We start from the raw sequence: 56,995 nt of genomic DNA on the forward strand, positions 1-56,995 counted from the left end.
TCGAGCGATGTAACTCCGGCTACGCGGAGGTGCCGCGCAAGCCGCGCGGTCACGCAAACAACTCGGCGAGCCGCGCTCCAGGGTCCGGCGCGCGCATGAAGGCCTCTCCCACCAGGAAACTGCACACGCCGTGGCTGCGTAGCCGGGCGACGTCATCGCGGTTCTGCACCCCACTCTCGGTCACCAACAAACGGTCCGGCGGCACCCGTTCCCGCAGCATCAGGGTGGTGGCCAAATCGGTCTCGAAGGTACGCAGGTTCCGGTTGTTGATCCCGACCACGGGCGCGTCCACAACCAAGGCCCGATCCAGTTCCACCCCGTCGTGCACCTCCACCAGCACGTCCATGTGCAGGCCCTGGGCCAAGTCGCAATACTCACGTAGCTGGGAATCACCCAGGGCAGCGACGATCAGCAGGATACAATCGGCCCCCAATACCCGGGATTCGTAGATCTGGTAGGGATCGATCACGAAGTCCTTGCGCAGCACCGGCAGGCCACAGGCGGATCGGGCCCGCGCCAAGTGGGTATCATCCCCGAGGAAGAATTCGCGGTCGGTGAGCACCGAAAGGCACGTGGCCCCGCCCCGCGCGTAGGATTCGGCGATCCGCTCCGGCTCGAATACTTCACGCAGAACCCCTTTGCTGGGCGAGGCGCGCTTGATTTCCGCAATTACCGCAGCGTCTCCAGCCGCTACCACTTGACGCAGGCGCGCAGCGAAGCCCCGCGTGGGTGGGGCCCCTTCCGCCTGCCGACGCAACTCCCCGATCCCTAAAGCTTGGCGCCGCGCCGCCACCTCCTCGGCCTTGCGGCGCAGGATCCTATCGAGGATGTCCGCGACTGGGCTGGGATAGTGTTTCAACACTGCTCCCAAGGCAGGCCCACATGGCGCCACCCGGCCTGGGTGCTCCGGTGATGCTGTTCATCCAGCGGCCCCTCGAACCCGTCGCTCACGTGAAACACGTCGGGCAGCCCCTCCCCGGCCAACAGTTCGCCGGCCTCTCGGGAGCGATTTCCGCTTCGGCAGATCAGAATAACGGGTGCGCAGCCGTTGCCGTGACCGGATACCCCCCCAAGCATCACCTTACGCACCAGGAGAGAAAAGCTGGGGTTAATCCGCCAATCCGGTTCGTCGATCCAGGGGATGTGTATCGCCCCCCGCGGGTGTCCGACGAACAGGTACTCCATGGTGGAGCGCACGTCGATCAGTACCGCTCTGGGATTCTGCTCGAGCACCGCCCAGGCCTCCTGCGCAGTGATTCCCTTGACCTTACGGTGCGGCATGGATATTGCTGGACTCCGCCGTGGTGGCCGCGCCCGGTCACGGCCGTCGCGGTAGTATACTCCGGGGATTCCGTATCCTGCGACCGGTGCCGCGTCCTTGCGCCACTGGACGAAGTCCCGGTATCTTTCCAGCCTATGGCCACTCCGGTGCAACCTCCGAAAAACCTGCTGCGGCCTGTCGGACGGGGTATCGCCGACTTCGGCATGATCCGGCCCGGCGACCGTATCCTGTTGGGGCTCTCGGGCGGAAAGGATTCCCTGTCGCTGCTGCATGTCCTGCTCCACCTGCAACGCCACGCGCCCATTTCCTTTGCGGTGGGGGCCGCGACTGTCGACCCCATGGTGGAAGGCTTCGACCCATCCGTCCTTAAGCCGTACCTAGCCACCCTGGAGGTTCCGTACTTCTATCGCGCGCAGCCGATCCTCGATCGTGCCCGTGCACACATGGGCAATGATTCGTTCTGTGCGTTCTGCTCCCGCATGAAGCGCGGCGTGCTCTACGACACCGCGCGCCGCGAGGGATACAACGTGTTGGCATTGGCCCAGCACCTGGACGACGTGGCGGAGAGCTTCCTGATGTCGGCCTTCCACGGGGGACGCCTGAAGACCATGAAGGCCCATTACCGCAACGACGCGGGGGACGTGCGCGTGATTAGGCCCCTGATCTATGTCCGCGAGCGCCAGACTGCCGCCTTTGCCCGGATGGCCGCCCTGCCGGTGATTAGCGAAAATTGTCCGGCCTGTTTCGGCATGCCCACCCAGCGCCAACACATGAAGGACCTCCTTGGCCACGAAGAAAAGGCAAATCAGCGGGTTTTTAAGAGTATATTATCTGCTGTCCGCCCACTTTTGGCCGACCATACGGAATTTTATGGGTCCAATATCCCACAATGAGGTAAAATATATGTGGGTGGGTTTTGTATGCCTAAAAATTAATTTTTATGGCAATAAAGTGGGAATAAAATCCGATAAATGCCCCGGCGCGCCCTGTAAACGCGTCTAACGGATTCAAAACACTCACCCCCGAGGCTCAGCGGTTCGACCCCGTGCCTGCCAGCGCCTTCCGGACCCGGTTCAGGAACACCCGCATCTCCTTGGCAGCCTGAACGTCGCCGCGCCCCTCCGCCACCCGAATGCCTTGTTCGTATGCGTGGGCCGCCTCCGGGAGACGCCCCGCATCGGCCAGCGCTTTCCCGTAGGCCTTCCAGGCCGCCGAGTGCAACGGCTCCAGTTCCAGCGCCCGCGCGAGGTGGGCCACCGCCTGGGTAGCCTGACCTTCCTTCAGGTAGGCGCTGCCCAGGCCGTAACGCAGCAACGCGTTGTCCTGGCCGGTGGCCAGCAGTGCCTCCAGATTCTGGATCACGCCCATCAATGCCCCTCCATTCTGATCATCGTCCACCTCGATCAGCGCATCACCTTGCGCGGCGATCGCGCTCCCATGGCGGCATAGCGCGGCAACCCGCGCCTCGGTACCGGGAACCTGCTCCCCAAAAGCGCGCAAGTGCTGCCCAACCAGCGGGCTGCCGGGTTTTGACCTGCGGGCTGAGTCCCGCAGGGGATCCGGCTGGGGTGGACGAACGGCGGACGGAAGGGCCCGTACCGTCCCGCGGGCAGGTGGTCGCGCATCACTCTCCGTACGCGACCTTTTTCGGATCGATACCCAGCGCCCGAAGCTTCCGGTAGAGGTGAGTACGCTCCATCCCCACCTGCACGGCCAGACGACCGATGCTACCACCTGCCTCCTGGAGTTGGTGTTCGAGGTAGGCGCGCTCGAACCGTTCCCGCGCTTCTCGCAGTGGTAACTCGAAAGAAATGTTGGCAGGCAGGGGTGGCCGCCTCGGCTGCCGCACCCTGGCGCCGATCGCGCTTTCCACCTCCACGGGACCGATCTCCTCGCCGGTCGCCAGGATCAGGAGGCGCTGAACGAGGTTCTTGAGCTCCCGGATATTGCCCGGCCAGTGGTAATGGCGCAGGCGATTCTGGGCGGCGAGGGCAAGCCTACGGTAGGGGAGGCCCTCATGATTGACGAACTGATCCACGTAGAAATCGAGCAACTCGGGTAAGTCCTCGGGATGTTCGCGCAATGCGGGGATCACGAGCGGAACAACGTTAAGATGATAATACAGGTCCTCCCGGAACCTGCCGGCCGCCACCTCCGCCGGTAAAGCCGACAAGGTCGCCGCGATCACGCGCACATCGAGCCGTAGCGTCCCATCGCTCCCCACCCGGGAAAACGAATGGCTCTCCAGAGCGGCGAGCAGTTGGACCTGGGTCCTCAAGTCCAGATCCGCCAATTCGTCGATAAAAAGCGTGCCCCCGTTAGCTTGCTCCAACAAACCGTATTCGATCACGCCATCGCGTTCCCGCCCGAAAAGATCGGTCAATGCCCGCTCACGGCTCAGACTCCCGACGCCCACTTCCACAAAGGGACCGTCCCGGCGCGGGCCACATGCATGTATAAATCGCGCAAAAGTTTGCTTGCCGCTGCCCGGCTCTCCGGTGATCAGCACCGGGGATTCATGACGCGCGATCCGCTTGACCTGGTCACGCAGCCCATGCATGACGGCGCTTTTCCCGATCGGCTCCAGCATGCTCGGTGAGCGTCGTTTCAGGCCCGCGTTCTCGCGCAACAGACGCTCAGCATCAAGGGCGCGCTCTACCGTAAGCAGGAGCTTGGCCAATGAAAGCGGCTTCTCAATGAAATCATAGGCGCCGAGCCGCGTAGCCTCGACCGCCGTCTCTACGGTGGCATGTCCGGACATGACAATCACCGGGCACGGCAAACCACCCCCTTCGGACCACTCCCTGAGCAGGGTCACCCCATCCACGTCCGGCATCCAGACGTCCAACAGGATCAGATCCGGACGCCGGCAGCGACGCAGCCGGCGCGCCTCCGCCCCATCCTCTGCCACCCCTACCTCATACCCTTCATCCTCGAGAATCTCCTTCACGAGGTTCCGGATAGCGGGTTCGTCATCCACTACTAATATATAGTTCACAACCGCCCCAATGTAGTGTTTCGCGCCAGGCGTGGTGATGCCGGAAGCCATTGCGCCGCGCGCTGGCGATCCGCGCCTCGATCCCATGGTGACGCGAACCATCGGTCACCGCGCATCGCGCTGAACCTGGCCCACGGGCGCCGGCACGCGCACCGTGGCCACCGGCAATCGGATGATCACCCGGGCCCCGGTCGGAACATGGTTCTCCGCCCAGATCAGACCTCCATGCTCTTCGACGATCTTCTTGACGATGGCGAGGCCCAAACCCGTACCCTTGGGCTTGGTCGTCACGTAGGGCTCGAATAGTTGGGCCATGACACCATCGGGAAACCCGGGCCCATTGTCCTCCACCGAGACCTCAATATAGCGCGTTGCCGCGGCGCCGCGGTAGACAGTGGCGATAATCAGATGCGGGTCGTTGGCCCGCACCGTCGCTTCCATCGCGTTCTTCACCAGGTTGTGCAACAGCTGGCGCAACCGACCGGAGTCCGCGTGAACCATCGGAAGATGCGCCTCCAGGTTCGCTTGAATCCGCAACACCGAGGCCCCTCCACGATAGAGCTCGAGGACCTCGCCGATCAGCTCGTTCAAATCCAGCGTCGTCAATCGGATCGGCGGTGCGTGCGCATACTGCGTAAAGGCGTTGACCATCGCCTTCATCGCTTCGACTTGCTGCACGATAGTATGGGTCGCGCGATCCAGCACCTCCGCATCCGCCGGCTTCATATCCGCCAGGAATTTGCGGCGCAGGCGCTCCGCCGAAAGCTGGATGGGGGTCAGCGGATTTTTGATCTCGTGCGCCAAGCGCCGCGCCACCTCGCCCCAGGCTGCGTCACGCTGCGCCTGGATCAGGGCCGTCACATCATCGAATACGATAACATGCCCAGACTGGAGGCTACCGACTTCCGACAACGGCGTGCCGCGGCACATCAGCACCTGGCGACCCGCGCCGCCGAATAGGGTGGCTTCGGCACGCCATTCGCTGCCCGACGCCAACAGATACGGTACCAGCACATCAACGAACGGCCCCAGCTGCGGGTGGACTGTCAGCGTCTCTTCCAGTCGCCGGCCTACCCAGGCCCCGAGACCGACACCCAGGATGTGTCCGGCGGCATCGTTCACGGTACGCAGAACGCGCCCCCGATCCAGGACGAGCACTCCAGAAGACAACCTGCCGAGGACCGCCTCCACGTAGGCCCGTTGCCGTTCGGCCTGCCGCTGGCTGTGACGCGCCTCGTTCCGTGACAGGGCGATTTTTCGTGTCATGTCGTTGAACGACCGGACCAGAAACGCGAGTTCGTCGTGCCCGACGACCGGCAGCCGCTTATCGTACTCACCGGCCGCGACGGCGCGGGTACCCTCGGCAAGCTCACGAATCGGCTCCATCACGCGGCGCGCGGAGAAGAACGCCGCCCAAACCGCAGAAAGCAGGCTGAGGAGCAGCACCAGGGTCAACGTCAACGTGAAGCTGTACTTCAAGGACTGGCGCAGGTACGACAGCTCCTTGTACTGGGCAAAGGCGGCCTGGACGCTGTCGGCCAACGCGCCCATGCGCTCGGGCACCGGATAAAGGGCCTGCAACAATCGGCCGGCGCTACCGTGGCTGTCGGACGGTATATTGACCACCGCACGGACATGCAGGCCATGGTCACGCATCACGTCCAGGCCGACATAGTCATGACCCTGCCGCAGCGCGAGAAGGACGCCGTCGCCAGGGCGATCGGGTACGATCTCCGATGCGTTCGCGCTGCTGACCGCAAGCACACGGGCGCCCTGCCCGTACACCGACAACTCGCTGGCATCACTCGCGACCCGAAGATCGTTCAGCTTGATTCCCACCAGGGCGTTCGGAGTGTCCGCTAAGTCACCGGCCATCGCCTTGGTGCCGCGCAGCAGCTCCCGCATGCGCATGTCCAGAGCGGCGCGGCTCAGTTCCAACGCGTCGCTCAGAGCATGCTCAATCCGCAGATCGAACCAACTGTCGATACCCCGATGAAGAAACTGCAGGGAGAAATAGTAGACCACCGACACTGGCACCACGGACAGAACGATGAACATCGCCACCAAACGCAAGGTAAGCCGCGAACCCGCTACCCGTTCGCGGTACTGGCGTACCAGTTGGAACAAGTGATTTCCGATCAATATCAGCAGAACGACCAGCCCGGCTACGTTGACCAGCAACAACCACGAATACGGCCCATCGGCGCGCACCGATTTCTGGGTCGCATCCCCCATCAGGTGCAGCGAGATCAGGAGCAGGGCCACCAGCAGGATGGCCGGGACGATTCCGGTGAGCAGGCGCTTCAGGAGTGAACCGGGCATGTATACCAGTCACTGGCGAGGTGCCACCCGGACGACAGATACGCCATGGGTCGCAGCGGCAGGGGCAGCGATTCGATATCCAGACGGACCCGGAGCCGCACAAAATCACCGTGGCCGCCGCCGAGCAGTTTTTCGTCTAGGATCGGGAGATTGCGGATCGAGCCGATCGCCTTGAACGCCATGCCACGGGTCGGATAGATCCGTCTGATCCCGGTATTCAAGTTCGTCACCAGGTACTGGCGACTGAGTGCGTGATAGCGGACTTGGTAGCGCTGCCGCAGCCGCGCAACCGTCTCTGCCCAAAGCCAGCGCCGTGGCCGCATCAACTGGATCTGCAGTTCGATGATAAGTGGCACGTCATTCTTCAAGGCTTCCGCGGCCGTCGCGCTGAGGCGGAACGCCAGCCGCGCGTTCAGGCGATAGACTGCGTCGTCCAGGTACGTGTTGGCACTGAGCACGGAGAACCCTGGCCGCGGGGAGGCGCTGTAGGCGAATCTAATGGGCAGCAACGAGAACGCGACCCCGGCCAGCAGGAGCGCCGCCCCCATTCCAGGTCGCGGTGCATTGGTCCGTCCCTTAGGCATTCACGTGAGCCGTTTTCAGCGCTTTACCAGGCCGGCGTAATAGAAGCCGTCCATCCCTCCCTCCCCCGGGAGGACCTGATGGCCGATGGAACATGGGCGTCCTACCGGCAATCGAATCTGTCGTGGCGTGGCCTCGGGGTGGCGGTCCAGAAACGCTGCCATTCTTTGCGCGTTCTCCTGCGGCAGAACTGAGCAGGTGGCGTACAACAGCATACCGCCGGAATCCAGCAAGGGCCATAACGCCTCCAGCAATGCGTCCTGCGCGGCGGACAACGCCGCAATGTCTCCCGCCCGGCGCAAGCATTTGATGTCGGGATGACGTCGGATCACGCCGGTAGCGGAGCACGGCGCATCCAGGAGAATCCGATCGAAGGGATTCCCATCCCACCAAGTCCCGGTTTGGGTGGCATCGGCGATGTGGGTCTCGGCCTTCAGGCGCAGACGGCGCAGGTTATCGGTCAGCCGCGCGGCGCGCGTCGGGTCCCGTTCCAGGGCCACCAGACGCGCGAGCGCCGGCTCACTCTCTGCGATGTGGGCGGTTTTCCCGCCTGGCGCCGCACAGGCATCGAGCACGCGGTGGCCAGCAGCGAGCTCCAGCATTGGCACGGCGAGCTGAGCCGCGCCGTCCTGGACCGAGACCAGCCCATCGGCGAACCCAGGCAGCCGCGCAACCTCTCGGGGCGCATCCAGTACAACACCGCTTGGGACCTGTGGCACAGGAAGGACAGCGAGGCCGCCGTCGCGCGCCAGATCCAGATAATCGGCGCGGGAGATGCGGCTGGTATTCACCCTCAGGTGCATGGGTGGGCGCGCGTTGTTGGCTTCGAGCACTTGCTGCCAGTGGTCCGGCCAAGCCGCGCGCACGCCGTCCACGATCCATTGGGGATGGGCGAACCGTGCCGGCTCCCGGCACTCTACCTGGGCAGTGAGGGCGTCCCGATTCCGTGCATAGGACCGCAACACCCCGTTGACGAGCCCGGCGCCCCACGCGCGGCCGAGGGAGCCGGCCGCCGTCACCGTCTCATCCACCGCGGCGTGGGCCGGGATGTTGAGATGGGCAAGCTGATACAGCCCCACCAGTAGCAGACTGTACAGGTCCGCATCTCGCCGCCGCAGGGGTCGGGGTAGTAACGCCTGGGCCAGGGCGGCCAAGCGGGGGTGCCAGCGTAGGACGCCGTAACAGAGTTCCTGGACCAACGACCGGCCGGACTCCGCGGGTGGAAGCGACGCCAGCGCCCGGGGCAGCGCCTGGGTCAGGGAATGCCTCCCCACCAGGACCTGGGTCAGTACACGGGCGGCTTGAGCGCGGGGGTTGGCGGACATGACGGATCGCATCTGGCAGGGAAGATACCCCGGGGCACCCGGAAACCGGCCCGGCGCGTCCGGATGCTACTGCGGCGCCGGCCGCTGGTCGAGGGGCGTGGCACCGTCCGCCTCCGTAGAACAAGCCGAACTCCACCAGGCTCCTAGCCGAAGCGGCTACCCGCGAGCCTGCGCGCCGCGAGGAATTCCCCAGGTGTGAGCCGGCGCCCGCCGGGCAGCTGGATCTCCCGTAGTCGCAACGTCCCGTGGCCGGTCGCCACGTCGATACCCTCGGGCTGCGCGGCGATCACGGTCCCTGGCGCTCCCCCCGGGCCCGCGGCCACCGCGGTGGCCGCCCATACCCGCAGGGTCTGCCCATCAGGCAGGCGGGTCTGGGCCACCGGCCACGGATTGAAGGCGCGCACTTGGCGCTCCAACTCCGCCGCCGGGCGGCGCCAGTCCAGGATCCCATCGGCCTTCCGGACCTTGCTTGCATAGCACGCCTGGGACGGATCCTGAGCGCTGGGGTCCAGGGTCCCGGCCACCAGTTGTCCCAGGACATCCAACAGGAGCAGGGCCCCCTGCTGAGCCAGGCGATCGTGCAGCAGGCCCCCGGTATCCTCGGGGCCTATCGGACACGACCGGCGGGCCAGAACGGGGCCGGTATCCAACCCTTCGTCCATCTGCATGATGGTAACCCCGGTTTCGGTGTCTCCGGCGAGCAATGCCCGCTGAATCGGCGCGGCCCCACGCCAGCGCGGCAGCCGGGAGGCATGGACATTCAGGCACCCGTGCATCGGGAGCGCGAGCACCGCCCGCGGCAGCAGCAAGCCGTAGGCCACCACAATCAAAACGTCCGGCCGGTAATCCGCAAGCGTCTGTTGCGCCGTTTCCAGGTTGAGGGTCGCGGGTTGTTCCACCGCAAGGCCCTGTTCCAGGGCGTAGGTCTTAACCGGGCTCGCCCGCAGTCGGCGCCCGCGACCGGCGGGACGGTCCGGTTGCGTGTAGACCGCGCACACCGCATGGTGCGAGTCGCACAACGCCCGCAAGGTGGGCAGCGCGAACTCTGGAGTTCCGGCAAACACGAGGCGTAGGGCGGTAGCCATGAGAATTTCGAGTAGGGGCGTAACGCCCGCCGGCGGGTGATCCGGGGCCGGCCGCTAAATTACCGTTCCGTGAGAACGACCGGTTTCAGCGGGCACATCGCCCCCAAGCCGGCGCTGCTTCTCGAGCCGCTTGCGGATCCGCTGGCGCTTCAGTTCCGAGAGGTAGTCGACAAACAGGCGCCCGTCCAAATGGTCCAGCTCGTGCTGAACGCACACCGCCAGCAGTCCATCGGCCTCCTGTTCGAAGGGCCGCCCATCCCGGCCCAGGGCCCGGAAGCGAACCCGCTGCGCGCGCTGCACGGTTTCGTAGACCCCGGGAACCGACAGGCACCCTTCCTGCATTTCCTCCTCGCCGTCCCGGGTCAGGATCTCCGGGTTGACCAGGGCCAGTGGCGCGCTGTGGTCCTCGGAGACGTCCACCACTACCACCCGGCAGTCCACTCCGACCTGAACCGCCGCAAGCCCGACCCCGGGTGCGGTGTACATTGTTTCCAGCATGTCGTCGATCAGACGCCGTATGGTGTCGTCGACCCGTTCCACCGCTCGGGCGCGGTGGCGGAGCCTGGGATCGGGGTAGTGGAGGATCTGAAGGAGCGCCATGTGAAATCCGTCACAAACCGGGCTTGGCCGCGGCATAAACCATAGGGGATCTCGGACGCTAACTATCATACGGATTTTGCTGTGGATTGGCCACACTTCATGGAGTGTGGGATTTGCGTTAAACTGCGGCGATCCGCCGCGTGAGGGGTCACAACGTATGGCTATGACAAGATGGCTTGCCCTGGGTCTGGTGCTTTTGCTCTGTGGGGGCGCGCAGGCGGGCACGGTTACGCTCCGGCCGGATCATCCCAACCGGTATGTGGTGGTCAAGGGAGATACGCTCTGGGGAATCTCCGCTCGCTTTCTGCGCGACCCCTGGATGTGGCCCGAGGTCTGGTCGGTCAACCCACAGATCCGCAATCCCCACCTGATCTACCCGGGTGACGTGATCGTGTTGTCGTACGTCAACGGGAAGCCGCAGTTGCGCCTGGGGCGCGCAGCGGCGGGAGCCACCACGGCGCCAGCCGGCGAACGCACGGTGGCGCTCCATCCGGAGGTGCGCCGCGAACCCCTGCCCAAGGCGATCCCCACCATTCCGATGAGCGCCATCCTCCCGTTTCTGACCCGGCCGGACGTAGTGGCCAAGGGAGAACTGAAGGCGGCGCCCTATGTCGTGGAGATCGCCAATGAGCATCTGGTCGGCGCCTCCGGGAGCCGCATCTACGTACGCCGGCTCACTGACCCGGCACACCGGCGCTATGCGGTGGTTCGGGAAGGGGGCGTGTACCGCAACCCGAAAACCCAGGAGATCCTGGGCTACGAAGCGATCCATCTGGCGGATGCGACCCTGATCACCCCCGGAGATCCGGCAACCCTGCGCCTAACACGGGTTAACCAGGAGGTATTGACCGGCGACCGTCTGGTTCCGTTGACCGATCAGCGTGTGGAAGAGAACTTCACGCCCCACGCGCCGAAGCAGCCCGTCGACGGCCAGATCATTTCCGTATTCCACGGCGTATCCCAGATCGGGCAGGATCAAGTGGTGGTCCTGGATGTGGGGCGCCGCGATGGGGTCCGGGTCGGAGACGTGCTGGCCATCTACCAGACCGGAGCGCGGATCCGCGACACCGTGGAAGGCGGGCTGGGCAAGACCGTCCAGCTCCCTGACGAACGCGCAGGACTACTTATGGTGTTCCGTCCCTTCGAGCGGGTAAGCTACGCCCTGGTGATGAGCGCCACACGCGCCATCCACCTGGACGATACCGTGCGCAATCCCTAGCGCGCGGAGGTTCAGCCCCGGTCCGACACCCCGCCGGACCGGCAGACCGCGGCCACTGACATGGATGTCACCGCGGAACGGAGCCAGTCATGGACGACACGGCATCGGAGACCGCGGCGTGGCTGCTGCTAGTGCGCACGCCCGGACTCGGCGCCACTGGCCTGCTCCGACTGGTGGAGCACTGCGGCTCGGCATCCGGGGTCCTCGCCAGGATCCCGGAATTGCGCCGCTCAGGGCTAGACCCGGCCAGCGCGGCATATCTGAGACACCCCGACTGGCGCAAGGTCAAACAGGACCTCGCTTGGCTGGCGTTGCCGCACCATGTACTGCTGACTTGGCAGGATTCGCGCTACCCGCCCGCACTCCGTGAGATCGCCGACCCGCCGCCGGCCCTGTTCGTGGCCGGCACGCCGGCGGTACTCGCCACCCCCCAAGTGGCGGTGGTCGGGAGCCGCAACCCGACCCCGGGCGGCCGCGATATCGCTTATCAGCTTGCGGGACAACTGGCGGCGGTGGGGCTCACCATCACCGGCGGCCTCGCCCGCGGGGTGGACACCGCCGGACACCGTGGCGCCTTGGATGCCGGTGGACTCAGCGTGGCGGTGGCAGGCACCGGCCTCGATCAGGTCTACCCCAGGGAGAACCGGGATCTCGCGCGGCGGATCGCCGAGCGCGGGGCCTTGGTATCCGAATTCCCCATGGGCACGCCGCCGCGGCGCGAGAACTTCCCACGCCGCAACCGCATCATCAGCGGCCTCGGTGCTGGCGTGCTGGTAGTAGAGGCGGCGTTGCGCTCCGGTTCCCTGATTACCGCCCGGCACGCCGCCAACCAGGGGCGCGAGGTGTTTGCGGTGCCCGGTTCCATATACAACCCCGTTGCCAGGGGATGTCACGCACTGCTGCGGGATGGCGCCAAGCTGGTGGAAACCGCGGAGGATATATTGGAAGAACTGACACAGCCGGCCTTGGGCGCGGGCCCCGCTGCGCGCCTGCACCCCCCTGCACCAGAACTGGACGAGATCCAACGCCGGGTACTGGACGCGCTCGGATACGATCCCGCCCCGGTGGACTTGGTGGTGGCCCGGACGAGATTGACGGCAGGGACGGTTTCCGCCATCCTGCTGGCATTGGAGTTGCGTGGCCTGGCGATCTGCGCCCCGGGCGGGCGCTATTTCCGGGCCGGGAAGGGGCTTTAAACGATGAAAGAAAACGTGCTCGATGTGCTGATGTACCTGTTTGAGAACTATTATCTCGACAGCGAGACGGAATTTCAGCCCGAGCGCTCGGTTTTGCAGGGGAAGCTGCTGGAGGCGGGATTCCCCACGCTCGAAGTGGAAAAGGCCTTCGACTGGCTGGAAGATTTGGTGACGCGCCAGGAGAACAGCCTGCAAGGGGTACAGACCTACCATTCGCTACGTTTGTTCAACGCCCAGGAGGTCCGGAAACTCGACCTGGAGGCCCGTGGGTTCTTGATGTTCCTGGAACAAATGGGCATCCTGACGCCGGCCAACCGGGAATTGGTCATCGATCGGGCCATGGCATTGGAAACCGAGGAGATCGACCTGGAGCAGCTCAAGTGGGTCACCCTGATGGTCCTGTTTAATCAGCCTGGCCAGGAGGCCGCGTATGCATGGATGGAAGATCTGGTGTTCGACAACACCGGGGGCTATCTCCACTAGGAATCTCGATTTCCCCGGTTGCCTTCAGGCAACCCTTTGTTCCTGAATGTAGTCTCCGGCTCGCAACGCACACCGCCGTTCCGCTCCAGCCCCCGTCCGCGCACCTGGAATCGCCTCCGGCGGAACCTCAATCCATCGCGGGTCCGGCCGATACGGGGGCGGGGTCGGACGGCACGCGGAAGAATCCTGGCGCCGCGCCGCGGGTGCCGGTAAAGTCCAGCGCGGGTCGTCCGCCGTCAGAATCGTGAGCTATGGGCAAAAATCTCGTCATCGTTGAGTCGCCGGCCAAGGCCAAGACCATCAAGAAGTACCTGGGCAAGGACTTCGAGGTGTTGGCGTCCTATGGCCATGTGCGCGACCTGGTGCCCAAAGGCGGCGCGGTGGACCCAGACGCCGATTTCGCCATGAAGTACCAAGTCATCGAAAAGAATGCCCGGCATGTAACCGCCATCGCCAAGGCCGTGAAAGGCGCAGACGCTCTCTATCTGGCCACCGACCCGGATCGGGAAGGTGAGGCCATCTCCTGGCACCTCTACGAGCTGCTCAAGCAGCAAAAGACCCTCGAACACACGCCTATCCACCGGGTCGTATTTCACGAGATCACCGAGCGCGCGGTCAATGACGCGGTGGCACACCCCCGGGGTCTGTCGATGGACCTTGTGAACGCGCAGCAGGCGCGTCGCGCACTGGACTATCTGGTCGGCTTCAACCTTTCGCCCTTGTTGTGGAAAAAGATCCGCCATGGCCTATCCGCCGGTCGGGTGCAGAGCCCGGCACTGCGGCTGATCGTCGAGCGCGAAGAGGAAATAGAGAAATTCACGCCCCAGGAATACTGGACCGTAGAGGCCGACACGGCCAAGGACGCTCAGAAGTTCATCGCGCGGCTCACCCATTTTGCCGGAGAAAAACTCTCTCAGTTCTCGATCTCGGATCAGAAGACGGCTCACAAGATCGATGCCGCGCTCAAAAAGCAGGGCGCCGGCAAGCTGATAGTATCCAACGTTGAGAAGAAGAAGCGGCGGCGCAACCCGGCAGCGCCGTTCATTACCTCCACACTCCAGCAGGAGGCATCCCGCAAGTTGGGCTTTTCTGCGCAACGGACCATGCGCACCGCCCAGCAGCTCTACGAAGGCGTGGAGGTGGATGGCAGCGCGGTGGGGCTGATCAGCTACATGCGCACCGACTCGGTCAATTTGGCACAGGAAGCCATCGCGGATTTGCGCGCCTTGATCGCTGAGCGCTACGGCAAGGACAACCTGCCCAAGGACCCCCATGCCTACAAGACCCGGGCGAAGAACGCCCAGGAGGCACATGAGGCGATCCGACCGACCGCCGCGTCCCGCACACCCGAGTCCGTCCACGACTACCTGACAGCGGATCAATTCAAGCTCTACGAGCTGATCTGGAAACGCACGGTAGCGTGCCAGATGATCAATGCGACCATCGATACGGTAGCCGTCGACTTCTCCTGCGGCGAAGGAAACGTCTTCCGGGCCACCGGTTCCACCATCGTGGATCCGGGCTTCATGGCGGTCTACCAGGAGGGTGTAGACGACGCGAAAGCGGACAGTGAAGACCGCTTGCTGCCGCCGCTCCAGGTGGGAGACATCCTGGCCTTGGAGCAGATCCGTCCCGAACAGCATTTCACGGAGCCGCCGCCCCGCTACACCGAGGCCAGTCTGGTGCGCGTCCTGGAGGAATACGGTATCGGGCGCCCTTCCACGTATGCCTCGATCATATCGACGCTGGTGCAACGGGAATACGCGGTGCTGGACAAGCGGCGCTTCCAACCCACGGACGTGGGGCGGATCGTATCGCGGTTCCTGAGCCAGCACTTCACTCAATACGTGGACTACGATTTTACGGCGAAACTGGAGGATGAGTTGGACGCGGTGGCGCGCGGCGAGAAGAACTGGATTCCGCTCATGCACGCGTTCTGGAAGCCCTTCCAGGAACTGGTGAAAGACAAGGAGAAGAATATCTCACGGACCGAGGCGACCACCGAGGCGACGGACGAGGCGTGCCCCAAGTGCGGCAAGCCGCTGACCATACGGTTGGGCCGTCGCGGCCGTTTCATCGGTTGCAGCGGGTACCCGGATTGCGACTATACCCGGGACGTGGATGGAAACCATGAAGAGCCCGATACCAGCGCTGTAGAAGGGCGCAGCTGCCCGCAGTGCCAGTCGCCGCTCCTGGTACGCCGGGGACGCTACGGGAAATTTATCGGATGCAGTACCTATCCGAAATGCCGTTTCATCGAGCCGCTGGAAAAACCGTCCGACACCGGGGTCAGCTGTCCCCAATGCGCCAAGGGCACCATGCTCAAACGCAAGTCGCGCTACGGCAAGATCTTCTATTCCTGCTCCACCTACCCGCAGTGCGATTACGCGGTATGGAACGAACCTCTGGCTGAGCCGTGCCCCAGTTGCGGCTGGCCCATGCTCACAGCGAAAACTACCAAGCGCCGGGGCACCGAGAAGGTGTGTCCGCGGAAGGAATGCGGGTTTGCCGAACCCATGGATAGCGATCAGGCGGAGGGATCGGAAGAGTCGATAGGGAAAACGGCGTCCCGCTGAGAATCTGACCGGCACCGGGCGCCCGGGCGGGCACCGGGCTTTGACCCGCAGTCATGACCCGGCTATCTTGGACACTTTGATCCCTACATCCTCCGTTCTAGGAAGATCCATGGCCAAACCTTTCGTAGCCGTTCTGATGGGTTCCAGCTCCGATCTACCAACGATGGAGGAGACGCTCAGCGTGCTGAACGCCTTGCGTATCCCCTTCGAGGTAAAGATCACCTCTGCCCACCGGACACCGGACGCCACTCACGAATACGTACAGGACGCGGATCAACGGGGCTGCGCGGTGTTCATTGCGGCAGCCGGCATGGCCGCCCACCTGGCCGGTACGGTCGCCGGGCTCACCACCCGGCCGGTGGTTGGTGTGCCCTTGAGTTCCGGCCCGCTGCAGGGCGTGGACGCGCTGCTCTCCACTGTCCAGATGCCGGGCGGCATCCCCGTGGCCTGCGTAGCTGTGGGCAAGGCCGGGGCGCGCAACGCGGGTTATCTGGCAGCCCAGATCCTGGCGATTTCGGACCCGGAGCTGACGGTCCGACTACGGGACGACCGGCAGGCCAATGCCGAGAAGGTGCGTGATACCGACCGTCAGCTCCAGGAACGTTACCACTCCTAGGAAATCCGGTCCGAATGATCCGTGGGTACCGAGACGCACGCCGGACTCCCTGTAAGGTCTCCCTTGGGACCTGCGACTAAGCAAGTAGGCGTCCGCTCGTAGCGGATGCGCTTTAGGGCCGGCATCGGCGACCGTCGAACGGGATTGACCGGGAGGTGCAAGGTGGACCATACGGTACAGCTGTTCGACCGGCCGGTACGACTCGTGTTGACCCCGTCTGCGGAGCGTGCGGCCACGGAGCGCGCCGCGCCTCTGATCGCAGAAATGGAACTACTGTTCAGTTGCATGGTGGCCAAACGGTTCCACTTCCACGAGGCGGAGCCGGACGCGGCCGCTGTGGCGGTTTCCCCGATGCTGCATCTGGCGTTCCGCGCCACCGTCGCCAGCACCTGCGACGTGGGAGAAGGCAAGCCGTTGCGCCACGACTCCACTCCACTACCGGATCCACGTCCTTATGTACCGAAGTGGTGCCGCATCGACTGGGCGAATGGGTCGTGGCATGGCGAGTTCGGCTACGATCCAGCCGATCAGCGCTAACGGCGCACCCGGACCCGCCCATACCCTCGACCCTACCCCTCCATGAATCCTTGGCAACTGCGTGAGGCGGTCCGAACGCTCCGTAACGGTGGCGTGATCGCCTATCCTACGGAGGCCGTCTATGGCCTGGGTTGCGCCCCCCAGGACGCGGTGGCGGTCCAGCGGGTGTTGGCGCTGAAGGCGCGGCCCATGGCCAAGGGACTGATCCTGATCGCCAGTGACTTCGCCCAGTTGGAACCATTCCTGCTGCCGCTCGAAGCGCGTCTTTGGCGACGGATACAAGACACTTGGCCTGGGCCCGTGACTTGGCTGCTGCCCGCCCGTCCCGAGGTCCCGGACTATCTGCGTGGTGCCCACGATACCCTGGCGGTCCGGGTCACCGCCCATCCCGTGGCAGCGGCGCTATGCCGAGCGTCCCGCCACGCGTTGGTCTCCACCAGCGCCAACCGCAGCGGCCAACCCCCCGCCCGCAGCGCGCTAGGGGTGCGGCGGCGCTTCGGCCACGACGTTAACCGTGTCGTTCCGGGGCCGCTCGGCGGCCGGCCCCGGCCCACGGAGATCCGCGACGGGCGTACCGGGCACACGCTGCGTAGTGGCTAGACGCGGGTCACACAGCGGTTCGTAGCGCGGCCCGAGGGAAGAACGGGGCCAATTGCGGTCGCGATTGAGCAAAGCCCGTCGGAAAGATTACCCGGTACACCGCTTTCGCAGTAGCACAAACCGCCGTCCAACAGGCGCTTTGGGTCGGGCTGAACGTTGCGCTGGCCAGTACGGCCATGCTTAGATGTCTCGGCCATGACCCCAGAGAACACCGGTTCCGTAGAACACTACCTCTTGGACCTTCAGCAGCGCATCTGCACGGCCCTGGAGGCGGAAGACGGCAGCGGACGGTTCCGCGAAGACCGCTGGGAACGGGCGCAGGGCGGGGGTGGACGCAGCCGGATCCTGCAGGAGGGCAGTGTCTTCGAGCAGGTGGGCATCAACTACTCCCATGTGCATGGAGAGGCCCTGCCCGCGGCCGCCAGTGCGCGGCGCCCGGAGTTGGCGGGCCACGGATTCCGCGCGCTGGGGGTCTCCGTGGTGGCCCACCCGCGCAACCCCTACGCGCCCACTGCCCACGCCAACATACGGTATTTTGTCACTCACAGCCCGCACGCCCCGCCGGTCTGGTGGTTCGGGGGCGGGTTCGACCTGACACCCTACTACCCGGATCAGGCCGACTGCATCCACTGGCATCGCACGGCGCGGGATGCCTGCGCTCCCTTTGGCGATGACGTCTACCCACGATTCAAGCAATGGTGCGACGAGTATTTCTATATCACACATCGCGCGGAACCCCGCGGGATCGGTGGACTGTTCTTCGACGACCTGAACGACTGGCCGTTCGCGCGGTGTTTCGAGTTCGCGCGGCGCGTAGGGGACACGTTTCTCTCCGCCTATCTGCCCATCGTGCAACGGCGCAAGGCACAACCGTACGGGGAACGGGAACGGGAATTCCAATTGTACCGGCGCGGCCGGTACGTGGAATTCAACCTGGTGTACGACCGCGGCACGCTGTTCGGGCTACAGTCCGGCGGGCGTGCGGAGTCCATACTCATGTCGCTTCCACCACGGGTGCGCTGGCAGTATCAATGGACCCCGGATCCGGGCTCACCGGAGGCCCAACTCTACGAGGAATTTCTCAAACCCCGTGACTGGATCTGACCGGGGTTGCGGCGTTATGCAGGGGCAGGGGCGCGGCGCTTTCGCAAAAAAAACCCTGCCAATCGGCAGGGCAAGCGCAGTTAGCGCAGGAGGAGTAAACCGAAACTTTCACCACCCCGAGAATACGGTGGGCCAAACTGCGTGCAGGACCCCGAGCCTTTAAACGCGAACTCCTACGGATTGGGGCTGTGCGGCGTCTCAGGATCCCCGCCTTGCGGGCGGATATTCACAACGACACCAACAACGCACCCCGGCTCTCAGTCCCTTTGATTAAAGATCGTGGTAGCTGCACGCAGGGGGCATCGCCCCTGGCCCACAAGCATCCTGTGCTTCCGTTATCGGCGGGGTTCTGCCGTCCTTGAGCGCTGGCGGAACCCGTACCGAAAATCCATCCTTGTAATCCGAGAGTTGCAAGGGCAATGCCAACTTCGGTTCCGATCGCCATAAAATCATGTATAACATTGAATAATAAATGAATAATGATTTGCCCGCCGGCTCATGGGCACAGCTACCACGGACCGGGGCGCGCTAGGTTCGACGGCGGCTTGACGTTAAAATCTCGGCGCCCGCCGGGTTCCCGGCGCCCACGGCGATCTCCAGCGAGGATAGGGGTCGGCATAGATAGTCCCCCTGGACATAGTCAACGCCACACTCTTTCAACAATCGCAAAATGGCGGCACTCTCCACGTACTCGGCGACGGTACGCCGGCCCAGGGAATGGGCGATATCGTTCATGGACACCACCATGGCCCGGTCGATGGGATCGTGCGCCATATCCTGTACGAAGGATCCATCGATCTTGATGATATCCACCGGCAGGTGCTTGAGGTGGGAGAAGGAGCTGAACCCGGACCCGAAATCGTCCAGGGCAAACCGGCAACCGAGATTCCTGAGCTCCATGATGAATCGGCGTGCGCCTTCCAGGTTGTGGATCGCGGACGTCTCGGTAATCTCGAAGACTAGGCAACCGGGATCCAGTCGAAGATCCTCCAGCATCCCCTTGATATAGGGCAGAACGAACTTGTCGTCCAGGATGCTCCCGGAGAGGTTGATCGAGAGCACGACGCGCCGATCGTGCGCCTGCCAGCGCACGAGTTCCTCCAGCGCGCGGGTCATGACCCATACGTCGATCTCGTGCATGAAATTGAACCGCTCGGCCGTCGGAAGGAAGGCATGCGGAGAAATCAGCACGCCATCCGGGCCCTTCAGCCGGACCAGGACCTCCAGATAGATCGGATCGATTCGTCTGCGGCCGGCCAGTGCGCGCCAAAGCTGGTCGGGCTCGTCAGGCAGACCGCTCACCCCGATTACATCCATCGGGACAATGGGTTGGTAGTGCAAGACGAACTGGTCGTTCTGGAGCGCGTCCCGCAACCGGGTATTCCAACCCAACTCCAGGTCCATCGTGTTCTTGGTGTCCTGCTCACCCTCGAAGACATGGGTCTGGTTACGCCCAGTCTGTTTCGCGATGTGACAGGCTATATCGGCATTTGCCAGCACGTCGCCCGGCGACTGGCTGTCCCGGTCGATCAGCGCAACGCCGATACTCGCGTCGATGCGGTACTGCTTCCCCCCGTAGCTGAAGGTGTACTGATTAAGGAGCGACCGGAATTTATCGGCCGCCGTGTAGACGCTGCCCGGATCGACATTACGGAGGATCACGGCGAATTCATCGCCCCCCAGGCGCGCGAGGAAATCCGATTCCCGCAGCGGGCCGCGGAGCTGGTGGGCGACCTCGATCAGCAACCGGTCGCCCGCCGTGTGGCCGGCGGTATCGTTGATGTACTTGAAGCGATCCAGATCGATGTACAACAAGGCGCTGCACTCCGAACTGCGCCTCAGCCGGGCGACTTCCTGTTCGAGCTGCTCCTCAAAATAGCGGCGATTGAGCAATTCAGTGAGCGGGTCGTGGGTCGCCTGCCAACGCAGCCGCTCCTCGAGTGTCTTGCGCTCGGATATGTCCCGAAATGCCACGACCGAACCTTCGCGCCGATCCTGTATCGTCAGCGGGTATACGGTACATTCGACCGGTATCGGCTTCCCGGATCGATGCCAGAACACCGTCTCCCAGGACCGGATCTCGCTCCCTCCCTCGTAGGCACGGCGCAGAAAACAGGTTCGCGGTTCAATCGGCATCCCTCGCTCATCGGCATAATGGAACAGGGACTGGGGCTCTTTTCCCTCCAATTGATCCTCATCCCGGTAGCCCAGGATCTGGCGCGCGGCGGGGTTTATAAACGTGATCGAGCCGGACGGATCGACCCCATAGACGCCCTCGCCGACCGAACTCAAGATCCCCGCGAGACGTTGACGCTCCGCTTCGATCGACTGCTGTACCCGGATCGTGCGTTCCATGGCGGCGACCCGCGCCAGGAACAGCTCGTTGGCCTCACTCTTGAACATGCAGTCCACAGCGCCCGCGTCCAGACAGTCCTTGATCACCTGATCCAGATAGGTACTGGTAATAATGGCACTCATGATATGGTGGGTTTGCGGATGTTCCCGCAGCTTGCGACAAAGCACATCGCCGGTGGCTTCCGGCATGAAATAATCAATGATGGCAATATCGAAAGAGCTCTGGAGCGCCAGCTCCATTCCCTCAGCGACACTGCAGGCGGTCTCGGTACGGTAGCCCTTACCGCGCAGCAGGCGCCGGAACAAGCCACGCACGCTGGGTGAATCATCCACAAACAGGATGCGGATAGCCTTCTCCGCACATTGATCCGTGGCAACCGACGGGACGGGCGGGGTCAGGAGCTTGGAGAGTGAAACGCCGGCCTCACCGTAGTTGTCCCACAGCACCAGGGCGGTTCCGGGACGGTTGGCCGCCCATTCGCGCAACGCCGTACCGGTTTCATGCGCCAGGACCAGAACCGCGATCGCCCTACCGTCGGGGTCCTCCAGGAGCGACAGGAACTCGTCGGCCTGGGGGTCGGTATGGGTGGGCCAGCCCACCACGATCCCGGAATAGTCGGTTCCGTCCCGTCGATGACGACGCAGCCTGTCCAACCCTGCGTCATAGGCCCCCACATGATCGACCTGGTAGCCTTGGTCGCACAGATGCTTGCCCAACGCGTGGCGCAGGGTAGCGGATCGCTCGATAACCAGGATGCGTTGCAAGCCGGTAAGGTCCCTGGGCCGCTGGAAGCACGGGAAGCTGGGTTCCTACCTTAGCGGCAGCAAGGGCTTCACCTTGAATCGGTTTGTAGCCCGGCGTGGTGAAAAAATTATATTAGGAATCGCGGGTTGTGGGTTAGCGGAGGCGGTCGGCCGACGCCGGCCGGACCGCAAGGCCCCGCCGATTCTGGCGACTTTGACGACTCTGGCGCACCAGCACCAACAGGCACAGCAGCGCTACTCCGACCAGCAATACCGCCACCGGAAACGGTGGCGGAACCACCTGCCATCGGGTGACGAACCGAACGGTGCCCCCGGCGCCAAGTTGGAAGCGCAGGCGCAGGCCAGCGGTGCGCTGCGCCGGTCCGTTACCGGGATACGCATTGCGTCCCCCGAAGGATCGGTCCGGCAACACAAGGGTCCCGGCCCCGGTCAATACGTAGGGGGGACTGAACAGTGTCGCGACGGGAACCCCGTTCAGCATGGCAGTGAAAATCGGGCTGCGGTCCACCGAGGTGAGCAACGGATCACGCCCCGGGCCCGAAACTGTTCCAGACAATCGACCGACAATCTGCGCGGGGGGCCGCACGTCCTCGGGTACCGGCACCGAAAATGTCGCACGGTACTCCTTCGGACCGGAAGTATCGTTTCCCAGAGTGAACATCAGATGCAGACCCAGATCCCGGGCCATCGTCAATTCACCGGAGGAATCGCAACACCCGGGGCCGTGGGTCGTCCAGCGGTAGGTGTAGCCACCATCCGCGCCGCGCACCGCATCCAGCTGCTGCCGAACGGCGGGCGCGTGTCCCATCTGCAGGACCATCTGTACTGGCCCTGGCACCGCACCCCACGCCCATGTGGACAACACAGACGCCGCCACCAGGACACCGCGCGTCAGCATCCGCCGCGTGCGTAGGCCCATGGCTCCCTCCTCTGGTGCGCGATACGCGTCGTTGTTATGCGCCCGCCGCTTCCGCGGGATCCGGCTCATGACACGGCCGGGCAAATTCAATTTTTATGGAAAGCAAAATTCAGGCCACGATTACCAAGTCGCTCTTTATCCGGCCGAAATCCATGCCACCTACCACGCACGGTGGACCGTGGGAACCATGGATGTAAAAAAAACCGACGCCCATTCAAGGACGTTATGCCTGCGTCCAGTGGCATCGCGCCGCAAGCCGTTGGTCTTTCAACCGTTGCTCAATGGCTTATCGTCAGTGGCACGAGGCCCTAGGCGTAAGAAATTCCGACAACGGCGGTCGCCATCGCGGAGCGCTCTGGATCTCGACCATACCTGGATTGAGACGTGCGTCGCGCGGGTTTCATTCCGCAGCACACCGGAACTCCGACCATGGAGAGGGTGTGCACGGGGACGACTGTCAATGGATACGGGCGGGATCAGAGGGCATTCAGTACCCGGTCTAGACGCTGGCGGACCTCAACCGCGAGTGCGCTGATCTCCGGGCGCTGCACCAGATCCAGCACCGCATTCGGATTCATGAACTCCACGACGCACCGGCCCGACCCGGTCTCACGGACTACCACATTACATGGCAATAACAATCCGATGGAGGGCTCGGCCTCCAGCGCACGACTCGCCAGGGCCGGATTGCAGGCGCCGAGGATCGTATAGGGAGGGATCTCCTTGCCCAGCTTTTCCTTGAGCGCTTGAGCCACGTCGATTTCAGTGAGTACCCCGAAGCCCTCGGTCTTGAGTGCCTCAGTCACCCGCGCTACCGCGTCGGGGAAGGACGCGTCGACGGTCTTGCCGATTCCATAGGGTTCGTTCATATCCGGTCTCCTTGCTCCGTGTCCCCCCGGTCCCGCGGGGGTGAAATCGATAACCCGCAGCCGCGACCAGGCTGCAATCATCCAGCCGTGGCACTTCGGGATGCGCCGCGCTGGGGACGCTGCGCAACAGACCCCGCCAAACGGCGGATTACAGCCGCCTCCAGCATAAGCGTAGCGAGGTCCTGGGCCGGTGCGGGGACCGGGCCAAGGACCAAGTGGCTGAGGCGCTCATGGCGGTTCAGTACGCGGAAATACTCTGTCGCCGTCAGCCACGGCACCAGCGCATGAAAGCCCGCATCCAGATGTTCCGACGCGCCCCGCAGCTTGCGGCTCATTTGCAATTGCCCGTACACCAGGACACCCAAGGCCTGTTCACGGCCGTCGCGGGCCGCGGTCGGCAGATTGCGCCGATCCGCCTCCACCGAGCGGCCCAGCCAGAACCGGGCCACCAACCGCCAGAGCAGCCATGCGAACGTGAGCCGCGGCCCGGCGCGCACGTGATGCAGGCGCGCATGAATCGCGGCCTGGAGCGCGCAGGCCTCATCGGTATTGAGCGGCCGCGCGTACCAAGCGGCGAGCGGCAATGCCTCGGAATCCAGAACCGGGCTCCGGATCTCGTGGTTCGGTCCGTGGCGGATGTCATCAAGTACCGGCATAGCCCTGCGCTCGGTGTGGTCGTTGATTGGAAATGATATCATCCCTACCATCCAAGCGTCGCCCGGCGGGCGGCAGAACGCGGTTCGCGAGCGGGTAGGACAGCCAGGGCGCGGTAATATGAGCAACGATACCGGACGAGGCGGCTACCCCAGGATTCGTATGCGGCGCATGCGCCGCGACGAATTTTCCCGGCGCCTGATGCGGGAGACCCGGCTCGTCGCCGGCGATCTGATCTACCCCGTGTTTGTGCTAGACGGCGGACCCGCGCGCGCGCCGGTCCCCTCGATGCCCGGCATCGAGCGGGTCAGTATTGAGGAACTGCTGAAGGACGCCGCGCAGGCGGCGCGTCTCGGGATACCGGCGCTCGCCTTGTTTCCAGTGACACCGAACGAATCCAAATCCGACGACGCCCACGAGGCGTATAACCCGAATGGCCTGATGCAGCGGGCGGTGCGCGCCCTCAAAGAGGCGTTTCCCGCACTGGGCGTCATTACCGACGTGGCCCTGGATCCCTACACGCGGCATGGTCAGGACGGGCTCCTGGACAACAACGGGTATGTCTCCAACGACGAGACCGTCGAGGTCCTGGTAAAACAGGCCCTATCCCATGCCGCGGCCGGAGCGGACGTGGTGGCGCCGTCGGACATGATGGACGGACGTATCGGCGCCATCCGCGACGCCCTGGAGGCGGCGGGCCATCGCAACGTGCGCATTCTCGCTTACTCGGCCAAGTACGCATCCGCTTTCTACGGGCCGTTTCGGGACGCGGTGGGCTCCGCCGCGTCGCTCGCAGGAGGTGACAAATGCAGCTATCAGATGGATATCGCTAACAGCGACGAGGCGCTCCGGGAAGCCTCCCTCGATCTCGACGAGGGGGCGGACATGCTGATGGTCAAGCCTGGTCTGCCTTATCTGGATATCGTACGCCGGCTCAAAGACGCGTTCGGCGCTCCAACGTTCGTCTACCAAGTAAGCGGTGAGTACGCCATGCTGATGGCGGCGGCGCGCAACGGATGGCTCGATGAACGAGCCTGTGCGCTCGAGTCCCTCACTGCCATCAAGCGCGCGGGGGCTGACGGGATACTCACGTATTTCGCCTTGCGCGCCGCGCAGTGGTTGCGCGAGGCCTGAAGCGCCGGCATGCCCGCTGGCACCGCGCATACCCCGCCCGACCGCTACGCCGTGTTCGGTAATCCGGTGGCCCACAGCTGTTCTCCCTGGATACACGGGCGCTTCGCTGAACAGACCGGTGAGCAGGTCCACTACGAGGCCATACTCGCGGCCCATGACGGGTTCGCGCTGGCGATCACCGCGTTCCATGATGCGGGGGGGAAAGGCGCGAACGTCACCCTTCCGTTCAAGGAACTGGCGTGGGAGTTGGCGGGGGAACGCAGCGAACGCGCGGAGCAGGCGCGCGCCGTCAATACACTGGTCCTACGACCCGATGGCACGCGCTACGGGGACAACACCGACGGCGTGGGACTGGTCCGCGACCTGGTGACCAATCACGGCGTGGACCTCCGCAACGCCGCGATCCTGCTCCTGGGTGCCGGCGGCGCCGCGCGCGGTATCGTGGCCCCCCTGCTCGAACAGCGTCCGGCGCGGCTGGTGATCGCAAATCGCACCCCGGAGCGCGCGCGTCAGCTGGCCGAGGGGGCGCGCGCACTGGGACCGGTCACTGCGTGCGGGTATGACGCACTGGGTAACGAACGGTTCACCTTGATCATCAATGCAACCTCAGCGGGAATCCAGGGTGCGCGGCCATCGCTGCCGGACGCGCTGCCGGTGGCCGACGCAGTGTGCTATGACCTGATGTACGGCGCGGCGCCGACCCCGTTCCTGCGCTGGGCGGCGGGAAAAGGCGCGCGGCTGACGATGGACGGCATCGGCATGCTGGTGGAGCAGGCCGCCGAATCCTTCGCGCTGTGGCGCTCGGTGCGCCCGGACACGGCGCCCGTGATCGCCGCGCTGCGTCAGCAGCGCGGCTGATCCGCGGCGCTTAGGGCGAGCGCCCTGAACCTGGGGCCCCGGACTGCATGTGCGCCGACGCGGGAACCCAATCCGCAACCTCGCGGGGGTGGCGCTGCAGCCACTTGCGGGCTGCGGCGGCGGGGCTCATGCCCTTGCGCACCATCATCATCACCTGGTTCATCTGCCCGGGCGTCCAGACGAAGCGCTTGAGGAATCGGACCACCGGCATGGCCTTATCCGGCAGCTGCGTGCTGATGATCGTGTTGATGTGTCCGCCGCGCCCATAGACCCCCTTCGGATCGCGCAGGTACTTGAGCTTCCAGCGCGCCCACATCCAATGGGGCGTCCAACCCGTGATCACGATCCAGCGGTGGTGACGTTCGGCGCGTGCAAGCATCGCGGCCATCGCGGCTCCCGAACTCTGCACCAGGGTATAGTCGAGACCGTAGGCCTTGATCGCCGCCTGCGTTTTCATCATGATCCCGGCGCCCGGGTCGATGCCGATGATGCGCCCGCGCAGCCGGTTCTTCACGGTGTTGAGCTGGTCGATCCGGTCGATGCCGACATAGTCGGGCACCACGAGCCCGATCCGCGTCCCATACAGGTTAGGCCCGAGATTGATTACTTTCGTCCACAGCTTGGCGTAATAGGCCTGATGGGTGGTAGGCAGCCAGGCGGACACGGAGAGATCAAGGTCCCCCTGCGCGACACCCTGCCACATGGGTCCCGGGTCCAGCGATACCAGCTGAACGGGATAACCCAACCGCTCGCGTATGACGGCGGCGACGAGGTTTGCGGAAGCCACGTTGGAAGACCAGCTCTGCACGTAGCCGATCCGGATCGTGGGGCGCTCCGCCGCCCACGCGCGCGTACCCGGCAGACCCGGCCATGGACCCAAGAGCCCCAGCAACGCCGCGGGTAACATCAGACGCGCAATCCAATTCCGGTGCCGCATCTACCGCCTCCGTCGTTTCCGAACTCCGATACCCTGGGTGATACGATCCAGGACGATCGCCAATATCACCACCGCAAGTCCGGCCTCGAAGCCCGAACCGACCTGCAGCCGGGTGATCCCTTCCAGGACCTCCTTGCCGAGTCCGCCCGACCCGATCATCGCGGCGATCACGACCATGGACAGTCCAAGCATGATCGACTGGTTGACGCCCGCCATGATACTGGGCAGCGCCACGGGCAACTGGACCTTGGCCAAGGTCTGCAACCAGGTGGCGCCGAAGGCCTCCGATGCTTCCACCAGATCCGCGGGCACCTGCCGGATACCGAGGTTGGTCAGACGGATCAACGGCGGGATGGAGAAAATGAACGTGGAGATCACACCCGGCACCAAACCAAGTCCGAACAGCATCACCGCCGGAATCAGGTAGACAAAGGCGGGCATGGTCTGCATGAGATCGAGCATCGGACGCAGTCCGCGATCGACAAGATCGCTCCGGGCCGCCAGGATCCCCAGCGGCAGGCCCACGACAAGCACCAGCACTTCGGCCGAAACCACCAGACCCAAGGTCGTCACGGTGGAATGCCAAAGGCCCATGTTATGCGCCAAAAGGAGCCCCCCAATGGCGAACAGCCCGGCACGCAGGCCGGCCGACCAGCCCGCGAGCAGCCCGAGCAGGCCTATCATCAGCGGCGCGGGAACGGCGAGCAAGGCGCCCTGCAGCGCCGCGATCATGGCGTAAAGCGCGGCGCTGAAATGCTGAAACGGCGCGTCGTAATGATCGAGCAGAAAGTTGACTGCGTGCTCGGCCCAGGAACCTACCGGAACACTGAACGGCAGCAATGCCTGCGTCGGCCCGGCGCTCATGCCACACCGTCGGCACGTCTCACCGCCTCCCCCATGGGGGGCTGGGGCTGGCCCGCCAGGACCGCCATAATCGAGTGATCGAAGATCACACCCCGGACGCATTGATCCGGCCCCACCACCGCGATGGGGCAGCCACCTTGTGCGGCGATGCGCAGCACGGCCGCCAGCGGCGTGTCGGACGGGACCGCATGGGCCGCGCGCAGCATGCCGCGATCCAGACGCCGTACGCCGCCCGCCACCAACGAGGAGAGCCGCTCCCTCCCCAGCGCACCGCAGAGCCGGTCGTTTTCGTCCACCACGCACACGCCGGGCAGATCATCACGCCGGAGTCGTTCGAGCACTGCGGCGGGGTCGTCCCCGGTGCGGACCGCGCCACCGCGCTCGCGCATTACCGCCCCGGCCGTCAGGGCCCGGGTCCGATCCACCCGCTGCACGAAGGCCGCGACGTAGTCGTCCACCGGGCGGGCCACGATCTCCTCGGGTCTGCCGGCCTGCACCACGGCGCCATCGCGCATGATCGCGATCCAGTCGCCCAGCTTCAGGGCCTCATCCGGGTCGTGGGTGACGAAAACGACGGTCTTGCGCATGCGTGCCTGCAGGGCCAGCAGCTCATTCTGCAATTCCGCCCGGATGAGTGGATCCAGCGCACTGAAAGCCTCGTCCATCAGCAGGATCTCGGGCGAAACCGCAAGCGCGCGCGCGAGACCGACCCGTTGCTGCATGCCGCCGGACAGCTCGTCAGGATAGCGCTCCTCCCAGCCTTGCAGCCCGACGAGGCTGATGGCCTCCATCGCCTTCACTCGCCGCTGCTCCCTCGGCAGGCGCTGTATCTCGAGTCCGAATTCGACGTTTGCGCGCACCGTACGGTGGGGTAACAGCGCGAAACGCTGGAATACCATGCCGAATTGGCGGCGCCGGAAGCTCACGAGCGCGCGCCGCCCCAGCGTTGCCAAATTCGCGCCAGCGACCATGACCGTCCCCGCAGTGGGACGATGCAGACCATTCAACAGTCGCAACAGGGTTGATTTTCCGCTGCCGGAAAGCCCCATGATCACGGAGACCTCGCCGGCCGGGAACCGCAACGAGACGTCCTGTACGCCGACCACCAGTCCCAGCTCGTGGCGTATCGTCTCCCGGTCCGCGCCTTCCCGCATGCGCACGAGTGCCCGTCGCGGGCGCGGGCCAAACACCTTTGAAACGCCTTCTACGACGATTTCGCTCGCGTGGCGCACGAAGTTTCACCGGATGGGAGCAGGGCGGGAGGAATGGCCCCACTATAGTGACCGGCACCAGCAGCCGCAACCCGCGGTCCGCCGGCAGCGGCCGGCGCGCGTACCGAAGCGGTACGTCGGATCACACCGTTGTGCCCTGGCCGCGCCGGCGCTGATTGCTGGCGGTGAACACATTGCTGGCGGTGAACACGCCGATTCGCGGGATACGCGCTTGATTCGCCGTGATGGCGTCGCCGATGGTCCCACGTCACGCGGTAAACTTGCCTCGTCCGGCGTGATCGGTTACGGTAAACGGGCTCGAAAAGCGGCGTATTTGCCGTGGGCCGCGCCTGTTGGGCCCCTGGAGGCCGTTCAGCCGACTGCACCGCACCAGGTCACCGGGCTACCAATCCCGTGACCCGCCTAGAACACGGAAACTGTCGTACGCGCACGGGCCGCCCTGGCGGCTCGCCCCTGGCACCAGTGACGACATCGCCGGTCAGCGGCGCGGTCACGGATCCCACGTCCCCGGCACATTGCCGCCGCGGAATCCGGCATCGTGTCCATCGGCCACGGCCGGCCCGAAACTCACTGCATCCCGGCTGCGCCGGCCGCGCATGGGTTCCGGCCGGCCCAATCGCATTGACACGCCAAACACTATGGTATTCCGGAGAGACGTCATGAGCGCACAGGATTTCGGCCAGAACCCGCTGCGGGTCCGCGAAACTGGTCATTACACCGAGGAATACGTGCACAGCTTCGTGCAGAAGTGGGACGATCTGATCGACTGGGACGCGCGCGCGTCCAGCGAGGGCCGGTTCTTCATCGACGTACTCAAGAGCCGCGGTGCCAACAAGATACTCGATGTCGCAACCGGCACCGGCTTCCACTCGCTACGCCTGTTGCGCGCGGGCTTCGAGGTGACCAGCGTGGACGGAAGCCCCGAGATGCTCGTGAAGGCGTTCGAGAACGGGCGCCGCAACGGCCATATCCTGCGTATCGTGAACGCCGACTGGCGTTGGCTCAACCGCGACGTGCACGGCAAATTCGACGCGATCATCTGCCTTGGGAATTCCTTTACACATCTGTTCTCGGAGCGTGACCGGCGCAAGGCGCTGGCGGAATTCTACGCCGCGTTGCGCCACGACGGGGTGCTGATCCTGGATCAACGCAACTACGACGCGATCCTGGACCAGGGCTTTTCCACCAAGCACACCTTCTATTATTGTGGGGAGAACGTGCGCGCCGAGCCCGAACACATCGACGATGGGCTCGCCCGGTTCCGTTATGAATTCCCCGACAAGTCGGTCTTCCATCTCAACATGTTTCCGTTGCGCAAGGCCTACGTGCGCCGGCTCATGCAGGAAGTCGGTTTCCAGGAGGTCAAGACCTACGGGGATTTCCAGGAAACCTACCGGACGGAGGAACCGGACTTCTTCGTCCACGTCGCGTCCAAGCGGTATCAGGGCGAATACGACGAACAGGAGGGAGAGGACTCATGAACGCGTGTACCGATCTCACCGACATCGCCCGGGACTATTATGACAGTGATGACGCGGACGGTTTCTACGCGCGGATATGGGGCGGTGAGGACATACACATCGGCCTCTACCAGGACCCCGAGGAGCCGATCGTCGACGCCAGCCGGCGCACGGTCGAGGCGATGGCGGCCATGGTGCAGGAGCTGGACGCGGATACGCGGGTACTCGACGTGGGCGCCGGCTACGGCGGCGCGGCACGGTGGCTCGTGCGCCAGTACGGGTGCCGCGTGAGCTGCCTGAACCTGAGCGTGCGTCAGAACGAACGTAACCGCCACCTGAACGGTCAGCAGGGTCTGGACGAGCGGATCGAGGTGATAGACGGCGCGTTCGAGGACATCCCTTTGCGGGACGCCAGCGTCGATCTGGTGTGGTCACAGGACGCGATACTGCACAGCGGTCGCAAACAACGCGTGCTGCAGGAAATCCACCGCGTACTGCGCCCCGGGGGGCAGTTTCTGTTTACCGATCCCATGCAGTCGGACGACTGTCCGGGTGGCGTGCTGCAACCGATCCTGGACCGCATCCACCTCGACAGCCTCGGCTCGTTTGCCGGCTACCGGGGCCTGGCCCGGGACATCGGCTTCGAGGAGATCCGGATGGTCGACCAGACCCCGCACCTGGTCAATCACTACCGCCGCGTGAAGGCTGAACTCGAAGCCCACCACGAGGACCTCGCGCGGGAATGTTCCCGCGACTACCTGGAGCGGATGCGCCAGGGCCTGCAGCATTGGGTCGACGGCGGCCGCAAGGGTTACCTGGCGTGGGGTATGCTGCACTTGCGCAAACGCGCTACCGCCTGACCCGCCCGGCGCCGGTGCGCGCACGCAACCACCAGGCCTCCCCCGGGGAGGCCGCGGCACAAGCCCTCAGCGCATGGTCACGAGTTCCTCCGCGCTGGTCGGGTGGATCGCCACCGTGTCGTCGAAATCCGCCTTGGTGGCGCCCATGCGGATCGCCACCGCGAAGCCCTGCAAGATCTCGTCCGCCCCGGGTCCGATAAGATGGCACCCGACGATGCGCTCGTGTGCGCCCACCGTCACCAGTTTCATGCAGGCCTGATGCCGGCCCTCCATCGGTGCGTAATACATCGGCGTAAAACAACTCTGGTAGGTCTTGACCGAGTCACCATGCTCGGCGCGCGCCTGCTCCTCGGTGAGCCCGATGGTTCCGATCGGGGGGTGGCTGAACACCACGGTCGGGATATGCTCGTAGGGAAGGTGGCGCTCGGGTTTTCCGCCGAACAACCGGTCCGCCAGGCGACGGGCGGCGGCGATCGCCACGGGCGTGAGGGCGTGGCGGCCGGTGACGTCGCCCACCGCGTAGACGCCCGGGACATTGGTGTTCTGAAACGCGTCCGTGGGCACGTAACCCTGTTCATCGGCGTGCACGCCGGCCGCGGCCAGATCCAGCCGGCCGGTGTTCGGCCGCCGGCCGATCGCCCAGATCAGCGCATCATAGTCTGCGAGGACTTCCCCACTGACACACTTCAGGTCCAGGCGGCCCTGCGCATTGCGCTGGACGGACTGGGCCTGCGCGCGTGGGATGATATTGACGCCGCTGTCCACCATGGATTCCATGAGCATCTCGCGCAGCATGGCATCGAAACTGCGCAGCAATTGTTCGCGGCGCAACAGCAGCGTGACGTTGCTGCCCAGCGCGTTGAGTATCCCGGCCAGTTCGACCGCGATGTAGCCGGCCCCTACGACCGCGACTCTCTGCGGGAGCCGTGCGAGTTCGAAGAACCCGTCGGAGGTAATGCCATGTTCCGCCCCCGGCAGGGACGGTACGACCGGCGTACCGCCCACCGCGATCACCACATGGTCGGCACTGATCCGTTCGCCGTTCACGTCCACGGTGTGCGGGTCCGCGAAACACGCGGCCCCCGGTATCAGATCGATATCCGAATCGGATAGATAGGTCTTGTACCAGTGGTTGATCCCCCGCACGTAGCGGTCACGCCCGGCCTTCAGCCGCGACCAGTCGCAGGGTTGCGGCGTGACCGCAAAACCATAGGCGCTGGCGTCCTCGATCGTGCGCGCCAGCTCCGCGGCGAACCACATGATCTTCTTGGGCACACAGCCACGGTTCACGCAGGTGCCCCCCAGGGCGTCCGCATCGGCTTCCACGACGGCGCACCGCGCCCCGTGTTGCGCCGCCCGCTGCGCCACCGAGAGCCCGCCGCCGCCGGCGCCGAGCGCCAGCAGGTCATAGTGTCTTCCCATATCAGAAACCCCTTCGTTTGCGGGCCTGTGGCCACCCCGGGCACGGCATGCCCGGACGCCTGCGAGGAATATGGTAGATTATCCGCTCCCGATCAAGTTGCGCACGAGAACTTCCATGACCCAAGGCAGCAGCACCCGCACCGGCAACCCACTGCTCTGCGCCGAAGGCCTGCCGGCCTTCTCCCGGATCCGCCCCGAACACGTGGAACCGGCGGTGGACCAGGTATTGGCGCAGAATCGCGCCCGGCTGGACAGCGTGCTGGCGCAGCCCGGCCCATTCACCTTCGCGAACCTGGTCCAGCCCCTGGAGGCGATGGATGAGGACCTGAGCCGCGCCTGGGCCCCGGTGAGTCATCTCCACGCGGTCCTCGACAGCGAGGCGTTGCGCGCCGCCTATAATGCGTGCCTCGACCGGCTCAGCGAATACGCCACCGAACTGGGGCAAAATCAGGCGCTTTACCGGGCATACCAAACGCTTGCTGGCAGCCCTGAATATGCGCGGCTGCAACCCGCCCAGCGTAAGATCATCGACGACGCGCTGCGTGATTTCCGTCTGTCCGGGATCGGGTTGGATGCACCTGGCCAATCGCGCTATCGGGCGATCCAGCAGGAGCTCGCGCAGCTCACCAGCCGGTTCCAGGAGAACCTGCTGGACGCCACCCACGCCTGGAAGAAAACGGTCTCGGACGAGTCGCTGCTCTCCGGCATGCCTGAATCGGCACGCCAGCTCGCCCGCCAGACGGCCGCGCGCGAGGGGCAGGAGGGCTGGCTGCTGACGTTGGAGTTTCCCTCCTACCACCCCGTCATGACCTATGCCGATCGGCCCGAGCTGCGCCGCGAGATGTATGAGGCCTATACCACCCGCGCCTCGGACCAGGGACCGAACGCAGGACAGTGGGACAACACCAGCACTATGGAACGCATCCTGGCCCTGCGCCACGAACTGGCGACGCTGCTCGGATTCGGAAACTTCGCGGAATATTCGCTCGCCACCAAGATGGCGCGGGACACCAGCGAGGTCATGGGATTTCTGCAAGACCTGGCCAGACGCTCGGTACCCAAGGCCCGCGAGGAATTCGAGGAGCTGTGCGCGTTCGCGCGCGAACGGTTTGATGTCACGGAGCTGCACGCCTGGGATGTGGCCTACTACGCGGAAAAGCTGCGCGAGCATCGCTACGCCATCACGCAGGAGGAACTCAAGCCGTACTTCCCCCAACCCCGGGTCCTGTCCGGGATGTTCGCGGTCGTCGAGCAACTCTACGGGATCCACATCCGCGAGATGAGCGAGGTGGATACCTGGCATCCGGACGTGCGCTTCTATGAAATCCGGGATCGCGCAGGAGCGGTGCGCGGACACTTCTACCTCGACCTCTACGCCCGTCCCCATAAGCGCGGTGGCGCATGGATGGACGAGTGCCTGAACCGCAAGCGCACGGCGGAGGGACTGCAGACACCGGTTGCGCACCTGGTCTGTAATTTTTCACCCCCCATCGGCAATGAACCGGCCCTGTTCACGCACGACGATGTGATTACCCTGTTCCACGAATTCGGTCACGGTCTGCATCACATGCTCACGCAGGTGGACTTTCCCAGCGTTGCCGGCATCAATGGCGTTCCCTGGGACGCGGTGGAGCTTCCCAGCCAGTTCATGGAAAACTGGTGCTGGGAACGCGCGGCACTGGACCTCATCGCCGCTCATTACCGGACCGGGGAGCCCTTGCCTGAGGCCTTGTACGAACGGATGCTCGCCGCGCGCAACTTCCACTCCGCCATGCAGATGGTACGCCAACTGGAGTTTGCGCTGTTCGACTTCCGCATCCACATGGAATACACGCCGGGTCAGGGGGGGCGGATCTACGAGATCCTGCGCCAAGTCCGCGACCAGGTGTCCGTGGTTCCGGCGCCGGGGTTCAGCCGCTTCGCCCACGGGTTCTCACACATCTTCGCGGGCGGCTATGCGGCGGGTTACTACAGCTACAAGTGGGCGGAGGTGCTGTCGGCCGACGCCTTCGCGGCGTTCGAGGAACAGGGTGGACTAAACCCGGATACCGGCCAGCGGTTCCTGGCCACGATCCTGGAGCGCGGTGGCTCCCGCGACCCCATGGAACTGTTCATGGAATTCCGCGGCCGCGCCCCGAGCATCGACGCCCTGTTACGCCACAGCGGCTTGGCGGCGTAGGTCGACGCCCAACCGTTGGCGTGGAATCCGCGCCCCCGGCGGGGTACGCCGCGGGCGCAACGGCCGAACGGTCCTGGGCCGCTCCGGAGTGCCCACATGAAGATTGCGTCCTGGAATGTGAATTCACTGCGTGTGCGGCTGCCGCACGTGCTGCAGTGGCTGGCCACTGAACAACCTGACATCCTGGGGCTGCAGGAAACCAAGCTGGCAGACCCGAAGTTCCCGGCAGCGGAACTGGAGGCGGCCGGGTACCACGTGACCTATTCAGGTCAACCGACGTACAACGGGGTCGCACTACTCAGTCGGCGCGCTCCGAACGATGTGCTGAGCGATATTCCGGGCGCTGAGGATCCACAGCGCCGTATTCTGGCGGCGAACTGCGACGGCATGCGCGTGTGGAACCTATACGTACCCAATGGCCAGAGCGTCGACTCTGACAAATATGCATACAAGCTTGCGTGGCTCGAGCGTGTAACGGCGCAACTGCGGGTGGAACTGGCACGCCATCCCCGGCTGGTGGTCATGGGGGATTTCAATATCGCGCCCGAGGATCGGGATGTACACGACCCGGAGCAGTGGCGCGGGCAGGTACTCTGCTCCGCGCCGGAGCGGGTGGCGTTCCAGGCCCTGCTGGATCTCGGACTCTGCGACACCTTCCGGCGCTTCGAACAGGAAGCCGGCATCTTCAGCTGGTGGGACTACCGGATGGCCGCGTTCCGGCGCAACCTCGGTCTGCGTATCGACCACATCCTGGCGAGCCCGGTGCTCTGCGGGAGCTGCACCGGGTCCCGGGTGGATCCCACGCCGCGTGGTTGGGAACGTCCTTCCGACCACGCCCCGGTGGTAGCGGAATTTCGCGATTGAACAACCAATTCGGCTGACGCCACCTGAGGTTTCCGGTACAGTCCCGCCGAGACACACACCGCGCCGTTGAGGTACGGTCACCCCGATGAAATATAGCGACCTGCGGGATTTCATTGCCGGGCTGGAGGCGCGCGGAGAGCTGCGGCGGATCCGCACGCCCGTGGATCCGCGACTGGAGATCACCGAGGTCTGCGACCGCACCCTGCGCCGTGGCGGTCCGGCGCTGTTGTTCGAGCAGCCGACCGGATACGACACACCGGTCCTCGGCAACCTGTTCGGCACCGCACAGCGGGTGGCTCTGGGCATGGGGCAGGAATCGGTCGAGGCACTACGCGAGGTAGGCCGCCTGTTAGCGCTCCTGCGGGAACCGGAGCCGCCGCGCAGCCTGCGCGACGCGTGGCAGAAGATTCCCGCCCTCAAGCAGGTGCTGAACATGGCCCCGCGGGTGGTACGCGACGCACCCTGCCAGGCGCATGTGCAAACTGGCCCCGAGGTGGATCTTGCGCGCCTTCCGATCCAGACCTGCTGGCCCGAGGATGCGGGACCGCTGATCACCTGGGCGCTGGTGGTCACCCGCGGTCCGCACCGTGAACGCCAGAACCTGGGCATCTACCGTCAACAGGTCATCGGTCCCAACCGGGTCATCATGCGCTGGCTGGCCCACCGTGGCGGCGCACTGGATTTTGCCGACTGGCAGGTGGCACGACCCGGCGAGCCGTTCCCGGTGGCGGTGGCGCTGGGTGCGGATCCCGCCACCATACTCGGGGCGGTGACCCCGGTACCGGACACGCTCTCCGAGTATGCCTTCGCGGGACTGTTGCGGGGCGCGCGCACCGATCTGGTGAAGTGCCTCAGCCACGACCTGCAGGTCCCCGCGAGCGCAGAGTTCGTACTTGAGGGTTGGATTCAGCCTGGAGACACGGCCCCCGAAGGCCCCTTCGGGGATCACACCGGTTACTACAACGAAGTGGAAACCTTCCCGGTCTTTACCATCGAGCGCATCACCCACCGCGACCAGCCGATCTACCACAGCACCTACACCGGTCGGCCACCCGACGAGCCGGCGATTCTGGGCATGGCGCTGAACGAGGTATTCGTTCCGATCCTGCAAAAACAGTTCCCGGAGATCACGGATTTCTACCTGCCGCCGGAAGGCTGTTCTTACCGCCTCGCGGTGGTCAGCATCAAGAAACAGTACCCGGGACACGCCAAGCGGGTGATGTTCGGGGTGTGGTCTTTCCTGCGCCAATTCATGTACACCAAATTCGTGATCGTGACCGACGCGGACGTGAACGTGCGCGACTGGAAGGACGTGATCTGGGCCATGACCACGCGCATGGATCCGGTGCGCGACACGGTCCTCGTAGATCACACCCCCATCGACTATCTCGATTTCGCATCCCCGGTCGCCGGGCTCGGGGGCAAGATCGGGTTCGACGCCACCGGCAAATGGCCTGCGGAAACCAGCCGCACCTGGGGCCGCCCGATCCGCATGAGTGCGGAAATCCAGCGCCGGGTCGACGCGATCTGGACGTCCCTGGGCATCTTCGAAGACGACGCCTGATCCTGGCGGTGTCGCGCCCCCACCACGCTGCGTGCGGGCGGTGCCCGTGCGCCTTGGTCCCGTGCACGGTGAGGCCGAAACCCCCTATCCCCGCGGCGCGCGCCGGTTCAGGGTCGAGCTATGGATGCCGACAACCTGTACAGAGGCGCCGCGGGGATAGGGTATCCGCGTCGGCCGGGGCCCCCGGGAAACGGCCCGGAAGGTCCCAGGGAGAGGTAGGGATGCGTACCATTTTGGTACTGAACGCCAAGGGCGGCAGCGGCAAGAGCATCATCGCCACGAATCTCGCCAGCTATTACGCGCTGGACGGCGCGCACGTGGCGCTGGTCGATTTCGACCCTCAAGAAGCCGGCCTGGAGTGGCTCACACACCGCGCCCCGACACGCCCGCCCATCCAGGGCGTGTCGGGGCGCGACGGCCCGCTGGCCACGCCCAAGGACACGGAATACCTGATCATGGACGGGCCTGCCGCGGTGCATGGGGGGGATCTGGCGCACCTAGTCCAGCGTGCGTCCACCCTGATCATTCCGGTGCTCCCCTCGCCGCTGGATATCCGGGCCGCAGCCCATTTCATCCAGGAGCTGCTGCTGATCGGCCGGGTATCCCGCCGCGAGGCGCGGGTGGCCGTGGTAGCCAACCGGGTCCGGGAGCAGACCCAAGTCTTCCAGACCCTGGAGCGCTTCCTGAACCGACTGAAGATTCCCTACGTGACGGCACTGCGGGAGAGCCAGAACTACCACCGCGCTGCCGAGCGCGGGCTCGGTATCTTCGAACTTGCCCCATCTCTCGTAAAGACCGACTTGGCCCAGTGGCAACCGCTACTCGCCTGGCTCAACAGCCGCCGCTCGGTTCCGGATGGCCGAACCCGGCACTCCTGAATCCGGGACCCGGGTCCGTGGGCTCACCGGCGGCACGACCGCAACCCCGATTCCAGATCCGGATACACCAGGTCCAGGCCCAGTCCCGTGCGCAGCTTGCGGTTATCCAGCCGCCGGGACTCGTTCAGGTACGAGAGCAGTTCGGCGGAAAGGACCCGTTGCGCCTCGGCGCGGCTCACCACCGGCGGGCGCGGCAACCCCAGCAGATCCGCGACCCGGAAGAAGTAATCGGTCATGGTGGTCGGCTTACCGTCACTGGCATGGTAGACCTCCCCGGGCACGCCCCGTTGCGCGGCGAGCACGCAGGCGCGCGCCAGGTCATCGGCATGGATGCGATTGGTAAACGGGGATTCGGACGGGTCCAACACCGGCAGCCCGCGCCGGATACGCTGCGCCGGAAGGCGCCCGGGACCATAGATACCAGGCACCCGCAGGATCACCACCGGGACCCCATGGGCAGCGCCCCAACGCTGCAGCGCCTGTTCCGCGTCCAGCCGGCGCCGCGCGCGCGGTGTCCGGGGTGCCACTGGCTGGTCCTCGGTGATCCATGCCTCGCCGCAATCCCCGTACACGCCGCTGGTACTGATGTAGACGATGCGCTCCGCGCGCTGCTCCATCAGCCCGTCGAGAAAGCCCCGCATACGTGGATCCGTATCCCCCTCGGTGGGGGGCGGCGCGCAATAGAATACCCGTGCCCCTTCCACCGGAAGCGGGTATGCAGATCCGGGGCGGTCCAGGTCCGCGATGATCGGTTGGATATCCACGGCGCTGAGAGCCGCACCCTGGTCAGGCCTGCGTACCAAGCCGTGGACCTCGGTCCCCTCCCGCCGGCACAAGGCGGCGACCCGCCGGCCGATATCGCCGCAACCCACAATTAGCACAGGGGACACGGGTTTTCCTCCTGGCGGGAATCAGGGAGAATGGGCCTGTTTGCGGTACGGAGCGCAGGTCCATGGAATTCAAGGTTAAGGTACAACCCAGCGGGCACGAGTTCACCGTCGAGGAGGACGAGACGGTGCTCGAGGCGGCGCTGCGTCAGGGCTTCGCATTCCCGTACGGATGCCGCAACGGCGCGTGTGGAACCTGCCAGGGCAAAATCCTCTCCGGCACGGTGACCTATGACGGCCCGGCACCGCCGGGGCTCATCCCGGAGGAAGAGGCGGAGGGGCGTGCCCTGTTCTGCAGTGCGTATCCGCTCAGCGACCTGGTGGTGGAAATGCGCGAGATCGGCGCAGCCAAGGATATCGTGGTCAAGACCCTGCCGTGCCGGGTCACCGGGATGGAGAAGCTCGCCGCCGACGTGATGCGCTTGTACTTGAAGCTGCCGGCAGCGGAACGGCTGCAGTTCCTGGCCGGCCAGTACCTGGACATCCTGCTGCGGGACGGGGGCCGGCGCGGATTCTCCATCGCCAACGCGCCCCACGACGACGCGCACATCGAACTCCACGTCCGACACCTGCCGGGCGGGCGCTTCAGCGACCATGTCTTCGCGCGCATGAAAGAGAAGGACCTGCTGCGTTTCCAGGGCCCCCTGGGCAGTTTCTTCCTGCGCGAGGAGTCCGACCGACCCATCCTGATGATCGGCGGCGGCACCGGATTCGCACCGCTCAAGGGGATGCTGGAACACGTGTTCCATGCGGGCATTCAGCGCCCGATCCATTTGTATTGGGGCGCCCGCGGGCGCCGCGATCTCTATCTGCATGACCTGCCGCTCTCCTGGTCCGAGACCCATTCCGACTTCCGGTACACTCCGGTGCTCTCGGAACCGCTAGCCGAGGATGCATGGGAGGGGCGCACGGGTTTCGTCCACGACGCGGTGGTTCAAGACTATCCGGACCTCGGTGCTTACGAGGTCTACATGAGCGGCCCACCCCCCATGATCGAAGCCGCCAAGCAGGCGTTCCGCACCCACGGTCTGCCCTTCGATCACCTGTATTACGATTCTTTCGAGCCGGCGCGGGACTCCCGCAGTACGGTCGCGTAACCCGGGTCGCCCATCGGAGTGCGTCGCCCTTAGGTTCTCACGGACCGGGGTAGGGAACCTGGGCCAGCGGCGCCCGGTGTGGCGGGCGCGGCACCCGCGGCGGCAACGTGGCCTGAAGGCCGGGCTCCGCGTCCCCACCCACGACCAGGGCCATGCCCTTGCGGTAGCACTCCAGGGCCGCGTCCCGCTGCTCGAGTTGTTCCAGCAACCAGCCGAGCTCCCGGTAGGCGGCGGGACGCGGCCGCACGCCGATGCTCGCCTCCAGGTAGCTGCGAGCCTTGCCCCAAAGCCGGTTGCGCACACACAGCCGCCCCAGGGCCAGTAACAGTTCCGGGTTGGTCTCGTGTCCCTTGAGCCAACCCTCGGCACGGGACAGCGCGCGCGCGGGATCTGGGGGAGAGAGAGTACCGTAGAAGGCCACCAGCGGCTCGCTCCAATCCCGCCGGAGGGCGCCCTCCACCAGCTCGGTCACTTCGGAATATGCCTCCAGGGCAGCCAAGTGCCCTGCATAGGCCAGCAACAAGGCCTCGGTCTGGCGCAGGCGGCGCGGCACCTGTGCCCAGCATCCACGCAAACGCGTCAGATCCCGGGTGCCCGCGGCGCGGTCCAGCAATTCCCGATGGATCTGCAGCTCCAGCCGGTCGGCCTCCGCCGGCGCGACCACCCGGCGACGGCGCAGTTCCGGCAGCAGATCGCGCAGATGCTGCCAGTCCCGCAGTTCACTATAGAGGGTCATGAGCATCTTCAGAACATGGGCATGGCGGGGCGCGATGGTGCGCAGGTGAGTAAGGGTGGCCAAGGCCTGCTCCCACTGGCGATGGGCAATCTGCAGCTCCGCTTGGGTAAGACCGACGGCCATGTCCGCATCGGGCATGCTCTCGTGGGCCAGGCGCAGATACTGATCACGCCGTTCGTGCGCATCCTGCTGCTGGGCCGCGCGAGCAGACGCGAGGTAGCTGAGCAGTGGGGTCTCGCTGTGGCGTGCGCCCTTGATGAGCGTGCCTTCCGCCTCCGGCCAGCGCCCCTCCGCCAGTTGCAGCAACCCGCGGGTGAGCAGGGCCTGGGCACGGCGTGCGCGGCGCTGCTGGCGCCACGACTGGACCCGGCCCGGAATACCCCGCAGCCCCGTGAGCCCGCGTATGAGGTAATAGCCGATCCCGAACCCCAACAGGAGCACCAGCACCGCCAGGGAGAGGGTGGTCTCCAAGGTCCAATGCCCGTAGCCGATCAGCACGTAACCGGGGTCGTGCAGCACCAGAACCGCCACGCCCACCGCGGCCAGTACCGTCACCAGCAACACAGCGAGAAACTTCATTGCGCGGCGCCCCCTGCAGTCCCTGCCGCCGGGGCCGTGGCCGGACGCCCGCCCGACCCGTAGCGCTGCGCGGCCACACGGCGCAACAGGCGCAGGGACCCGGACAGATCGGGTAGCCGGGCGGCCACCGGCGCCGTAGCCAGCTGATCCAGTTCCCGGAGAAAGCGCTGGGTACCGGCGGCATCGGTCTGATAGTAGGTGCGCACCCAGCCGCGCGCGGTGCTCAGGCTGTCCCGATACACCGACGTCGCGCCCTGCAGCAGCGCGAGTCGCGCAGTCTGAAGCTGAATCTCGAGATTCTGTTGGAGGAAATACTGTTGATCCGGCGGCAACATCGGCCGGGGTGGATGGTCGGTACGCCGGATGACCACCAGGCTGCGTAGACCCTCGCCCGCCTGCCGCAATGCCTGCCTCCATCCACCAGGCGCAACAGCGCGCGGTGCGGGGCCCGCACCGGCGTGCGGCGGTTCGGCGCCCGCCAGCGGCAACCCGTCAACCTGCCGGATCAAGGCCGCGAGACGTGACTCGATGCCGGTGATGTCGGTCTGCGGAACGGCACGCAGCGCCGCGATCTCCGCGGCGATGCGTTCCCGCACCGCACGGAACGCGGGATCCCCCAGGGCCTGCAGTTCCTCATCCGCGCCAGCCAGCGCCGTCAGCGCCGTGGCCGGGTCGCGACTCAACTGCACCCGTTGGTTGGCCACCCATATCAGGTACTTGGCCTGCGCCACCCGCCAACCACCCGGGTCGCGCCCGAGCCGCTCCCCCAAAGAGGCGAGCGCCTGATCCAGGCCCCGATCACGCGACTCCTGGGCCTCAACACTACGTGCCAAACGCTGCGAGGTGTCCTGGAGCTGCCGTTGCAGTGTTTCCATCCGCCCCTGGGCCGCCACCTGCCACACCCGTTGCACGCGGACTTCATTGCGCCCCACCCACGCCAAGTAGGCGCCTCCGCCCACGGCAACGAGGGCCAGCAGGAGTGCGGCCACGGCTATGGCCACGCCGCCCCGGGCGCCGGACGAAGGAGAGGTGTCGAACCCCGCCGGCGGGCGGTCCACCCCGGTCTCCCCGCCCCGGGGAGGTTCCGTCTGTGCTTCACTCATGCCGATCTCCCTTGGTGCCGGGCCCGGTCGAAACCCGTTCCATCGGATCCGGGCCACACCGCCCCGCCGGGTTCCCGGTCCACGCATTTCGGCCTATGGCGGGCGGTCTCCTAAGGATGGTAACGGATTGCGTATACGGTGTAACGCGCGGCCGGTCGCGGCGCTCGGCTCGCATATCAGTCTTGCCCGCGGGCGCGGGCCCAGGCGTTCAAGGCCGCTAACAGGGCTGCGTCGTCGGCACTGTCCGCCACGATGGGCGGATCCCTGAACCCGAGTTCCCGGGCCAGCTCCACCCCGCGGCGGCTCACCACCACCAGCGGAGTCCGGCGCAGCCACTGCTGACCCAGTTTACCCACCAGCTCAAACAGGTTACGCAGTCCGGTATTGCTGGTAACAGTGATGATGTCCACTTCGCCCCGTGCCCAATGGCGCATGAGTCGGCCCACGTCCGCGGCGGGCCGCCCACGCCGGTAGGCCTCCGCATATTCCACCCACGCCCCGCGACGGCGCAGTTCATCCCCCAGCACCTCCCGGCCGCCATCGCCGCGGAAGATCACGATGCGCTGTCCAGTCACCGTTTGCATTTCCTCCAGGGCCAGCAGGGCTTCACTGTTGAAGCGGCGCGCGGGCTGGATATCCGGTGCCCGACCGAAACGCGCCAACTCCTTCGCGGAACCACTACCGATCGCGGCGAGCCGCAACGCCGACGGCCACTGGCGGCGGCCAAGGATGAGATTCATTGCCTTGATCACCGCGTTGGGACTGATGAAGATCGCCAGATCGAACTGGTCCAGGCGGTCGATCACCTCCAGAAGCGGCGCACGATCCTCTGGATCCAGGATCTCCAGCACCGGGAAGCGGATCGCCCGCCCCCCCTGGGTCTCGATGCACGCGCACAGGGGCTCCGCTTGGTGCGCCGGACGGGTAACCAATATCCCGACACCGGACAGGGGTCCCTGCGCTGCGCCATGGTCTTCCATCCCGTTCCCCCTCTGCGCGCGGACCCGCAAGCCGGTCAACCGGCGAACAGGTCGCGCAGGATCTCATCGGCACCCCGTGCCAACAGGTCTTCCGCCAGCGCGCGGCCCAAGTCCTCGCCAGCGTGCGCGGCACCCCGGACCTCCCCCGTCACCAGCTCGCGGCCATCGGTACGCCCCACCAGCCCGCGCAGCCACAGGCGTTCACCCTCCAACTCCGCGTAGCCCGCGATCGGGATTTGGCAGCCCCCGCCGAGCCGCGCGCTGAACGCCCGCTCGGCCGCCACACGCATATGGGTAGGACGGTCATCCAGGGGCAGGATCCAGTCCAGCACCCGCATGTCCTGCTGCCGGCATTCAATGCCCACCGCCCCCTGGCCCACAGCCGGCAGACTTTCCTCCGGCGCCAGGATCGCACCGATCCGGTGCCCCAGATCGAGGCGCTTGAGCCCCGCCGCCGCCAGGACCACCGCGTCGTAGTCCCCGCGTTCCAACTTGGCGAGACGGGTATCCACATTCCCGCGCAGATCGATGACCTCCAGGTCGCCGCGCCGGGCCCGGAGCTGGCAGATTCGGCGCAAGCTGGAAGTACCCACCCGGGCGCCCGCAGGCAGCGCTGCGACCTTTCCATAGCGGGACAGGAACGCATCCCGGGGGTCCTCCCGTGGAAGGATCACCGGAAGCGCCAGCCCCGCGGGCAACTCCGCGGGCACATCCTTCATGGAATGGACGGCGAGATCCGCCCGCCCGTCCTGAAGGCTCTCCTCCAACTCCTTCAGGAAAAGACCCTTGCCACCGATCTTAGATAGAGGGCTATCCAGGATGCGGTCACCGCGGGTCTGCATGGGGAGCAATTCCACCCGGAGCCCGGGGTGCAGTCGGCAGAGCTGATCCCGGACCCACTGGGCCTGCCATAAGGCCAGGGGGCTTTTACGCGTGGCAATACGTAGATCAGGGCCCTTCATCACCACCACCACAAGACAGAAACTACATGATTTGACATAGAAAATCCTGGAAAATCGAGGTGCTGTGGACCCAATCCTATGCCCTGGGCGATCCAGAGGCAAATCCGTTCTAGATCACCCGGGGTGGAATCAATCTCACGGCGGTGCGTCTAGGTTGATATTGGGTGAAGTCAGTCGCGGAGATGGCGGGTCTATGATCAGCAAGCGGAAAACACGGGCGTTCGGGGTATGTCTGGCGCTCCTGCTGGCGGCGTGGGGCCCGCTCGCGGTCGCGGCCCCGCCGACGGTTCGGGAGCCCCATGATTTCCAGGCCTTGGGGCGTGAGGCCGCCGCGGGACGCATGCCCATCGTGCTGGAATTCGCCGCCAGCGACTGCCGCTACTGCCGGATCCTGGAACACCGAGTGCTGAATCCTATGCTCCTCAGCAAGGAATACACCGGAAAAATTCTGATCCGCAAGGTGGAAATCGACAGTGGCGCCACCATTCTGGACTTCCAGGGCCACCCGTTGCCGGTGGCCGATCTGGCCCGCCGCTACGGGATACGGTTCACTCCGGTGGTCGTGTTCCTGGATTCGGCGGGGCGGGAGTTGGCGCCACGGCTGGTGGGACTCAGCAGCTTGGACTTTTACGGGGCGTACTTGGACACGGCCATCGAGACCGCCCGTAAACGGCTGAGCGAGGATCTGGCCTCGCGGGCAACCGTCCCCGCGCCCCAACCCTGACCGGATACTGAGAGCAACTGGTCCTGACCTTCGCTTACGTGGCCACACGCGCGTCGGCGCGCGTCAGTCGCGGCGCGGCGCGGCCGCCCGGAGCGCGCGGCGCACCTGGGGCAGGTGTCGCCGGCTCACCTCCAGGGGCAGGACCACATCCCGCAGTCGCACGCAGACCCGTCCCAGCACGTCCCGTTCCAGGCCCGTGACATAGGCCCACGCCACTAGGGCGTTGCGGTGGATCCGTAGAAACCGGTCGCCGAACTCCTGCTCCAGGCCCTTGAGGCTCTCCTCGATCAACACCTCCCGATCCGCGTCCCGCACCGTCACATACTTCTGGCCCGCTTGCAGGCACCGGATCTCGGCCACCGGGATGAGAGCCAGCGCCCCGTGCAGCCGGGCGCAGAGGTGGGTGCGCGCCGGGGCCTCCTGCCGGTGCACACCCAGCACCCCCAGCTGGGCGCGGGTCAGGCGCCGCGCCCGATCCAATGCCGCCGCCAAGCGCTGCCTGCGTATCGGTTTGAGCAGATAGTCCACAGCGTGGGCCTCGAACGCCTCCAAGGCATGGTCCCCGTAGGCGGTGGTGAAAATCACCGCCGGGGGATGTTCCAGGCCGGCCACATGGCGCGCGGCCTCCAACCCGTCCATCCCCGGCATCCGGATGTCCAGAAGGAGGACGTCCGGATCCAACTCGTGGGTCCGCATCAAGGCCTCGCGCCCGTCGGCCGCCTCCCCGAGCACCGTGTGACCGTCGAGTTCCTCCACCAGGGCGCGCAATCGGCGCCGCGCCGGCGCCTCATCGTCCGCGATCAGAATTTTCATCGTGGCATACCCAACCCGCGGCTCCCGAAAAACTCCCGCCACGCGCTACTCCAAAACACCGTCGGCGGGCAAATGGAGACATACCTCGAACTCGCCGTTGGCCTCGCGCACTGATAGGGCCCCCTGGGTACCGTAGGCCAGTTCCAGACGCTGGCGGATATTGTCCAGGGCCATGTGATTCCCGTCGCGGCGCACCGTGGTTGCCGCACGCTCCGGGACCGGATTGCGCAGGCGCAGTGTCACCTGGTTGCCGGTCCGCACCCCTTCCACCCGGATCATACCGCCCTCGGGTCGCGGTTCGATTCCATGGTAGATGGCGTTCTCAAACAGCGGTTGCAGGATCAAGGGTGGGACGGGCAGATCCAGGGGCAGGTCGTTGAGCTGCCAGTCCACCTGCAGGCGCTTACCGAGCCGGAGTTCCTCGATATGGAGATAGCGTCGCGCCATGGTGAGTTCGTCGCCGAGGCTCACGCGCTGACCGGGGGCCGCCAGACTCGCCCGAAACAGATCGGCGAGGTCCTCCACGGCCTCCTCCGCCAGATCCGGCCGCTCGCGGGTCAGGCTGGCGATGGTATTCATGCTGTTGAACAGGAAGTGGGGACGGATGCGCGCCTGCAGCGCCTGCACCCGGGCCTGCGCTTCTGCCTGCACGTTGCGCTTCCATTGGTGCTGTATATACAAGTAACGGAGAACCACCGCACTGACAATAGAGGCCACCAGCAGGTTGCGCGACACAAAGCCCAGGTGCCCCTGCCCCACACCGCCATAATGGAGGCTGTTGAGCTGCAGCAGCCAGTAGGCACTTTCGCTAACAATCAAGGTCACCGCCAACAGAAGTCCGTAGCTCACCCAGCCGGCGCGGGTGTTCTCGAGGCGCGCCAGCCGGCGGCGCAACGCACACAGCAGGGCCGCGCTGCCCAAAGCCACCCACTGTATAAACAGTGACACCAAGCTGAGGTCGCTCCACAGATCGGTGCTGTAACGGGGCGGGGCCAATACCAGCACCAACGCCAGCAGCTCCGCGAGCACGACGACGACGAACACCGTGCGCACGTCACAGAAATTGGGCAGAAACAGCTGGTCGTCCAGCTTGGACAGGCGGCCACTGACCACGGAACCCGCTCCTCCAGGACATACCACCCCCCGGTCCGTGTGCGGCGCCGGCCCGGGGAACGGGCGTCGGGAAACTTGCTATACTGCGGGCCAGTATAGCGGCCCCTGCGCTGGAACCATGAACGACGACGCACCTGAAAAACCCTGGGGTGGGCGGTTTACGGAACCCACCGACGCCTTCGTGGAGGCGTTCACCGCCTCGGTATCCTTCGACCGGCGCCTGTATGCCTGTGATGTCCAGGGCTCCATCGCCCATGCGCGCATGCTGGCAAAGGTGGGCGTCCTCGACCAGAAAGAGTGCGCGGCAATCGTGCGTGGCCTCGAGGAGATCCTGCAGGACATCGAGCGCGGGGATTTCGCGTGGTCGCCAGCCCTGGAAGACGTCCACATGAATATTGAGGCGCGGCTTACCGAACGCATCGGCAACCCCGGCAAGAAACTGCACACCGGTCGCTCGCGCAATGATCAGGTCGCCACCGACATGCGCATGTACGTCCGCGCACAGATCGATACAATACGCGAGCAGATTCGCGCCCTGCAATCCGCGCTGCTCGATATAGCGGAGCGGGAGGCGGACACCATCATGCCTGGGTTCACACACCTGCAAGCAGCCCAGCCGATCACCTTCGGGCACCACATGATGTGCTGGTTCGAGATGCTGGAACGCGACCGTGGGCGGTTCGCCGACTGCCGTGGGCGCGTGAACGTATTGCCCCTGGGAAGCGCGGCATTGGCGGGCACGGGGTTCCCCATCGACCGCGCGTATACGGCCCAATTACTGGAGTTCGATGCAATCGCGGAAAATTCCGTGGATGCAGTGAGCGACCGCGACTTTGCCATTGAGTTCGCCTCCTGCGCAGCGCTCCTGATGACCCACCTGTCGCGCTGCGCGGAGGAACTCGTCCTGTGGTCATCGGCCCAGTTCGATTTCGTGGACCTGCCGGACCGGTTCTGCACCGGCTCGTCCATCATGCCGCAGAAAAAAAATCCCGACGTCCCGGAACTGGTGCGCGGAAAGAGCGCGCGGGTGATAGGACACCTGATGGCGCTGCTCACACTGATGAAGGCCCAACCCCTGGCGTACAACAAGGACAACCAGGAGGACAAGGAGCCGGTGTTCGATACAGTCGATACCCTGCGCGGCGCGCTGCGCGCGTTTACCGAGATGTTGCCGCAACTGCGGGTCAAGCGCGAGCGCCTGTACGAAGCGGCACGCCGTGGCTATACCACTGCCACGGACCTTGCCGACTATCTGGTACGCAGGAACGTCCCGTTCCGGGACGCCCATGAGGCCGTCGGGCGCGCGGTGCGCTACGGACTGGACGAGGCCAAAGATCTTGCGGATTTCACTCTGGAGGAACTGCGCCGCTTCTCCGAGGTCATCGGCGCGGACGTCTTCGAGGTACTGACGCTGGAAGGATCGGTGGCCTCCCGCGACCATGTGGGGGGCACCGCGCCCCGGCAGGTCCGGGCCGCGATCCAGCGCGCGCGCGCACGCATCGGCTAGTGTAGGGTTGTACGCGTGGGGCTTGGAAAGGGTCGTGGCCCGCCAATCTCCCCGGCTGGGTGGCGCACGCCGAATCGGCGTAAAGCATCGTAAATTCATTTGATTGCAGATAATCACCGTACCCTGCAACGGGGTCCGGACTGTAGATTCCGTCACAGTTGCCGATATCCACGGCACCATGGTGGCAAACGTTCTCACGCACCGGCGCTTCACCGACGACGTCGATCTGCGGCAGATCAAACGGCGCTTTTATGCCATCAACCGGGAGCGCTTGCAGCGCCTGCGGGGCGCCCTGCGCCCGAGGCAACGCTCTTTCCTGGATATGCTGCCGCTGCTGTTCCACACCAACCACGCGCTCCTGCCGGGCTACGTCTCCAAGCAAACCCCGTACGGGATCTCGGACTACTCTCCGGCCAAACGCAGCGTTGAAGCGGCCCACCAACTGGCGCGCAGCTTCCAGTATCAGAAGCGCGCACTGCCGTCCTATCAGATATTCGCCCTCTATCTGATGGGCAGCAGCGGCACCATCGCCTATTCTGAGAAGAGCGACTTCGATGTATGGGTCTGCCACCACCCGGGCCTCAACCGCGACCAGCGCACCGCCCTGCGCCGCAAAGCCCAGCAGATCAGCCAGTGGGCCCGCAGCCTGGCCCTGGAGGTCCACTTCTTCATTATAGACGCCGAGCGATTCCGCAACGGTGGCGAGGAGCCTCTGTCCACGGACAGCAGCGGCAATATTCAGCACCAACTCCTGCTCGACGAGTTCTACCGCACCGGCCTGCTTCTCGCCGGACGTTTCCCGGTATGGTGGCTGGTCCCGCCGGAGGCGGAGGCCTACTACGACGACTATGTGCGGGACTTGAAGCGTCGTCGTTTTGTGCACGCGAACGAGGATATCGATTTCGGAGGCCTCGCGCATATACCACCGGGTGAGTTTCTGGGGGCGTCGCTGTGGCAGCTCTACAAGGCGATCGATTCGCCCTACAAATCGATGATCAAGATCCTGCTCATGGAAGCCTACGCCACCGAATACCCAAACGTGGACCTGCTGAGTCTGCGCTTCAAGCGGGCGGTGTACGAAGGCGAAACCGATCTGGACCGCCTCGACCCTTATGTCATGATGGCCGCCAAGGTCGAAGAGCACCTGCGGAGCCGCGGCGACCAAGCGCGGGTGGAACTGTCCCGGCGTTGCTTCTATTTCAAGGTCAACGAGCGGCTGAGTGAGCCGGGCCTTCCGTCGCGCACCAGCCACCGCCGGGAGGTAATGCGCGCCCTCACACGCGAATGGGGATGGACCCCAGTTGACCTGCACGTACTGGACACGCGCGCGTCGTGGAAGATCCACCGGGTTCTCGAGGAGCGCCGGATGCTGGTGGACCAGCTCACCGGCAGCTACCGCATGCTCTCCGATTTCGCCCGTGAACATGGCGAGCACCCATCCATCGACCCATTGGATCTGAATACTCTGGGCCGCAAACTCTACGCGGCTTTTGAACGCAAGGCCGGAAAAATCGAGTTCATCAACCCAGGCATCTCATCCAATCTCGTTGAGGAACGGTTGACGATCCACCAAGCGGAGAGCGGGACCGACCAGCAGAAATGGTTACTGTTCCGGGACGAGGTAGACGAGGAGCAGGCGCGCCGGGACGCGCCATTGAAACGCGCGCACGGACTGGTAGAACTCCTCACCTGGTGTTACTTCAACAAACTCGTGGACCACGGCACGGTGATCGGGCTGCACACTCGCGACTGCGAAGTGAGCCACAGCGAACTGCACGGGGTATTGGGGTGCCTGCACCGCAGCTTCCCGACGATCTCCCTCGGAGACGCTCGGATCGAGGAGCTGGCACGTTCCCCGCGAGTCCTGCATGCGTTGTTGTTCGTCAACCTCGGCATCGATCCCATGGCCCACCTGACCCGACAGGGGATGCACCTGACGAGCAACCGGACGGATGCTCTGTGCTACGGAGGCCGGTGGGAAAACCTGTCCGTAACCTTCGATTTGGTGGTGCTGACCAGTTGGCAGGAGGTATTGACCTTCCGCTATTGCGGTGAGAACGCACTGCTGGACTGCCTGTGCGACTACCTGGCCTGGGCACCCCAAGGCAGTGGCGTGGTCCCGCGCGTCCCCGCCACCTACTGCCTGTCGTCCACGCGCGGATCGCTGATCGGGCAGCGCATCGAGGGCCTGTTCCAGGACGTGGTGAACTGCTTCTACGGGCTCTGTAAATCGGACACGGCCCGCTATGTGTTGCGGGTCGGGCACCGCTACTACGTCCTGCAGCCGGAGAACCGGGTGCCCAGGTGGGATCAGGTCGTCTCTCTCACGGGGCTGCTCGATCGGCTCGCCGCGCCACAGGACGACTTCAGTCCGGTAATCGTCGACCCCCAAACCCTGCGCGAGACACCCCTGCCCCTGATCTTCGAAACGAACCGCCCTGGGGTCGTGCAGTTTTTCTATCACCTGAACGGCGATCGGGCTGATATCTATGTGGTGGACGAACGCGCATCTCTGTTCCACCAAGCCCTGGCGTTCGACGACGAGACTGCGCTCCTCAGTCAGTTTCAACGCTTCCTCGAAGCGGTGCGGCATCGGCGCGCGCCGCCACCCGGGGGCCAACCTGGGGTGGCGGGACGCGATGAAGTCGAGTATTACCGGATCGTCAAGACCGGGCTTGAGCACTGGCATGTGGAACCGGCGCGATATGTACGGCCGAAACCGGCGCGGAATTATTTTGACGTGCAGGTGATTGCGCATTCCGTCGGAGATCATACCGACTACACGTTTTACTGCGACCACCGGGAATTTTCTTCACTCCAGTACGGGGATGAGGTCTATCAGGAATTCACGCGCCACATTCTGCAGCGCAGGCAGGGGGGCGAGCGCTATCCGATCTACATAACCGATATCGATCTGCCCCGCGCGACCCTCGGCTCAGATACCCAAGGCGTGCTTCAGACCATCCATTTCCTGAACTACAAGAAACAAATCGAGGAGCGTCTCAACCGTGCGTTAGGACAGTTGGCCCCCGAGCGCAGCGGCTGACACCCGGCAGTTCATGCCCCCGGGATTTTATCGGGCGCCAGGATCTTCCGCAGCCACCGCCCGATGTCTTGCACCTCGGTGGGACACACCGAGTGGGGCATCGGGTAACAACGCCACTCGACACGACAACCCAAACCGGCCAACTCCCGTCGCGAGCGCTCGGCCGCCGCCAACGGGATCACCGGGTCGTCACTGCCATGGGCCATGAAGATCGGTACATCCCGGCCCGGCGGCTGGATCTCGGCAGCGCAGGTCTCCGCCATGGGTAGATAGGTGGACAGGGCAAGGACCCCCGCGAGCCGCTCCGGGTAGCGCAACGCCGTATGCAGAACTACCGCGCCGCCCTGGGAAAAGCCGGCGAGGACCAGGCGCCGGGTGGGTACGCCGCGCTGTACCTCGCGCTGGATCAAGTCCCGCAACCGGTCTGCGGATTCGCGGATTCCTTGCGGATCCTCGCGCCATCCCGGCGGCGCCGGCACGATGTCGTACCAGGCACGCATCCGCATGCCGCCATTGATCGTTACCGGCCGGTACGGGGCATGGGGAAAGACGAAGCGGATCCCGGCGCTGGGCGGCAGTTTCAGCTCCGGTGCCACCGGCACGAAATCATGCCCATCGGCCCCCAGGCCGTGCAACCAGATGACGCTGGCCGTCACTGGGCCAGCAGGCTCAAGCTCCAGGCAGGCGTCGGAGTCCGCATAGTCGATCAACAGAATCGGCCTGCGGTCAAGAGCGGCACCGGGAAACCCACGCCGGCGCGGGCACCGCGGTTCATCGCCAACCCTCCACGGCACGCCGCGCGGGACGGTTCTGCGCCCGCGCGAGCAATCCGGAGGTGGTGACCGAGACTGTGTAAACCGCGCCATCGGCCATGGGCAGATAGGTGGCACTTCCATAGTAGGCATCCACCCACGGGAGCCACCGCTCGTAGCGTCGCGCCAATGACCACGGATCCAACCCTCCGGCCGGCGCCAGATCGTATACGCTGTGGAAGCCGTCGCGGGCCTGGACGAGGCTGGCATAACGCCCGCTGAGGCGCTCCAGACGATAACGGGTGTCGAGGCCTAGCAATACCGCGACGCCGCGCCATTTCAGGATCCGCGCGTCGAGCTGCCATTGGTCGCCTTCCAGTTCGAAGTTGGCCGGCGGGACACCCGGGCGCACCAGCCGCACGCGGTAGTGCTGCGGCCCGAGCCGGGAAAACGCGAGCTCCGCAACCGGCTGTTCCGCAGTCAGCCGCTGGTAGGTGTAGAGATTGACCGCCAGCGCCATCAGTAAACCCGCCGCCGCCAGCGTGGCCAATCCACCGGCACCCGCCAACCCGCCCAACAGTAGGCGGCGCCGGCGCAGACCACGGCCCCCGAGATACAGCAACAGCAGACCCACCAGCATCGCCAGGGCGGCGATCAGCTCCAGGCCGTTCATGGGCTGTGGTCCGATGTGTCCATGGTGACGAGGTCCTGAACCGGCTTATACTCTGGACTTCCTGAGACCCAAGCGGCTGCCGCAACCCCATGCCCGACCAACTGCCCCGTATTCTGCCATGGATCCTCGCCGCCGTGCTGGTCGCCGCGCCCTTGTCCGGCTGCGGCCAGAAGGGCCCTTTGTATTTGCCGCCCGCGGCACAGCCGGCTCAGCATTCGGACCACGGTAGGGCCCACGAACCGCCCCGCCCGGCACCTCAACCCTAAGACTCCTGCCCCAGCCGATGGATCACTTCCACTACCGTGACGGGCGTTTGTTTGCCGAAGAGGTGGATCTCGTCGAGCTGGCCGCGGCGCATGGCACGCCGTGCTATGTGTACTCCCGGGCCACCGTCGAGCGGCACTGGCACGCCTTCGATCGGGCCCTGGCGGGACGCCGCCATCTGGTGTGTTACGCGGTCAAGGCCAACGCCAATCTGGGGATCCTGGGTGTACTGGCCCGCCTGGGCTCCGGTTTCGACATCGTCTCGGTGGGGGAGCTCGAGCGCGTGCTGCGCGCCGGCGGGGACCCCGGGAAGGTCGTGTTCTCCGGCGTGGGCAAGCGGGCGGACGAGATGCGCCGCGCGCTGGAGGTCGGCATCCGCTGTTTCAATGTGGAATCCGCTGCGGAGCTGGACCGGCTGGAACAGATCGCGCAGGAATTGGGTCTGCGGGCTCCAGTGTCCCTGCGGGTCAACCCGGACGTGGATGCGGGAACCCACCCTTATATCGCCACTGGGCTGAAGGAGAACAAATTCGGCGTGGACGTGGCGAGCGCCCTTGCGCTGTACCGGCGCGCGTCCCACGCCCGCCACCTGGAGGTAGTGGGCGTGGACTGTCACATCGGATCGCAGCTCACGGACACGGGACCCTTCGTCGCCGCCCTGAGGCGGATCCTGGAGCTGGTGGATCAACTGGAGAACGAGGGCATCTCCATCCGGCATCTGGATCTCGGAGGTGGCCTGGGGGTGCGTTACCGGGACGAATGCCCCCCGCCTCCGGACCAGTACATCCGCACGCTGTTGGAAGCCCTCAGTGGCCGGGATTTTGAACTGCTGATTGAGCCGGGCCGGGCGATCGTCGCCAACGCGGGGGTACTGCTTACCCGGGTGGAGTATCTCAAGCACACCAGCCACCGCAATTTCGCCATCGTGGACGCGGCGATGAACGACTTGGTGCGCCCAGCCCTGTACGGTGCCTGGCACGAAATTTTGCCCGTCGAACCCCGCGCCGGTCTGGCTCCACAAGACTACGACGTGGTGGGTGCGGTCTGTGAAACTGGGGACTTCCTGGGTAAGGAGCGACGCCTCGCGATCGCGCCCGGCGACCTCCTGGCGGTGCGCAGCGCCGGGGCCTACGGCTTTTCCATGAGCTCCAATTACAACACGCGGCCACGGGCCGCGGAGGTGCTGGTGGACGGGGCCGGGTCCTGGCTGGTACGGTCCCGAGAAACCCTGGAGGCGCTGCTGGAGGGAGAGTCTGTACCCCCCTGAGCCGCTTTGGACGAGCGCGCAACTCTCACCAGTATTCGGCACGTGCGGGGGTGGATCACAGCATGATGGCGGAGAGATACGGGCTCGGGACTGTCCGAGCATGGTGTTTAACGCCAGATTGTAAAAAAAGCCCGGGGAAAGCGAGGCGCCGCCGTCCCCGGGCCACTTGACAGCTCAGTCGACTTCCGGCCGGTTGATCTCGGGACGATCGATCTCTGGCCTCTGGATCTCTGGCCTCTGGATCTCGGGCTTCTCGATTTCGGGTTTCTCAATCTCAGGCTTGTCGACGTCAGGCTTGTCGATGTCAGGCCTGTCGGCGTGGGGACGGTCCATGTCGGGCCCCTGCTCCACCGGGCGGTTCATCTCCACCTGACTCTCTGCGGTAGCATTGCCAGGAACCGCTGGAGTCGCGGCGTCTCCCGGGGCATTGGGGTCCGCGGGCGTCGCGGCAGCGACGACTAGGGAGTTGCTGTCGCGCAGGCCACCCTGATCGGCGGCCGCCGCGGCGGACAGGTGGACACTGGCACTAGCGCTGGCCGCCACGGCGGGACCTGCCACCAGACCCAGTGCGGACAGGGCCGATACCAACAGATAACGTTTCATACTGCATTTCATGATACGTACCTCCTTGCCATTGAGATCAGAACCGAACGTGTGCCCCGAGGCCGACGCCGTAGTCCGGGCTTCCGCTGCTCAGCCCCAGGTCACCGAACACCTGGACCCCGGTTCCAGGTCTCAGGTCATAATTCCAGGCGACGAGTGCATCGGACGTCGGCTGGAAACCGGCTTGCTCCGACTGATGGCCGGAATACATCAGGGTAAAGAATTGCCCCTCCGCGACCCGCAGGCTTCCACCGGCTTCGTAGGTCACGATATTGCGTAGGGCGAGATTGGGCGGAGACCCAACGACTCGGTATCCCACCTGGGCGAACGGGAAGAGGCGGGTACCCAATACGGCATTGGCCCCCATGCCGAACTCATAGTCGTTCTCGCCCGTGCCTAAACCCTTCGAACGGGAAGCGGTACCGAATTTGACCTTGGCGTAGGGAACCAGATCAGGCATGGCACCGCTGCCCCGCAGCGTGTAGTCGCCTTCGAGCCAGATGTCCCCCAGTCCGCTGCTGGTCTGGCTGGCGCCCTGGCCGGATTTGCCGATCACGGTGCCACCAGACACCAGCGCCCCGCTGCTCTTGACCGTGATGTACGGAATGGTGAGCTTCAATTGGGCATTGCGGTCCCGATATTTGATGTACGTGGGCAGGTACCAGATCTGAACGTTGCTGGTGGTACCGAAATTGCCCTCAAAGAACGAAGGCTGTACCCCCACGGTGGTGGACGGAGTCCCCTGGGCGGCCTGGGCAGCCCCCGCCGTCAGGGCGGCTGCCGTCACCAGGGCCACTGCCAATTGCTTGCGACGCATTTCGATCTCCTCTGCCATGTCCCGAGTGACCATCCGACGCCTCCGGCCCCCCAGCGGCGACGAACCATTGTGGTAATATTTCCCGCTACTAAAACCCATATACCCTTTACATTTCACTTATAATTGATACAATGTGCATCATAGTGGGAAATTTACCCACGGTCAACCGTCAAGCTTGAAGCTGTGAAGCCGGTCACACACCGGCCCCGTGGGGACCATGCTGGAAGCCACTCTCAAATCGGCGCTGGTGGAACTGCTGCGGCCCCTGGTGCGTTATCTGATTCGCCAGGGCTGGGGTTACCCCGCGCTGTGCGAACTCCTCAAGCCGCTCTATGTGGGCGAAGCGGAAGCGGAGCATGGGGCGGGGACCCGTGGTCGGCTCACGGATAGCCATTTGAGCCTACTCACCGGCATTCATCGCAAAGAAATCAAACGCTTGAAGGACGAGCTGGCCGAGGATGGTGGTGCGTCGGCACCACGCAGGGGCGTCAATGTGGCGGCCCGCGTGGTCGGGACCTGGGTGTCTGATCCGGACTACCTGGACGCCGCGGGAGAACCGCGTCCGGTTCCCCTGCGTGACCCGCGCGGCGGGCCCAGTTTCGAGGCGCTGGTGCGCTCCGTCAAGGCGGACCTCCGAGCCAGGTCGGTGCTGGATGAACTGCTGCGGGTCGGCGTGGCGGAGGAGGCCCCGGGCGGGCAGATCCGGTTGCTGCGCACTGCCTACGTCTCGCCA

The 56,995-nt window shown here is 65.0% G+C and carries 52 protein-coding genes (1 of these 52 running past the window's edge); 24 read left to right on the forward strand and 28 right to left on the reverse strand.

Features of this window, described 5'->3' with window-relative positions; genetic code table 11:
* Positions 1–49: 49 nt before the first annotated feature.
* Both trpC and B7Z66_02430 read right to left on the reverse strand, forming a co-directional pair.
* The gene (gene trpC, locus B7Z66_02425; protein OYV77948.1) at positions 50–859 is read right to left on the reverse strand and encodes an indole-3-glycerol-phosphate synthase; all 810 of its coding nucleotides are present in this window, start codon (positions 857–859) and stop codon (positions 50–52) included.
* Complete coding sequence (locus B7Z66_02430) at positions 856–1,287, reverse strand: sulfurtransferase (protein OYV77949.1); 432 nt, start codon at positions 1,285–1,287, stop codon at positions 856–858. Before B7Z66_02430 ends, trpC begins: the two co-directional genes overlap by 4 nt.
* A 129-nt stretch (positions 1,288–1,416) precedes the next feature.
* Here B7Z66_02430 and B7Z66_02435 point away from each other — a divergent pair, with 129 nt between their 5' ends.
* Positions 1,417–2,175: a tRNA 2-thiocytidine(32) synthetase TtcA gene (locus B7Z66_02435; GenBank protein ID OYV77950.1), complete on the forward strand. Its 759-nt coding sequence runs from the start codon at positions 1,417–1,419 to the stop codon at positions 2,173–2,175.
* Positions 2,176–2,311: 136 nt separating this feature from the next.
* Here B7Z66_02435 and B7Z66_02440 read toward each other — a convergent pair whose 3' ends face one another.
* From B7Z66_02440 to B7Z66_02470, 7 genes are all read right to left on the reverse strand, one after another.
* On the reverse strand, positions 2,312–2,650 hold the full coding sequence (locus B7Z66_02440) for a hypothetical protein (protein OYV77951.1): 339 nt from the start codon (positions 2,648–2,650) through the stop codon (positions 2,312–2,314).
* Between the two features lie 256 nt (positions 2,651–2,906).
* Positions 2,907–4,331, reverse strand: a complete 1,425-nt coding sequence (locus B7Z66_02445) for a transcriptional regulator (GenBank protein ID OYV77867.1) — start codon at positions 4,329–4,331, stop codon at positions 2,907–2,909.
* Positions 4,332–4,385: 54 nt separating this feature from the next.
* Positions 4,386–6,602, reverse strand: coding sequence for a two-component sensor histidine kinase (locus B7Z66_02450; protein OYV77868.1), 2,217 nt, complete (start codon positions 6,600–6,602; stop codon positions 4,386–4,388).
* Positions 6,584–7,186, reverse strand: coding sequence for a hypothetical protein (locus tag B7Z66_02455; GenBank protein OYV77869.1), 603 nt, complete (start codon positions 7,184–7,186; stop codon positions 6,584–6,586). The genes B7Z66_02450 and B7Z66_02455 overlap by 19 nt, the downstream gene beginning before the upstream one ends.
* A 15-nt stretch (positions 7,187–7,201) precedes the next feature.
* Positions 7,202–8,509 (reverse strand): 16S rRNA (cytosine(967)-C(5))-methyltransferase, encoded by a 1,308-nt coding sequence (locus tag B7Z66_02460; protein ID OYV77952.1) that lies wholly within the window; start codon positions 8,507–8,509, stop codon positions 7,202–7,204.
* Positions 8,510–8,652: 143 nt separating this feature from the next.
* Positions 8,653–9,594, reverse strand: coding sequence for a methionyl-tRNA formyltransferase (locus B7Z66_02465; GenBank protein ID OYV77870.1), 942 nt, complete (start codon positions 9,592–9,594; stop codon positions 8,653–8,655).
* 54 nt (positions 9,595–9,648) lie between these two features.
* Complete coding sequence (locus B7Z66_02470; GenBank protein OYV77871.1) at positions 9,649–10,194, reverse strand: peptide deformylase; 546 nt, start codon at positions 10,192–10,194, stop codon at positions 9,649–9,651.
* Between the two features lie 157 nt (positions 10,195–10,351).
* On the opposite strand from B7Z66_02470, the gene B7Z66_02475 reads away from it, so the two are divergent.
* The 8 genes from B7Z66_02475 to B7Z66_02510 all read left to right on the forward strand — a co-directional run bounded on the left by B7Z66_02475 (position 10,352) and on the right by B7Z66_02510 (position 18,525).
* Positions 10,352–11,413: a hypothetical protein gene (locus tag B7Z66_02475; protein ID OYV77872.1), complete on the forward strand. Its 1,062-nt coding sequence runs from the start codon at positions 10,352–10,354 to the stop codon at positions 11,411–11,413.
* 89 nt (positions 11,414–11,502) lie between these two features.
* A complete protein-coding gene (locus B7Z66_02480; protein OYV77873.1) occupies positions 11,503–12,609 on the forward strand; it encodes a DNA protecting protein DprA in 1,107 nt (368 codons plus the stop codon).
* Between the two features lie 3 nt (positions 12,610–12,612).
* Positions 12,613–13,092 (forward strand): hypothetical protein, encoded by a 480-nt coding sequence (locus B7Z66_02485; GenBank protein ID OYV77874.1) that lies wholly within the window; start codon positions 12,613–12,615, stop codon positions 13,090–13,092.
* A gap of 251 nt (positions 13,093–13,343) precedes the next feature.
* On the forward strand, positions 13,344–15,668 hold the full coding sequence (locus tag B7Z66_02490; protein ID OYV77875.1) for a DNA topoisomerase I: 2,325 nt from the start codon (positions 13,344–13,346) through the stop codon (positions 15,666–15,668).
* Between the two features lie 109 nt (positions 15,669–15,777).
* Complete coding sequence (locus tag B7Z66_02495) at positions 15,778–16,284, forward strand: 5-(carboxyamino)imidazole ribonucleotide mutase (protein OYV77876.1); 507 nt, start codon at positions 15,778–15,780, stop codon at positions 16,282–16,284.
* Between the two features lie 162 nt (positions 16,285–16,446).
* Positions 16,447–16,821 (forward strand): hypothetical protein, encoded by a 375-nt coding sequence (locus B7Z66_02500; GenBank protein OYV77877.1) that lies wholly within the window; start codon positions 16,447–16,449, stop codon positions 16,819–16,821.
* 42 nt (positions 16,822–16,863) lie between these two features.
* A complete protein-coding gene (locus B7Z66_02505; GenBank protein OYV77878.1) occupies positions 16,864–17,421 on the forward strand; it encodes a threonylcarbamoyl-AMP synthase in 558 nt (185 codons plus the stop codon).
* 195 nt (positions 17,422–17,616) lie between these two features.
* Entirely contained in the window at positions 17,617–18,525 is a 909-nt protein-coding gene (locus tag B7Z66_02510) for a coproporphyrinogen III oxidase (protein OYV77879.1), read from the forward strand.
* A gap of 528 nt (positions 18,526–19,053) precedes the next feature.
* Here the strand turns inward: B7Z66_02510 and B7Z66_02515 are convergent.
* From B7Z66_02515 to B7Z66_02530, 4 genes are all read right to left on the reverse strand, one after another.
* On the reverse strand, positions 19,054–21,645 hold the full coding sequence (locus B7Z66_02515) for a hypothetical protein (GenBank protein ID OYV77880.1): 2,592 nt from the start codon (positions 21,643–21,645) through the stop codon (positions 19,054–19,056).
* Positions 21,646–21,778: 133 nt separating this feature from the next.
* Positions 21,779–22,564 carry a hypothetical protein gene (locus B7Z66_02520; GenBank protein ID OYV77881.1) on the reverse strand — a complete coding sequence of 262 codons (786 nt, stop codon included), beginning with the start codon at positions 22,562–22,564 and terminating at the stop codon, positions 21,779–21,781.
* Between the two features lie 476 nt (positions 22,565–23,040).
* Positions 23,041–23,433, reverse strand: a complete 393-nt coding sequence (locus tag B7Z66_02525) for an ABC transporter ATP-binding protein (GenBank protein OYV77882.1) — start codon at positions 23,431–23,433, stop codon at positions 23,041–23,043.
* 77 nt (positions 23,434–23,510) lie between these two features.
* Positions 23,511–24,089 carry a hypothetical protein gene (locus tag B7Z66_02530; GenBank protein OYV77883.1) on the reverse strand — a complete coding sequence of 193 codons (579 nt, stop codon included), beginning with the start codon at positions 24,087–24,089 and terminating at the stop codon, positions 23,511–23,513.
* Positions 24,090–24,207: 118 nt separating this feature from the next.
* On the opposite strand from B7Z66_02530, the gene B7Z66_02535 reads away from it, so the two are divergent.
* The gene (locus B7Z66_02535) at positions 24,208–25,221 is read left to right on the forward strand and encodes a delta-aminolevulinic acid dehydratase (protein ID OYV77884.1); all 1,014 of its coding nucleotides are present in this window, start codon (positions 24,208–24,210) and stop codon (positions 25,219–25,221) included.
* A 9-nt stretch (positions 25,222–25,230) separates the two neighbouring features.
* Positions 25,231–26,079 carry a shikimate dehydrogenase gene (locus B7Z66_02540; protein OYV77885.1) on the forward strand — a complete coding sequence of 283 codons (849 nt, stop codon included), beginning with the start codon at positions 25,231–25,233 and terminating at the stop codon, positions 26,077–26,079.
* Positions 26,080–26,089: 10 nt separating this feature from the next.
* On the opposite strand, the gene B7Z66_02545 is transcribed toward B7Z66_02540, so the two are convergent.
* The 3 genes from B7Z66_02545 to B7Z66_02555 are packed head-to-tail and all read right to left on the reverse strand — an operon-like array spanning position 26,090 to position 29,034.
* Entirely contained in the window at positions 26,090–27,016 is a 927-nt protein-coding gene (locus B7Z66_02545) for a hypothetical protein (protein ID OYV77886.1), read from the reverse strand.
* Positions 27,017–27,880 carry a glycine/betaine ABC transporter gene (locus B7Z66_02550; GenBank protein ID OYV77887.1) on the reverse strand — a complete coding sequence of 288 codons (864 nt, stop codon included), beginning with the start codon at positions 27,878–27,880 and terminating at the stop codon, positions 27,017–27,019. It abuts the gene before it with no gap.
* Positions 27,877–29,034, reverse strand: a complete 1,158-nt coding sequence (locus B7Z66_02555) for a hypothetical protein (GenBank protein OYV77888.1) — start codon at positions 29,032–29,034, stop codon at positions 27,877–27,879. The genes B7Z66_02550 and B7Z66_02555 overlap by 4 nt, the downstream gene beginning before the upstream one ends.
* Before the next feature lie 737 nt (positions 29,035–29,771).
* Here B7Z66_02555 and B7Z66_02560 point away from each other — a divergent pair.
* A complete protein-coding gene (locus B7Z66_02560) occupies positions 29,772–30,593 on the forward strand; it encodes an SAM-dependent methyltransferase (GenBank protein OYV77889.1) in 822 nt (273 codons plus the stop codon).
* Positions 30,590–31,432: an SAM-dependent methyltransferase gene (locus B7Z66_02565; protein OYV77890.1), complete on the forward strand. Its 843-nt coding sequence runs from the start codon at positions 30,590–30,592 to the stop codon at positions 31,430–31,432. Before B7Z66_02560 ends, B7Z66_02565 begins: the two co-directional genes overlap by 4 nt.
* Positions 31,433–31,498: 66 nt before the next feature.
* Here B7Z66_02565 and B7Z66_02570 read toward each other — a convergent pair whose 3' ends face one another.
* The gene (locus tag B7Z66_02570; protein OYV77891.1) at positions 31,499–32,854 is read right to left on the reverse strand and encodes a glutathione-disulfide reductase; all 1,356 of its coding nucleotides are present in this window, start codon (positions 32,852–32,854) and stop codon (positions 31,499–31,501) included.
* Positions 32,855–32,969: 115 nt separating this feature from the next.
* Here B7Z66_02570 and B7Z66_02575 point away from each other — a divergent pair, with 115 nt between their 5' ends.
* From B7Z66_02575 to B7Z66_02590, 4 genes are all read left to right on the forward strand, one after another.
* The gene (locus B7Z66_02575; GenBank protein OYV77953.1) at positions 32,970–35,033 is read left to right on the forward strand and encodes an oligopeptidase A; all 2,064 of its coding nucleotides are present in this window, start codon (positions 32,970–32,972) and stop codon (positions 35,031–35,033) included.
* 96 nt (positions 35,034–35,129) lie between these two features.
* Positions 35,130–35,897: an exodeoxyribonuclease III gene (locus B7Z66_02580; protein OYV77892.1), complete on the forward strand. Its 768-nt coding sequence runs from the start codon at positions 35,130–35,132 to the stop codon at positions 35,895–35,897.
* Positions 35,898–35,982: 85 nt separating this feature from the next.
* Positions 35,983–37,461, forward strand: coding sequence for a 3-octaprenyl-4-hydroxybenzoate decarboxylase (locus B7Z66_02585; protein ID OYV77893.1), 1,479 nt, complete (start codon positions 35,983–35,985; stop codon positions 37,459–37,461).
* A 221-nt stretch (positions 37,462–37,682) separates the two neighbouring features.
* Entirely contained in the window at positions 37,683–38,339 is a 657-nt protein-coding gene (locus tag B7Z66_02590; protein ID OYV77894.1) for a chromosome partitioning protein, read from the forward strand.
* Between the two features lie 23 nt (positions 38,340–38,362).
* Here B7Z66_02590 and B7Z66_02595 read toward each other — a convergent pair whose 3' ends face one another.
* Positions 38,363–39,229 (reverse strand): NAD(P)-dependent oxidoreductase, encoded by an 867-nt coding sequence (locus B7Z66_02595; protein ID OYV77895.1) that lies wholly within the window; start codon positions 39,227–39,229, stop codon positions 38,363–38,365.
* 62 nt (positions 39,230–39,291) lie between these two features.
* On the opposite strand from B7Z66_02595, the gene B7Z66_02600 reads away from it, so the two are divergent.
* Positions 39,292–40,323, forward strand: a complete 1,032-nt coding sequence (locus B7Z66_02600; GenBank protein ID OYV77896.1) for a CDP-6-deoxy-delta-3,4-glucoseen reductase — start codon at positions 39,292–39,294, stop codon at positions 40,321–40,323.
* A 37-nt stretch (positions 40,324–40,360) separates the two neighbouring features.
* Here the strand turns inward: B7Z66_02600 and B7Z66_02605 are convergent, their stop codons facing one another.
* From B7Z66_02605 to B7Z66_02620, 4 genes are all read right to left on the reverse strand, one after another.
* Positions 40,361–41,638 carry a hypothetical protein gene (locus B7Z66_02605; GenBank protein ID OYV77897.1) on the reverse strand — a complete coding sequence of 426 codons (1,278 nt, stop codon included), beginning with the start codon at positions 41,636–41,638 and terminating at the stop codon, positions 40,361–40,363.
* On the reverse strand, positions 41,635–42,828 hold the full coding sequence (locus tag B7Z66_02610) for a hypothetical protein (GenBank protein OYV77898.1): 1,194 nt from the start codon (positions 42,826–42,828) through the stop codon (positions 41,635–41,637). The genes B7Z66_02605 and B7Z66_02610 overlap by 4 nt, the downstream gene beginning before the upstream one ends.
* A gap of 89 nt (positions 42,829–42,917) precedes the next feature.
* Positions 42,918–43,721, reverse strand: coding sequence for a uroporphyrinogen III synthase (locus B7Z66_02615; GenBank protein OYV77899.1), 804 nt, complete (start codon positions 43,719–43,721; stop codon positions 42,918–42,920).
* A gap of 35 nt (positions 43,722–43,756) precedes the next feature.
* On the reverse strand, positions 43,757–44,683 hold the full coding sequence (locus B7Z66_02620; protein OYV77954.1) for a hydroxymethylbilane synthase: 927 nt from the start codon (positions 44,681–44,683) through the stop codon (positions 43,757–43,759).
* A gap of 193 nt (positions 44,684–44,876) precedes the next feature.
* Here B7Z66_02620 and B7Z66_02625 point away from each other — a divergent pair, with 193 nt between their 5' ends.
* Positions 44,877–45,407: a hypothetical protein gene (locus B7Z66_02625; GenBank protein OYV77900.1), complete on the forward strand. Its 531-nt coding sequence runs from the start codon at positions 44,877–44,879 to the stop codon at positions 45,405–45,407.
* A 63-nt stretch (positions 45,408–45,470) separates the two neighbouring features.
* Here the strand turns inward: B7Z66_02625 and B7Z66_02630 are convergent, their stop codons facing one another.
* The gene (locus B7Z66_02630; GenBank protein OYV77901.1) at positions 45,471–46,220 is read right to left on the reverse strand and encodes a DNA-binding response regulator; all 750 of its coding nucleotides are present in this window, start codon (positions 46,218–46,220) and stop codon (positions 45,471–45,473) included.
* Positions 46,221–46,265: 45 nt separating this feature from the next.
* Entirely contained in the window at positions 46,266–47,264 is a 999-nt protein-coding gene (locus tag B7Z66_02635; protein ID OYV77955.1) for a hypothetical protein, read from the reverse strand.
* Positions 47,265–47,451: 187 nt separating this feature from the next.
* Between B7Z66_02635 and B7Z66_02640 the strand changes: the two genes are divergently transcribed.
* Both B7Z66_02640 and B7Z66_02645 read left to right on the forward strand, forming a co-directional pair.
* Positions 47,452–48,840, forward strand: coding sequence for an argininosuccinate lyase (locus tag B7Z66_02640; GenBank protein ID OYV77902.1), 1,389 nt, complete (start codon positions 47,452–47,454; stop codon positions 48,838–48,840).
* A 178-nt stretch (positions 48,841–49,018) separates the two neighbouring features.
* A complete protein-coding gene (locus B7Z66_02645) occupies positions 49,019–51,886 on the forward strand; it encodes a hypothetical protein (GenBank protein OYV77903.1) in 2,868 nt (955 codons plus the stop codon).
* An 11-nt stretch (positions 51,887–51,897) separates the two neighbouring features.
* On the opposite strand, the gene B7Z66_02650 is transcribed toward B7Z66_02645, so the two are convergent.
* Together B7Z66_02650 and B7Z66_02655 are read right to left on the reverse strand one after the other, a co-directional pair.
* Complete coding sequence (locus tag B7Z66_02650; protein ID OYV77904.1) at positions 51,898–52,752, reverse strand: hypothetical protein; 855 nt, start codon at positions 52,750–52,752, stop codon at positions 51,898–51,900.
* Positions 52,658–53,311: a hypothetical protein gene (locus B7Z66_02655; GenBank protein OYV77905.1), complete on the reverse strand. Its 654-nt coding sequence runs from the start codon at positions 53,309–53,311 to the stop codon at positions 52,658–52,660. Before B7Z66_02655 ends, B7Z66_02650 begins: the two co-directional genes overlap by 95 nt.
* 89 nt (positions 53,312–53,400) lie before the next feature.
* Here B7Z66_02655 and B7Z66_02660 point away from each other — a divergent pair, with 89 nt between their 5' ends.
* A complete protein-coding gene (locus B7Z66_02660; GenBank protein OYV77906.1) occupies positions 53,401–53,577 on the forward strand; it encodes a hypothetical protein in 177 nt (58 codons plus the stop codon).
* 17 nt (positions 53,578–53,594) lie between these two features.
* Positions 53,595–54,842, forward strand: coding sequence for a diaminopimelate decarboxylase (locus B7Z66_02665; protein ID OYV77907.1), 1,248 nt, complete (start codon positions 53,595–53,597; stop codon positions 54,840–54,842).
* Positions 54,843–55,016: 174 nt separating this feature from the next.
* On the opposite strand, the gene B7Z66_02670 is transcribed toward B7Z66_02665, so the two are convergent.
* Both B7Z66_02670 and B7Z66_02675 read right to left on the reverse strand, forming a co-directional pair.
* Complete coding sequence (locus B7Z66_02670; GenBank protein ID OYV77908.1) at positions 55,017–55,457, reverse strand: hypothetical protein; 441 nt, start codon at positions 55,455–55,457, stop codon at positions 55,017–55,019.
* A 25-nt stretch (positions 55,458–55,482) separates the two neighbouring features.
* Positions 55,483–56,247, reverse strand: coding sequence for a hypothetical protein (locus B7Z66_02675; protein OYV77956.1), 765 nt, complete (start codon positions 56,245–56,247; stop codon positions 55,483–55,485).
* Positions 56,248–56,479: 232 nt separating this feature from the next.
* Between B7Z66_02675 and B7Z66_02680 the strand changes: the two genes are divergently transcribed.
* Positions 56,480–56,995, forward strand: the 5' portion of a protein-coding gene (locus B7Z66_02680; GenBank protein ID OYV77909.1) for a hypothetical protein. The gene runs 318 nt beyond the window's last position; 516 of the gene's 834 nt are visible here — the first part of the coding sequence; it begins with the start codon at positions 56,480–56,482; the stop codon falls past the right edge of the window.

The organism is Chromatiales bacterium 21-64-14 (assembly GCA_002255365.1).
GTDB lineage: Bacteria > Pseudomonadota > Gammaproteobacteria > 21-64-14 > 21-64-14 > 21-64-14.

What these genes read in the sequence shown, in the direction of transcription:
- B7Z66_02485 (OYV77874.1), top strand. Translation starts at nt 12,613, where the DNA reads ATGAAAGAAAACGTGCTCGATGTGCTGATGTACCTGTTTGAGAACTAT.
- B7Z66_02585 (OYV77893.1), top strand. Translation starts at nt 35,983, where the DNA reads ATGAAATATAGCGACCTGCGGGATTTCATTGCCGGGCTGGAGGCGCGC.
- B7Z66_02555 (OYV77888.1), bottom strand. Translation starts at nt 29,034, where the DNA reads ATGCGGGAAGGCGCGGACCGGGAGACGATACGCCACGAGCTGGGACTG.
- B7Z66_02575 (OYV77953.1), top strand. Translation starts at nt 32,970, where the DNA reads ATGACCCAAGGCAGCAGCACCCGCACCGGCAACCCACTGCTCTGCGCC.
- B7Z66_02545 (OYV77886.1), bottom strand. Translation starts at nt 27,016, where the DNA reads ATGCGGCACCGGAATTGGATTGCGCGTCTGATGTTACCCGCGGCGTTG.
- B7Z66_02465 (OYV77870.1), bottom strand. Translation starts at nt 9,594, where the DNA reads ATGGCTACCGCCCTACGCCTCGTGTTTGCCGGAACTCCAGAGTTCGCG.
- B7Z66_02600 (OYV77896.1), top strand. Translation starts at nt 39,292, where the DNA reads ATGGAATTCAAGGTTAAGGTACAACCCAGCGGGCACGAGTTCACCGTC.
- B7Z66_02480 (OYV77873.1), top strand. Translation starts at nt 11,503, where the DNA reads ATGGACGACACGGCATCGGAGACCGCGGCGTGGCTGCTGCTAGTGCGC.
- B7Z66_02640 (OYV77902.1), top strand. Translation starts at nt 47,452, where the DNA reads ATGAACGACGACGCACCTGAAAAACCCTGGGGTGGGCGGTTTACGGAA.
- B7Z66_02490 (OYV77875.1), top strand. Translation starts at nt 13,344, where the DNA reads ATGGGCAAAAATCTCGTCATCGTTGAGTCGCCGGCCAAGGCCAAGACC.
- B7Z66_02510 (OYV77879.1), top strand. Translation starts at nt 17,617, where the DNA reads ATGACCCCAGAGAACACCGGTTCCGTAGAACACTACCTCTTGGACCTT.
- B7Z66_02650 (OYV77904.1), bottom strand. Translation starts at nt 52,752, where the DNA reads ATGGCGCGGTTTACACAGTCTCGGTCACCACCTCCGGATTGCTCGCGC.
- B7Z66_02660 (OYV77906.1), top strand. Translation starts at nt 53,401, where the DNA reads ATGCCCGACCAACTGCCCCGTATTCTGCCATGGATCCTCGCCGCCGTG.
- B7Z66_02475 (OYV77872.1), top strand. Translation starts at nt 10,352, where the DNA reads ATGGCTATGACAAGATGGCTTGCCCTGGGTCTGGTGCTTTTGCTCTGT.
- B7Z66_02470 (OYV77871.1), bottom strand. Translation starts at nt 10,194, where the DNA reads ATGGCGCTCCTTCAGATCCTCCACTACCCCGATCCCAGGCTCCGCCAC.
- B7Z66_02440 (OYV77951.1), bottom strand. Translation starts at nt 2,650, where the DNA reads ATGGGCGTGATCCAGAATCTGGAGGCACTGCTGGCCACCGGCCAGGAC.
- B7Z66_02495 (OYV77876.1), top strand. Translation starts at nt 15,778, where the DNA reads ATGGCCAAACCTTTCGTAGCCGTTCTGATGGGTTCCAGCTCCGATCTA.
- B7Z66_02505 (OYV77878.1), top strand. Translation starts at nt 16,864, where the DNA reads ATGAATCCTTGGCAACTGCGTGAGGCGGTCCGAACGCTCCGTAACGGT.
- B7Z66_02435 (OYV77950.1), top strand. Translation starts at nt 1,417, where the DNA reads ATGGCCACTCCGGTGCAACCTCCGAAAAACCTGCTGCGGCCTGTCGGA.
- B7Z66_02520 (OYV77881.1), bottom strand. Translation starts at nt 22,564, where the DNA reads ATGGGCCTACGCACGCGGCGGATGCTGACGCGCGGTGTCCTGGTGGCG.
- B7Z66_02645 (OYV77903.1), top strand. Translation starts at nt 49,019, where the DNA reads ATGGTGGCAAACGTTCTCACGCACCGGCGCTTCACCGACGACGTCGAT.
- B7Z66_02445 (OYV77867.1), bottom strand. Translation starts at nt 4,331, where the DNA reads ATGGCTTCCGGCATCACCACGCCTGGCGCGAAACACTACATTGGGGCG.
- B7Z66_02460 (OYV77952.1), bottom strand. Translation starts at nt 8,509, where the DNA reads ATGTCCGCCAACCCCCGCGCTCAAGCCGCCCGTGTACTGACCCAGGTC.
- B7Z66_02565 (OYV77890.1), top strand. Translation starts at nt 30,590, where the DNA reads ATGAACGCGTGTACCGATCTCACCGACATCGCCCGGGACTATTATGAC.
- B7Z66_02655 (OYV77905.1), bottom strand. Translation starts at nt 53,311, where the DNA reads ATGAACGGCCTGGAGCTGATCGCCGCCCTGGCGATGCTGGTGGGTCTG.
- B7Z66_02560 (OYV77889.1), top strand. Translation starts at nt 29,772, where the DNA reads ATGAGCGCACAGGATTTCGGCCAGAACCCGCTGCGGGTCCGCGAAACT.
- B7Z66_02625 (OYV77900.1), top strand. Translation starts at nt 44,877, where the DNA reads ATGATCAGCAAGCGGAAAACACGGGCGTTCGGGGTATGTCTGGCGCTC.
- B7Z66_02550 (OYV77887.1), bottom strand. Translation starts at nt 27,880, where the DNA reads ATGAGCGCCGGGCCGACGCAGGCATTGCTGCCGTTCAGTGTTCCGGTA.
- B7Z66_02605 (OYV77897.1), bottom strand. Translation starts at nt 41,638, where the DNA reads ATGAAGTTTCTCGCTGTGTTGCTGGTGACGGTACTGGCCGCGGTGGGC.
- B7Z66_02620 (OYV77954.1), bottom strand. Translation starts at nt 44,683, where the DNA reads ATGAAGGGCCCTGATCTACGTATTGCCACGCGTAAAAGCCCCCTGGCC.
- B7Z66_02540 (OYV77885.1), top strand. Translation starts at nt 25,231, where the DNA reads ATGCCCGCTGGCACCGCGCATACCCCGCCCGACCGCTACGCCGTGTTC.
- B7Z66_02455 (OYV77869.1), bottom strand. Translation starts at nt 7,186, where the DNA reads ATGCCTAAGGGACGGACCAATGCACCGCGACCTGGAATGGGGGCGGCG.
- B7Z66_02530 (OYV77883.1), bottom strand. Translation starts at nt 24,089, where the DNA reads ATGCCGGTACTTGATGACATCCGCCACGGACCGAACCACGAGATCCGG.
- B7Z66_02525 (OYV77882.1), bottom strand. Translation starts at nt 23,433, where the DNA reads ATGAACGAACCCTATGGAATCGGCAAGACCGTCGACGCGTCCTTCCCC.
- B7Z66_02630 (OYV77901.1), bottom strand. Translation starts at nt 46,220, where the DNA reads ATGAAAATTCTGATCGCGGACGATGAGGCGCCGGCGCGGCGCCGATTG.
- B7Z66_02580 (OYV77892.1), top strand. Translation starts at nt 35,130, where the DNA reads ATGAAGATTGCGTCCTGGAATGTGAATTCACTGCGTGTGCGGCTGCCG.
- B7Z66_02670 (OYV77908.1), bottom strand. Translation starts at nt 55,457, where the DNA reads ATGAAATGCAGTATGAAACGTTATCTGTTGGTATCGGCCCTGTCCGCA.
- B7Z66_02450 (OYV77868.1), bottom strand. Translation starts at nt 6,602, where the DNA reads ATGCCCGGTTCACTCCTGAAGCGCCTGCTCACCGGAATCGTCCCGGCC.
- B7Z66_02535 (OYV77884.1), top strand. Translation starts at nt 24,208, where the DNA reads ATGAGCAACGATACCGGACGAGGCGGCTACCCCAGGATTCGTATGCGG.
- B7Z66_02615 (OYV77899.1), bottom strand. Translation starts at nt 43,721, where the DNA reads ATGGAAGACCATGGCGCAGCGCAGGGACCCCTGTCCGGTGTCGGGATA.
- B7Z66_02610 (OYV77898.1), bottom strand. Translation starts at nt 42,828, where the DNA reads ATGCGTGGACCGGGAACCCGGCGGGGCGGTGTGGCCCGGATCCGATGG.
- B7Z66_02590 (OYV77894.1), top strand. Translation starts at nt 37,683, where the DNA reads ATGCGTACCATTTTGGTACTGAACGCCAAGGGCGGCAGCGGCAAGAGC.
- B7Z66_02665 (OYV77907.1), top strand. Translation starts at nt 53,595, where the DNA reads ATGGATCACTTCCACTACCGTGACGGGCGTTTGTTTGCCGAAGAGGTG.
- B7Z66_02570 (OYV77891.1), bottom strand. Translation starts at nt 32,854, where the DNA reads ATGGGAAGACACTATGACCTGCTGGCGCTCGGCGCCGGCGGCGGCGGG.